The organism is Acinetobacter sp. 1000160, from assembly GCF_000588715.1.
GTDB lineage: Bacteria > Pseudomonadota > Gammaproteobacteria > Pseudomonadales > Moraxellaceae > Acinetobacter > Acinetobacter courvalinii.
In genome coordinates this window covers 230686-288356 of the sequence record NZ_JFWP02000004.1, presented here as the reverse complement: position 1 = coordinate 288356, position 57671 = coordinate 230686, and the positions used below count along the sequence as shown (strand labels likewise).

General features: G+C 45.0%; 51 protein-coding genes, 8 tRNA genes and 1 pseudogene (2 of these 60 only partly in view). 28 read left to right on the top strand and 32 right to left on the bottom strand.

Annotation, left to right across the window (positions count from 1 at the left end; all coding sequences use genetic code 11):
* Together rsmH and J699_RS08460 are read right to left on the bottom strand one after the other, a co-directional pair.
* Nucleotides 1-352 carry the beginning of a 16S rRNA (cytosine(1402)-N(4))-methyltransferase RsmH gene (rsmH, locus tag J699_RS08455; protein ID WP_005227683.1) on the bottom strand. 569 nt of this gene lie to the left of the window's left edge, so only the first 352 of its 921 coding nucleotides appear in the window; its start codon is at nt 350-352; its stop codon lies beyond the left edge, outside the window.
* Between the two features lie 197 nt (nt 353-549).
* Complete coding sequence (locus tag J699_RS08460; RefSeq protein ID WP_032868542.1) at nt 550-1545, bottom strand: sulfate ABC transporter substrate-binding protein; 996 nt, start codon at nt 1543-1545, stop codon at nt 550-552.
* A 404-nt stretch (nt 1546-1949) separates the two neighbouring features.
* On the opposite strand from J699_RS08460, the gene J699_RS08465 reads away from it, so the two are divergent.
* The 8 genes from J699_RS08465 to J699_RS08500 all read left to right on the top strand — a co-directional run bounded on the left by J699_RS08465 (nt 1950) and on the right by J699_RS08500 (nt 6291).
* A complete protein-coding gene (locus tag J699_RS08465; RefSeq protein ID WP_005227687.1) occupies nt 1950-2255 on the top strand; it encodes a hypothetical protein in 306 nt (101 codons plus the stop codon).
* 104 nt (nt 2256-2359) lie between these two features.
* Nucleotides 2360-3868 carry a glutamate--tRNA ligase gene (gene gltX, locus J699_RS08470; protein WP_005227688.1) on the top strand — a complete coding sequence of 503 codons (1509 nt, stop codon included), beginning with the start codon at nt 2360-2362 and terminating at the stop codon, nt 3866-3868.
* Between the two features lie 58 nt (nt 3869-3926).
* Nucleotides 3927-4002: transfer RNA gene (locus J699_RS08475), tRNA-Ala, on the top strand.
* A 62-nt stretch (nt 4003-4064) separates the two neighbouring features.
* Nucleotides 4065-4140, top strand: a tRNA-Glu gene (locus tag J699_RS08480).
* A gap of 111 nt (nt 4141-4251) precedes the next feature.
* Complete coding sequence (locus tag J699_RS08485) at nt 4252-5658, top strand: amino acid permease (RefSeq protein ID WP_005227689.1); 1407 nt, start codon at nt 4252-4254, stop codon at nt 5656-5658.
* 211 nt (nt 5659-5869) lie between these two features.
* Nucleotides 5870-5945, top strand: a tRNA-Glu gene (locus tag J699_RS08490).
* Nucleotides 5946-6042: 97 nt separating this feature from the next.
* Nucleotides 6043-6118 (top strand) — tRNA-Glu (locus tag J699_RS08495).
* Nucleotides 6119-6215: 97 nt separating this feature from the next.
* A tRNA-Glu gene (locus J699_RS08500) sits at nt 6216-6291 on the top strand.
* Nucleotides 6292-6329: 38 nt separating this feature from the next.
* Here the strand turns inward: J699_RS08500 and J699_RS08505 are convergent.
* Nucleotides 6330-7283: a hypothetical protein gene (locus tag J699_RS08505; protein ID WP_005282654.1), complete on the bottom strand. Its 954-nt coding sequence runs from the start codon at nt 7281-7283 to the stop codon at nt 6330-6332.
* A 172-nt stretch (nt 7284-7455) separates the two neighbouring features.
* Nucleotides 7456-9075 (bottom strand): hypothetical protein, encoded by a 1620-nt coding sequence (locus J699_RS08510; RefSeq protein ID WP_032882831.1) that lies wholly within the window; start codon nt 9073-9075, stop codon nt 7456-7458.
* Between the two features lie 230 nt (nt 9076-9305).
* Here J699_RS08510 and J699_RS08515 point away from each other — a divergent pair, with 230 nt between their 5' ends.
* Nucleotides 9306-9644 carry a hypothetical protein gene (locus tag J699_RS08515; RefSeq protein WP_005227693.1) on the top strand — a complete coding sequence of 113 codons (339 nt, stop codon included), beginning with the start codon at nt 9306-9308 and terminating at the stop codon, nt 9642-9644.
* A 30-nt stretch (nt 9645-9674) separates the two neighbouring features.
* On the opposite strand, the gene J699_RS08520 is transcribed toward J699_RS08515, so the two are convergent.
* The 7 genes from J699_RS08520 to J699_RS08550 all read right to left on the bottom strand — a co-directional run bounded on the left by J699_RS08520 (nt 9675) and on the right by J699_RS08550 (nt 18114).
* On the bottom strand, nt 9675-10619 hold the full coding sequence (locus J699_RS08520; protein WP_009506611.1) for a cation diffusion facilitator family transporter: 945 nt from the start codon (nt 10617-10619) through the stop codon (nt 9675-9677).
* A 265-nt stretch (nt 10620-10884) separates the two neighbouring features.
* Nucleotides 10885-14034: an efflux RND transporter permease subunit gene (locus J699_RS08525; RefSeq protein ID WP_032868539.1), complete on the bottom strand. Its 3150-nt coding sequence runs from the start codon at nt 14032-14034 to the stop codon at nt 10885-10887.
* Nucleotides 14024-15250, bottom strand: coding sequence for an efflux RND transporter periplasmic adaptor subunit (locus tag J699_RS08530; protein ID WP_032868538.1), 1227 nt, complete (start codon nt 15248-15250; stop codon nt 14024-14026). The genes J699_RS08525 and J699_RS08530 overlap by 11 nt, the downstream gene beginning before the upstream one ends.
* On the bottom strand, nt 15250-16671 hold the full coding sequence (locus J699_RS08535) for a TolC family protein (RefSeq protein ID WP_032868537.1): 1422 nt from the start codon (nt 16669-16671) through the stop codon (nt 15250-15252). Before J699_RS08535 ends, J699_RS08530 begins: the two co-directional genes overlap by 1 nt.
* A 53-nt stretch (nt 16672-16724) precedes the next feature.
* Nucleotides 16725-17123, bottom strand: coding sequence for a cation efflux protein, CzcI-like (locus J699_RS08540; RefSeq protein WP_212750250.1), 399 nt, complete (start codon nt 17121-17123; stop codon nt 16725-16727).
* 180 nt (nt 17124-17303) lie between these two features.
* Nucleotides 17304-17552 (bottom strand): hypothetical protein, encoded by a 249-nt coding sequence (locus J699_RS08545; RefSeq protein WP_131224142.1) that lies wholly within the window; start codon nt 17550-17552, stop codon nt 17304-17306.
* 163 nt (nt 17553-17715) lie between these two features.
* A complete protein-coding gene (locus J699_RS08550; RefSeq protein WP_212771457.1) occupies nt 17716-18114 on the bottom strand; it encodes a cation efflux protein, CzcI-like in 399 nt (132 codons plus the stop codon).
* Nucleotides 18115-18261: 147 nt separating this feature from the next.
* Here J699_RS08550 and J699_RS08555 point away from each other — a divergent pair, with 147 nt between their 5' ends.
* Entirely contained in the window at nt 18262-18954 is a 693-nt protein-coding gene (locus J699_RS08555) for a hypothetical protein (protein ID WP_005282638.1), read from the top strand.
* 100 nt (nt 18955-19054) lie between these two features.
* Here J699_RS08555 and ettA read toward each other — a convergent pair whose 3' ends face one another.
* Nucleotides 19055-20716, bottom strand: coding sequence for an energy-dependent translational throttle protein EttA (ettA, locus tag J699_RS08560; protein WP_004776096.1), 1662 nt, complete (start codon nt 20714-20716; stop codon nt 19055-19057).
* A 299-nt stretch (nt 20717-21015) separates the two neighbouring features.
* Here ettA and J699_RS08565 point away from each other — a divergent pair, with 299 nt between their 5' ends.
* Both J699_RS08565 and J699_RS08570 read left to right on the top strand, forming a co-directional pair.
* Nucleotides 21016-22293, top strand: coding sequence for an O-acetylhomoserine aminocarboxypropyltransferase/cysteine synthase family protein (locus J699_RS08565; RefSeq protein ID WP_009506728.1), 1278 nt, complete (start codon nt 21016-21018; stop codon nt 22291-22293).
* 255 nt (nt 22294-22548) lie between these two features.
* On the top strand, nt 22549-23436 hold the full coding sequence (locus J699_RS08570) for an SDR family NAD(P)-dependent oxidoreductase (RefSeq protein ID WP_005282632.1): 888 nt from the start codon (nt 22549-22551) through the stop codon (nt 23434-23436).
* Between the two features lie 71 nt (nt 23437-23507).
* Here J699_RS08570 and J699_RS08575 read toward each other — a convergent pair whose 3' ends face one another.
* Entirely contained in the window at nt 23508-24605 is a 1098-nt protein-coding gene (locus J699_RS08575) for an SDR family oxidoreductase (protein ID WP_032868534.1), read from the bottom strand.
* A gap of 106 nt (nt 24606-24711) precedes the next feature.
* Between J699_RS08575 and J699_RS08580 the strand changes: the two genes are divergently transcribed.
* Complete coding sequence (locus tag J699_RS08580; RefSeq protein ID WP_032868533.1) at nt 24712-25089, top strand: MerR family DNA-binding protein; 378 nt, start codon at nt 24712-24714, stop codon at nt 25087-25089.
* A gap of 3 nt (nt 25090-25092) precedes the next feature.
* Here J699_RS08580 and J699_RS08585 read toward each other — a convergent pair whose 3' ends face one another.
* Nucleotides 25093-25281, bottom strand: a complete 189-nt coding sequence (locus J699_RS08585; RefSeq protein ID WP_032868532.1) for a hypothetical protein — start codon at nt 25279-25281, stop codon at nt 25093-25095.
* 368 nt (nt 25282-25649) lie between these two features.
* On the opposite strand from J699_RS08585, the gene J699_RS08590 reads away from it, so the two are divergent.
* Nucleotides 25650-26942, top strand: a complete 1293-nt coding sequence (locus J699_RS08590) for an MFS transporter (RefSeq protein WP_032868530.1) — start codon at nt 25650-25652, stop codon at nt 26940-26942.
* Between the two features lie 64 nt (nt 26943-27006).
* Here the strand turns inward: J699_RS08590 and J699_RS0218710 are convergent.
* Nucleotides 27007-27772: pseudogene (locus tag J699_RS0218710) on the bottom strand (HD domain-containing protein).
* Between the two features lie 408 nt (nt 27773-28180).
* Here J699_RS0218710 and J699_RS08595 point away from each other — a divergent pair.
* Nucleotides 28181-29488: a CitMHS family transporter gene (locus tag J699_RS08595; RefSeq protein ID WP_032868529.1), complete on the top strand. Its 1308-nt coding sequence runs from the start codon at nt 28181-28183 to the stop codon at nt 29486-29488.
* Nucleotides 29489-29568: 80 nt separating this feature from the next.
* On the opposite strand, the gene J699_RS08600 is transcribed toward J699_RS08595, so the two are convergent.
* Nucleotides 29569-30453, bottom strand: coding sequence for a LysR family transcriptional regulator (locus J699_RS08600; protein WP_032868528.1), 885 nt, complete (start codon nt 30451-30453; stop codon nt 29569-29571).
* 104 nt (nt 30454-30557) lie between these two features.
* Between J699_RS08600 and J699_RS08605 the strand changes: the two genes are divergently transcribed.
* A complete protein-coding gene (locus J699_RS08605; protein WP_032868527.1) occupies nt 30558-31313 on the top strand; it encodes an SDR family oxidoreductase in 756 nt (251 codons plus the stop codon).
* A 46-nt stretch (nt 31314-31359) separates the two neighbouring features.
* On the opposite strand, the gene J699_RS08610 is transcribed toward J699_RS08605, so the two are convergent.
* From J699_RS08610 to J699_RS08630, 5 genes are all read right to left on the bottom strand, one after another.
* Entirely contained in the window at nt 31360-31677 is a 318-nt protein-coding gene (locus J699_RS08610) for an AzlD domain-containing protein (RefSeq protein ID WP_032868526.1), read from the bottom strand.
* Nucleotides 31674-32387, bottom strand: coding sequence for an AzlC family ABC transporter permease (locus J699_RS08615; protein ID WP_005227723.1), 714 nt, complete (start codon nt 32385-32387; stop codon nt 31674-31676). Before J699_RS08615 ends, J699_RS08610 begins: the two co-directional genes overlap by 4 nt.
* A 77-nt stretch (nt 32388-32464) precedes the next feature.
* Nucleotides 32465-33295, bottom strand: a complete 831-nt coding sequence (locus J699_RS08620; protein ID WP_005227724.1) for an AraC family transcriptional regulator — start codon at nt 33293-33295, stop codon at nt 32465-32467.
* Nucleotides 33296-33519: 224 nt separating this feature from the next.
* Nucleotides 33520-35709 (bottom strand): bifunctional SulP family inorganic anion transporter/carbonic anhydrase, encoded by a 2190-nt coding sequence (locus tag J699_RS08625; RefSeq protein ID WP_032868525.1) that lies wholly within the window; start codon nt 35707-35709, stop codon nt 33520-33522.
* Nucleotides 35710-35989: 280 nt separating this feature from the next.
* A complete protein-coding gene (locus J699_RS08630; protein WP_032868524.1) occupies nt 35990-38344 on the bottom strand; it encodes a Tex family protein in 2355 nt (784 codons plus the stop codon).
* Between the two features lie 417 nt (nt 38345-38761).
* On the opposite strand from J699_RS08630, the gene ompR reads away from it, so the two are divergent.
* The 3 genes from ompR to J699_RS08645 all read left to right on the top strand — a co-directional run bounded on the left by ompR (nt 38762) and on the right by J699_RS08645 (nt 42814).
* A complete protein-coding gene (gene ompR / locus J699_RS08635; protein WP_004657337.1) occupies nt 38762-39526 on the top strand; it encodes a two-component system response regulator OmpR in 765 nt (254 codons plus the stop codon).
* A 17-nt stretch (nt 39527-39543) separates the two neighbouring features.
* Nucleotides 39544-40998, top strand: coding sequence for an ATP-binding protein (locus J699_RS08640; protein WP_005282612.1), 1455 nt, complete (start codon nt 39544-39546; stop codon nt 40996-40998).
* Between the two features lie 301 nt (nt 40999-41299).
* Nucleotides 41300-42814, top strand: a complete 1515-nt coding sequence (locus tag J699_RS08645) for an acetyl-CoA hydrolase/transferase family protein (RefSeq protein WP_005227735.1) — start codon at nt 41300-41302, stop codon at nt 42812-42814.
* A 57-nt stretch (nt 42815-42871) separates the two neighbouring features.
* Here J699_RS08645 and J699_RS08650 read toward each other — a convergent pair whose 3' ends face one another.
* From J699_RS08650 to J699_RS08670, 5 genes are all read right to left on the bottom strand, one after another.
* Nucleotides 42872-43603, bottom strand: coding sequence for a class I SAM-dependent methyltransferase (locus J699_RS08650; RefSeq protein WP_032868523.1), 732 nt, complete (start codon nt 43601-43603; stop codon nt 42872-42874).
* 97 nt (nt 43604-43700) lie between these two features.
* Nucleotides 43701-43776: transfer RNA gene (locus J699_RS08655), tRNA-Phe, on the bottom strand.
* A 140-nt stretch (nt 43777-43916) separates the two neighbouring features.
* A tRNA-Phe gene (locus tag J699_RS08660) sits at nt 43917-43992 on the bottom strand.
* Between the two features lie 140 nt (nt 43993-44132).
* Nucleotides 44133-44208, bottom strand: a tRNA-Phe gene (locus J699_RS08665).
* A 107-nt stretch (nt 44209-44315) separates the two neighbouring features.
* Nucleotides 44316-44693, bottom strand: a complete 378-nt coding sequence (locus J699_RS08670; RefSeq protein ID WP_004776129.1) for a GNAT family N-acetyltransferase — start codon at nt 44691-44693, stop codon at nt 44316-44318.
* 104 nt (nt 44694-44797) lie between these two features.
* Here J699_RS08670 and hisB point away from each other — a divergent pair, with 104 nt between their 5' ends.
* From hisB to hisA, 6 genes are all read left to right on the top strand, one after another.
* A complete protein-coding gene (hisB, locus tag J699_RS08675; RefSeq protein WP_032868522.1) occupies nt 44798-45391 on the top strand; it encodes an imidazoleglycerol-phosphate dehydratase HisB in 594 nt (197 codons plus the stop codon).
* Nucleotides 45391-46008 carry an imidazole glycerol phosphate synthase subunit HisH gene (hisH, locus tag J699_RS08680; RefSeq protein ID WP_032868521.1) on the top strand — a complete coding sequence of 206 codons (618 nt, stop codon included), beginning with the start codon at nt 45391-45393 and terminating at the stop codon, nt 46006-46008. The genes hisB and hisH overlap by 1 nt, the downstream gene beginning before the upstream one ends.
* A gap of 77 nt (nt 46009-46085) precedes the next feature.
* Nucleotides 46086-46580, top strand: coding sequence for a DUF805 domain-containing protein (locus J699_RS08685; protein WP_050441682.1), 495 nt, complete (start codon nt 46086-46088; stop codon nt 46578-46580).
* A 138-nt stretch (nt 46581-46718) separates the two neighbouring features.
* Entirely contained in the window at nt 46719-47252 is a 534-nt protein-coding gene (locus J699_RS08690) for a DUF805 domain-containing protein (protein WP_032868520.1), read from the top strand.
* Between the two features lie 88 nt (nt 47253-47340).
* The gene (locus tag J699_RS08695; protein ID WP_032868519.1) at nt 47341-48012 is read left to right on the top strand and encodes a 3'-5' exonuclease; all 672 of its coding nucleotides are present in this window, start codon (nt 47341-47343) and stop codon (nt 48010-48012) included.
* A 150-nt stretch (nt 48013-48162) separates the two neighbouring features.
* A complete protein-coding gene (gene hisA / locus J699_RS08700; RefSeq protein ID WP_032868518.1) occupies nt 48163-48897 on the top strand; it encodes a 1-(5-phosphoribosyl)-5-[(5-phosphoribosylamino)methylideneamino]imidazole-4-carboxamide isomerase in 735 nt (244 codons plus the stop codon).
* A 45-nt stretch (nt 48898-48942) separates the two neighbouring features.
* On the opposite strand, the gene J699_RS08705 is transcribed toward hisA, so the two are convergent.
* Entirely contained in the window at nt 48943-49494 is a 552-nt protein-coding gene (locus J699_RS08705) for an XRE family transcriptional regulator (RefSeq protein ID WP_032882830.1), read from the bottom strand.
* Nucleotides 49495-49652: 158 nt separating this feature from the next.
* Between J699_RS08705 and J699_RS08710 the strand changes: the two genes are divergently transcribed.
* Nucleotides 49653-50495 carry a DMT family transporter gene (locus J699_RS08710; protein ID WP_376746146.1) on the top strand — a complete coding sequence of 281 codons (843 nt, stop codon included), beginning with the start codon at nt 49653-49655 and terminating at the stop codon, nt 50493-50495.
* Nucleotides 50496-50554: 59 nt separating this feature from the next.
* Here J699_RS08710 and J699_RS08715 read toward each other — a convergent pair whose 3' ends face one another.
* Together J699_RS08715 and J699_RS08720 are read right to left on the bottom strand one after the other, a co-directional pair.
* Nucleotides 50555-51814 (bottom strand): monooxygenase, encoded by a 1260-nt coding sequence (locus J699_RS08715; protein ID WP_032868514.1) that lies wholly within the window; start codon nt 51812-51814, stop codon nt 50555-50557.
* A gap of 12 nt (nt 51815-51826) precedes the next feature.
* The gene (locus J699_RS08720) at nt 51827-53077 is read right to left on the bottom strand and encodes an SfnB family sulfur acquisition oxidoreductase (protein WP_032868513.1); all 1251 of its coding nucleotides are present in this window, start codon (nt 53075-53077) and stop codon (nt 51827-51829) included.
* A gap of 354 nt (nt 53078-53431) precedes the next feature.
* Between J699_RS08720 and J699_RS08725 the strand changes: the two genes are divergently transcribed.
* Nucleotides 53432-54832 carry an LLM class flavin-dependent oxidoreductase gene (locus tag J699_RS08725; RefSeq protein ID WP_032868512.1) on the top strand — a complete coding sequence of 467 codons (1401 nt, stop codon included), beginning with the start codon at nt 53432-53434 and terminating at the stop codon, nt 54830-54832.
* Between the two features lie 32 nt (nt 54833-54864).
* Here the strand turns inward: J699_RS08725 and J699_RS08730 are convergent, their stop codons facing one another.
* Genes J699_RS08730 through J699_RS08740 form a run of 3 tightly spaced genes read right to left on the bottom strand, consistent with a single transcriptional unit; the run spans nt 54865 to nt 56873 of the window.
* On the bottom strand, nt 54865-55260 hold the full coding sequence (locus J699_RS08730) for a DUF4870 family protein (protein WP_005227764.1): 396 nt from the start codon (nt 55258-55260) through the stop codon (nt 54865-54867).
* A gap of 35 nt (nt 55261-55295) precedes the next feature.
* Complete coding sequence (locus J699_RS08735) at nt 55296-55913, bottom strand: DUF1294 domain-containing protein (RefSeq protein ID WP_005282578.1); 618 nt, start codon at nt 55911-55913, stop codon at nt 55296-55298.
* 9 nt (nt 55914-55922) lie between these two features.
* The gene (locus J699_RS08740; protein WP_032868511.1) at nt 55923-56873 is read right to left on the bottom strand and encodes a homoserine kinase; all 951 of its coding nucleotides are present in this window, start codon (nt 56871-56873) and stop codon (nt 55923-55925) included.
* A 101-nt stretch (nt 56874-56974) separates the two neighbouring features.
* Between J699_RS08740 and hisF the strand changes: the two genes are divergently transcribed.
* Nucleotides 56975-57671 carry the 5' portion of an imidazole glycerol phosphate synthase subunit HisF gene (hisF, locus tag J699_RS08745; RefSeq protein WP_004657307.1) on the top strand. The gene runs 62 nt beyond the window's last position, so only the first 697 of its 759 coding nucleotides appear in the window; the start codon lies at nt 56975-56977; its stop codon lies beyond the right edge, outside the window.

The following is a 57671-nucleotide window of genomic DNA, read 5'->3' as shown; positions in this document are numbered from 1 at the left end:
GCATAAAACTGAAACCACGTTCTGCCTGGTCGAGCTGCGGTGACGACACGCCCAAGTCAGCCATAATGCCGTCAACTTCGGTAATGCCAATCTTGGCAAGCTCAGCCTGCAGATCGGCAAAGCTGGCATGAATAATTTTAAAACGCGGATCTTCTTGTTCTAATTGTGCTGCAACTTCAAGCGCTTGAGGATCTTTATCAAAGGCATAGACGCGCGCATTCTGATCAAGTTTTGACAATAAAAGCTTGGTATGCCCCCCACGACCAAAGGTGGCATCGACAAAAATACCAGTATCGCGACCTGCCAATACGCCATCAACGGTTTCATGAAGTAAGACAGAAATATGCGACATAAGAATTGAATCAACAGCTGAAAATGTAACTGCACATTATCACCTTGTTTTACGCCAGCACCAAACGACTTTTTGTAGAGAATTCTTAACTTTTCATAGATAAAACCGTTTTCTTGTCATTTTTCATGCAATAAAAAAGCAAACACCTTCGGTATTTGCTTTTCAATCTTTTGTGTTGATCTGAATGAAGACCAAATTTATGGTTTTTCCGCATAAATCTGGTCAAAAACCGCACCATTTACAAAATGGGTTTTTTGCGCTTTTGCCCAGCCGCCAAACACGTCATTTATATTGAATAATTTGATCTTGGGAAATTGTTTGGCATATTTGGCTGCCACCTGAGGATTGCGTGGACGGAAATAATGTTTTGCTGCCAGTTCCTGACCGAGCGGCGAATAAAGAAAGTTCAAATAGCCACGTGCCAATTGACGGTTACCATTCTTATCTACCGTTTTATCCACGATTGCCACTGAAGGCTCCGCCAGAATTGAAATTGAAGGATAGACGATGTCAAATTTATCTTTACCTAAACCCTGCGTTGCCAATAAGGCTTCGTTCTCCCAGGACAGCAATACATCACCAATGCCACGCTCAGCAAAGGTGGTCAGGGAACCGCGTGCACCAGAGTCTAGGACTTTGACATTCTGATAAAGCTTTTTCACCAGCTCACGGGCTTTGGCATCATTTCCACCCGGCTGTTTCAAGGCATAGCCCCAAGCCGACAAGTAGATCCAGCGCGGTGCCCCACCGGTTTTTGGATTTGGCGTAATGATCTCCACCCCGTCTTTGGTCAAATCATTCCAGTCGCGAATATTTTTAGGATTACCTTTACGCACCAGAAAAACCACGGTCGACGTATAGGGTGCAGAATTATCCTTAAACTGTTTTTGCCAGTCTTTGCGGATTAAACCAGCATTGGCAATTTCATCAATGTCATTTGCCAGCGCTAAAGTCACCACATCGGCTTGCAAGCCATCAATTACAGAACGTGCCTGTTTACCCGAGCCGCCATGAGACTGTTTAAAATCAACCTCCTGACCGGTTCGTTGTTTCCAGTATTGACCAAAGGCCAGATTATATTCCTGATAAAATTCCCGAGTCGGGTCATAAGACACGTTTAAAAATGTCGTCGCGGCTTGCGCCACCCCATTTAAGCCCAGCGCCAATAATGCTGCTGCAATCACTGTTTTCATTGTTTATTGATCCAGTCCACCCCATTTGTAATCACTATATTTATTTAAAAATAATTTACAATCATGCAGTTATATCAATAAATTTATTGCTTTTCAGTTTTTAAGCTAAGGTAGCAATGGATAAGCTGGATAAAAATCCGCCAAAACAACATCTGGAAGCAAAAATGAGAAAAATTATCATTCTCCACTTTTTCTACACATTTGCTTGCTAAATTGCGCGTGTATACAAAGTAGCCAGAATGCTATAATTCTAGAGAAGGATGTGTTTAATTTTAAGATTTTTGTAAAAAGTGTGACTTAGTTCTACTTTTTTATTAAGATTTATGTTTAAATCGTATTATTAAAGCAATAGTATAGTAGTTTGGTAGTCTTATAGACTCAAATTCAAGAGGGGAATGTTAGCGATGCCAACATTAAAATTGAAGAAAACAGTATATATAAGTTTATTTTTGCTATGTTCTGTTCAAGCTGGACATGCAGCTGCAATTAAAGAAAGCAATAACATAAAAACGCTTGATAAATCTTCTTCAAGCTTGATCGTCAAAGCATTGGATCAGCAAAAACGCAATACCAGCATGCTACCGTCAACAGATGACGAGCTAAAAATGTTAAATACCATTCGTACCACACCAACCCAGACTTTTTTTGCCAGTCAACATGAGCGTTTTTCACGTTTCGTTCAAACCATATTCCAGCCGCATAGCTCATAATTTTTAAATATGTGCCCCTCACATGTTTAAATGAAGCCTAGTCCTGTTGTGACTAGGCTTTTTCGTTATAATAGTTTCAATTTTAATTTAACCTCCGATTATTTATGAAAGTCCGTACCCGTATTGCTCCATCTCCGACAGGATTTCCGCATGTAGGCACCGCCTATATCGCGTTGTTTAATTTGTGTTTTGCCAAGCAACATGGCGGTGAATTCATTTTACGTATTGAAGATACCGATCAGCTTCGCTCTACACCAGAATCTGAAAAAATGATTCTGGATTCTTTGCGCTGGCTGGGTCTGAACTGGTCTGAAGGTCCGGATGTGGGGGGCCCACATGCGCCTTACCGCCAGTCAGAACGGATGGGTATTTATAAGCAATATGCGCTTGAGCTGGTTGAAAAAGGCCATGCATTTTATTGTTTCGCAACAGCAGAAGAATTAGATCAAATGCGTGCAGAACAACAGGCACGTGGCGAAACACCAAAATATGACGGTCGCGGTTTAAAATTATCTCAAGAAGAAGTACAACGTCGTCTTGCAGCAGGCGAACCTCATGTTATCCGTATGAAAGTACCGGAAGAAGGCATTTGTAAAATCAATGACCTACTCCGCGGTGAAGTCGAGATTCCATGGGCACAAGTGGATATGCAAGTCCTGCTAAAAACCGATGGTTTGCCAACCTATCACCTTGCGAACGTGGTAGATGACCATTTAATGGAAATCACCCATGTATTACGTGGTGAAGAATGGTTGCCTTCTGCACCCAAACACCAGCTGCTTTATCAATATTTCGGTTGGGACATGCCAACACTGTGCCATATGCCGTTATTGCGCAATCCGGACAAATCCAAACTGTCTAAACGTAAAAACCCAACCTCAATCAACTACTATCGTGACATCGGCGTCTTGCCAGAAGCCCTGTTGAACTATTTAGGTCGCATGGGCTGGTCAATGCCGGATGAACGTGAAATCTTTACCTTAAAAGACATGATTGAGAATTTTGACGTGCAACGTGTTTCTCTGGGTGGTCCGATCTTTGATGTTGAGAAACTCAACTGGCTCAACGGTCAGTGGATTAAAGGCCTAACACCGGGACAACTGCTAGACCGTTTACTGGCATGGAAGAGCGACCGTCAAACCCTTGAAGATATTGCAGCTGCGATTCAACCGCGTATCAACCTGCTCTCTGAAGCAGTGAACTGGGCCGGTTTCTACTTCAACCATATGCCACAAATCAGCAAAGAACAGTTCGAAAGCAAGAAACTGAGCGAAGAACAGGTTCGTCAAAGTTTACAGTTTGCCATCTGGCGTTTAGAAAGCCAGTTCACATGGAATAATGACACCGTCAGTCAGACCCTGATGGATCTGGCCAACCAGATGGAAGTCAAACTGCGTGACTTCATGCCGGCCTTCTTTATTGCCATTGCCGGATCAACCAGTTCAACCCCAGTGATGCAGGCCATGGTTACCCTTGGACCTGATTTGACCTTTGCCCGCTTACGTCATGCCCTGGAAATTGTGGGTGCGCCGAGCAAGAAAGAACTGAAAGTCTGGGAAAAATTGAATGAATCCCTAAAATTGCCGAAAAATGATGCAAATAGTGAGACTTAATTCAGTTTAATGATTGACGTGTGAGCGCATTCCCCCTAATATTGCGCTCACACATTCTGGGGTCATAGCTCAGTTGGTAGAGCGCTACAATGGCATTGTAGAGGTCAGCAGTTCGATCCTGCTTGGCTCCACCACCGTTTCCGAATAGGAAGCGTGAAGCACAGCTATGCTCAAATCTTTGTGTATTGCCTCATCTGTCCCTATCGTCTAGAGGCCTAGGACATCGCCCTTTCACGGCGGTAACCGGGGTTCGAATCCCCGTAGGGACGCCATATTCTGTCTGATAATAATTATATTTTTCTTACAATCTTGCCTCAAGCAGATTGCACATTTTCGAATTTTCCATAAAATAGCCGCTTCTCTATGCTTGGACAAATTGTCGTATGCAATCTTCCAACTCAAATGCGAATACAGAACCCAAAACGCTAAAGCGTGCCATGAGCACCCGCCATTTAGTCATGCTTTCTTTAGGCGGCGCAATTGGTACCGGCCTGTTTTTAGGTTCTGGTGAAGTTATCGCGCAAACCGGACCGATTGGTGCAATTATTGCCTATATTCTCGGCGGTCTGATTGCCTATATGGTCATGCTCTGTCTAGGTGAACTTGCAGTACATATGCCTGTTGCTGGATCTTTTGGTGCATACGCTCGAAAATATATTGGTCCAGGCACAGGTTACATGATTTCTTGGGTGTACTGGCTCACCTGGACTGCGACCTTAGGAACCGAATTCACCGCTGCTGCCCTGCTGATGCAGGAATGGTTTCCCCATATTTCCATGTGGATCTGGACCATTATCTTTGCCGTTACCATTCTGGGTCTGAATTTAACCTCAACCCGTATGTTTGCCGAATCTGAATTCTGGCTAGCGCTGGTCAAAGTGGTGACCGTGATTGCCTTTATTATTTTAGGCTTGATGGCTATTTTTGGTCTGATCCCGTTCCATGGTTATGAATCAGCACCGCTATTTCACAACCTGACCGCCCATGGCTGGTTCCCGCAAGGCTTAATTCCTATCTTCACCACCATGCTGATCGTGAACTTTGCTTTCTCGGGCACCGAGTTAATCGGTGTTGCCGCAGGTGAAACCAAGGACCCTGCTGAAAATGTACCCAAAGCCATCAATGCCGCAATCTGGCGTTTATTGATTTTCTTTGTCGGTACCATCATCGTGATTAGTGCACTGCTTCCTTTCCAGGTGGCAGGTTTAGGCGGTGAAGGCGTGAGTAGCAGTCCGTTCGTGACCGTGTTTAATTACATCGGTATTCCTTATGCCGACGATATTATCCGCTTCGTGATTATCACCGCACTGCTTTCAGCGGCCAACTCAGGCCTGTATGCGGCATCACGTATGATGTGGTCTTTGTCCGATCAGCGTCAGCTACCCAGCGTTTTCTCTCGCTTGTCAAAGAGTGGTACGCCTATCATTGCACTGGTCGTCACCATGTTTGGTGCAATTCCAGGGTTGTTATCAGAACACTTTGCACCTGAGACTATTTTCAAGAATTTACTTGGGGTGGCTGCATTCACCATGGTGATCGTGTGGATGAGTATCTGCTGGAGTCAATTTAACTTCAGACGTCAATGGTACAAGGCCGGACATACTGCAAAAGATTTAAAATTTGCTGCGCCGCTTTACCCGATCGTCCCAATCTTGGGTTTTATCTTCTGTTTGATTACAGGGCTGAGTATGGCAGCCGATCCGGAAATGCAAGCAGGTTTTATTGGTTGCTTGCTGTTTATTGCCGCATGTTATGTGAGCCATTACATTTTCTATCGTCATCGCCAATAATTCGTTCCTATAAAAAATGCAGCTTAAGCTGCATTTTTTATATCTGGAGTAAAGCCCTTTTTTTCATATTTTGAGCTTAACTGCTTATTTTTGATTATTTATTCCTCGATATGTTTTATTTTTAAACACTTGTTTGGTTTTTTTAATTTTTCTTGAGAAAAGTGTTTGACACCCCACCCGATTCACCCTAATATACGCCCACCTCTGAAACGTCCCTATCGTCTAGAGGCCTAGGACATCGCCCTTTCACGGCGGTAACCGGGGTTCGAATCCCCGTAGGGACGCCACTAAATTCGAGGAAAGGCAAAGATGAATCATCCTTGCTGAGAATTTAGGCTTACACGCGATATGTTTCATATTCTGTAAGTAAATCTCCTCCGATAAGTCCCTATCGTCTAGAGGCCTAGGACATCGCCCTTTCACGGCGGTAACCGGGGTTCGAATCCCCGTAGGGACGCCACTAAATTCGAGGAAAGGCAAAGATGAATCATCCTTGCTGAGAATTTAGGCTTACACGCGATATGTTTCATATTCTGTAAGTAAATCTCCTCCGATAAGTCCCTATCGTCTAGAGGCCTAGGACATCGCCCTTTCACGGCGGTAACCGGGGTTCGAATCCCCGTAGGGACGCCAAATTCTAAAAAGCCACTGCATTGACAGTGGCTTTTTTCTTATCTGCTTTTATTTTCGTAATCCGTGCCAATCCCGACCTGCACTTCCAGACGGCCCGATTGCACGCGTAAACCACGAATCTCAAACTGATCCACCAGTTGCTGTACCAGTTCACGACTTTCCTGCAAGATATTCAAACCCGGCAAAATACTAAAATCAGTCAGGCTTAACAGTTTATCGACCATCCATGAGCGGTTATTGATGAAGTCGATAAAACCCGCTTCTTCCAGATCGATATACCATAAGCGATGCCCTTCTTTCTGGATGCCCGGCACATCACGAATCAGGTGATTAATCAGAAAAGGAATTGGTAAGGAATTGATCAGTTCAAAACTGGCATTGCCCACACGACGCGCTGCCCAGTTGGTCAGGGTTCCACCATGACGAATCTGTAAATCCAGATGTTCATCGACCTGACGTAAGCGTAAATATTTTTCCTGACCGATCCGACATTCCAACACATTAAATTCCAGTGAAAGCCGGTATAAAAAGCGACGGTAATGCCCATCCAGTTCAATATGAAAACGGTCATTGCCGCATTCAATTTTAATATCATCAATTTCAGAGCGATCCATGCGCTTGCGTATCTGGTTATTCAGCAGCATTTCCGGCAAATACAGGGTCAGACTACTTTTGCCCAAAGAAGCCCTTGCCATCGCCAACGCCACCTGACGTGCCGCTTCACTGGTTTCCGAGACCATGTCCCGAACCGTATTGCGCATGCCTTCCACACCACGCTTGGTATGATGCGTTACCTGATCCAGTGCATCCAGCGCCGCATCCGCCACACCGGCAATATTGCGTGAGGTATCACTGGCAAATTCCACTGCATCTTGTGCATGTTGCAAGGTCTTATTAATGAGCCGACGTGATAATGATGGTTTCACAGCAGAGAATTCTGTATCTGCCGGCATAATATCGAACATCGCCTTTTTATCATCTTGTCGATTCAAGATGCTCTCCCTCTTCCCTTTGCTACTGGCTCACTTCTTATGAGCAACGATCTGCGTGCTGAACTTATTCGCCGTTTTTCTGTAGATTATCACGCTCTACCAGACAATTTGCGTATTTTTGTTGCACAGTTTTAATTTATTTCTGCCCCCACTTTAGCGCTTGTCCCATGAATTAATCAGGGTCTTTGCGAGCAGGTACGACCGCGTCGACAGGTGGTAAGTGTTGTATCTGGCTAAAACGGATACGTTTATACTGTTCCAATGCCAGCTCAATCTGCTGTACTTTCTCTTGAGCCAATGGCTGCTCAAAATTCGGTAATTCTCGCAAGGCCACCCACGCCACCTGCATCAGTTCAAAAGTGTTGCCTTTTTCCAGTTTGGGCCGCATCCAGCTTGCAAGATCCTGTACCCGCTGTTGCATTTCAAACTGTAATGCAAACAGTCCGCTACTTAATGCAGTTTCTTTCAATGGCAAACATAAATCATGGACCTGTTGAAACAACTGAATCTGTTGCTCAAGATCAGGCAACAACATGTCGGCATAGAACCATCTGGCAAAAGCAGTCATCTCAGTAACCACCTGATTACGCTGGGTATATAAGGCATCTCGCTGTGGATGCTGTTTATCCAACTGTAGCTCTCCCAAATAAGCCATCAAGCCCTGTTGCAGAATGAGCTGAATATTTTCAGAACGTGTTGCATCTTTGCGCTGTGATGTGCGCTGCTGAAGCCTCTCCATCAATTGATCATATTGAGCGGGCTGCACCAATAATTCCAGAATTGCTGGATCGTGTTGCATCACTTGCCATAAGGATTGAAGTAAAGATGGATAATCGCTCAATACACCCGCATGCTGTGTTGCAAGACAGCGCTGTAAAGCATGTTGCATTGCTTCGGACTGCGCCAGACTTTCCAATGCACTTTGCTCGGTCAAAAGCTGTGGTGCACTGGCGATCACCTCCTGACTAAAAGGCAGATGATGCTCCCGACCACCCCATAAGCTATTCAGTGTTTTACCCAAAGCATTTAAGCTGCGTCCGGCATCAGCCATTACACTGGTTGCTGTCGCACGCGTATCTAGAATGGATTCTGGCAACAGCAAGCTCACCGCTTGCCGCAAGATAATGCGATAGGCTTTTTGATCAATCGGTTTCTGATAGCGTATGAGTAAATCAAGCGCATATTCGATATCACTGACCTGAGGTTGATATTCGGGCTGATGGCGCTTGAGTAAACATTGAATATAGGCATAAAAAGCCACTTCATTAAATTGAGATGATTGTGCTGCGGCCCATTCAAAATACTCAATCGCCTGGGTATATTGGCCGGCACCGGCATATGCTTTGGCCAGCGCATTGGCATGCAGTGCGCACGGATAATGCTGCTGAAAATAATGAAGTAGCTCAATTTTCGGCGGCTGATCCAGACATTGCTCCAGCTGACGTAAATAGCTATTGATTTGCTGTTGGGTCGGTTGCGGAACGATAAAGTTAAGCTGATCCCTCAGGCATTGCTCATCCCAGCCATATTTGCGTGCATGCGTGCTATAGGCAGCAATAAATTCATCTTCAATCAGCTGAATCAATTGGGTGGCATAGAAAATATCTTCATCATTCTCGTGATGAAATTGCCATTGCTTGGGCAAAGTTAATTTAAAAAGCCGCAATAAAAAATTGGCACTTAGGTCAGGGTTTTCCGAAGTTACCAGCATCAATTGATCTTGTGTGGACAGATGCTGTTTTCCCTTCTGGATTCGGGATAAACGTAACTTTAAAATTTTGGTGGGTAACATGCGTATCCTTTCGCATTATTCAGCCAACTCATCCAGCAAATTAACATGACTGTCGAAGCTTTTGCGAATAGCTTTAGACGAGCTGTAGCCTCACATTTTCAAAGCTCATCACTGCGGCTAGCGCAGAGCTATAAACTCATAAATAAGTAAAGTTATGTATTTGAAACGCTCAGCATTTTTGCTTTTGCATAATTTTCGCTAAAATAGCCAAAACACTATAGGAAATCCTTATGCAATACCGCTGCCCTAAATGTCAAAGCGTGAAAATTATGCCTGTCAGCCAGGGTACCAACAGCCCTCGCCCTAACGTGCCAAAAAGTCTGGTGCTTTTAGTGCCTGCAATTTTTATTTTATTGTTTTTGGTGCTGATCAGCATTGGCATGTGGATTTTCGGTAATGGTGCAGGACAAAGCCTGCAAATCGCGACGGTTGTGGTTTTTGCAGTCTGTGTGATTGCAGGAGTTTTATTCTGGCGTGATCTACCCGATTTCAAAATTTCAATGCAGGCGTTTATGCAAGCGCAAAAACATTGGAAATGCCGTGACTGCAATCATGAATGGCAGAATTAATCCGGTAACAGCAGTAAGATTCACATCAGCTTAATGCTGATGTGAATGGTCATGTGCTTCATGGTCAGCATGTTGATGCGTATGCTGGCAGTTCATCTCTGCATCATCTTCAATTTGCAAGGTCACTTCGGCAATACCATGTTCATGTGACAGCATTTCTGTGGCAGTCCGATGTAACTGATTACGATCCGCCTTGGGTGCAAACAGATGCACCGTCAGATGAATATTCTTGGAGGTAATCGCCCAGACTTTCAACTGGTGAATGCTTTCCACACCATCGAGTGCCAGCAAGTCATTGCGTAGTTTCTCGACATCAACCTCTTCAGGCACACCTTCCAACAGGATATTGATACTCTGTTTGAGTAAAATCCACGTTCTTGGCAAGACCCAGAAACCGATTGCAACCGCAATAATGGTATCAACCCAATACCAGTTGGTGAAATAAATAATCACCGCACCAATAATCACGCCGACCGAACCCAAGGCATCGCTCAATACTTCTAAATATGCGCCTTTCATATTCAGGCTTTCAGCAGCACTCGACATTAAAATCTTCATCGAGATCAGGTTAATCACCAGACCGATTGAAGCCACGATCAACATACCCAAACTCTGGATTTCAGGCGGCTGTGTAAAGCGTTGATAAGCTTCGTAAAGAATATACATCGCCACAAAAAACAGCATGGAGGCATTAAACAATGCCGCCAGAATTTCAAAGCGTTGATAACCAAAGGTTCGCTTATTGTCTGCTGGACGTTTGGCAATCTGGATCGCAACCAATGCAATCGCCAGTGCGGCGGCGTCGGTAAACATATGCGCTGCATCAGACAATAAGGCCAGACTTTGGGTAATTAAACCGGCAACAAATTCAACAATCAGAAATGTTGTGGTCAATACCAACGCAATCGTAAGTTTTTTGGCATTGCCTTCGGTAACGACTGCATGACTATGATCATGCCCTTGATGTCCACTCATGTTGGACTCCTTATAATTTTAAAATTCAACTTTCTTTCTACACTATCTCAAATCATCGATGAATATGATGAGTGAAGTGCAACGAATTGTCCTAAAATCTTTCGCTATCTGATCCCTAACCTATATTTACGATCGTGGCGGCGGCATGGATGCCGCCTGTTGGTCTGCGGCATCATGGAAGTGCCGTCAGACCAACAAAGGATTTTTGTTACTTTTGAATCTTCAAAAGTAAGTAAATCCAATCCCCTCACTGGTAAATGCCTGATTATTGTTCAGAGGACTTTTCATTCATCCAGCGATAAACCACCGGCAAAATCAGCAAGGTCAGCAAGGTCGAAGAAATAATCCCGCCAATTACCACCGTCGCCAGTGGACGCTGGACTTCCGCGCCTGTACCTGTGGCAATGGCCATGGGGATAAAGCCCAGCGATGCGACACAGGCCGTCATCAGTACAGGACGCAAGCGCAATACCGCACCATGCCAAGTGGCATAATGAATATCAAATTGTTCTCTCAACTCTTTGATAAAGCTCAGCATCACCAGACCATTCAACACCGCAACACCCGACAGGGCAATAAAGCCCACACCTGCCGACATGGACAAGGGAATATCGCGTAACCACAGCGCGACCAAACCACCCGACAGGGCAAATGGCACACCACTAAACACCAGCAAGCTCTCTTTAAAGTTATTGAACACTGCCATCAGCAAAATAAAGATCATCAGCAATGCCAGTGGCACCACAATCTGCATTCTGGCTTTTGCCGATGCCAGATTTTCAAATTGCCCGCCATAACCAAGCCAATAACCGCTTGGTAATTTTTGCTGGACCAGTTTCTGCTGCATCTCAGCCACGAATGAGCCCAGATCACGTTCACGTACGTTAGTGGTGACCACCACACGGCGCTTGCCATTTTCACGGCTGACCTGTGCCAGACCTAAGATATTCTCTACTTTTGCCACATCTTGCAGCTTGATCAGACCACCATTCGGCAATTGAATCGGCAGCATGGCCAATTGCTGTGGCGTACGCATGACATCGTCCAAACGCACCACAAAATCAAATCGACGGTCACCCTGTAAAATCTGTCCAACACTTTGACCACCAATACTGGCAGCCACCAGATCCTGAATGGATTTGACCGATAAGCCATATTGCGCAGCCAGTGCATGATCAATATCGACATTGAGTAACGGTAAACCATCGGTCTGTTCGACTTTGACTTCGCTGGCCCCCGGAATGGTTCTCAGGGTTTGAGCAACTTTCTCAGCCTCCTGGTTCAGCACCTGCATATCATCACCAAAGATCTTGACCCCAATATCACTCCGTACGCCTGAAATTAACTCATTGAAACGGAGTTCAATCGGCTGCGAAAACTCACTGTTATTCCCTGGGATCTTTTCAACGTAGGCCAACATTTTAGTTCGAAGCTCGTCAATAGTTTCCGATTGATCCGGCCATTGATCACGAGGCTTTAACAGCACCACTGCATCAGAAATATTCGGTGGCATGACATCGGTTGCCACTTCAGCAGTCCCGGTACGGGCAAAGATCGCCTTGATTTCAGGAAATTCTGCCATAAGCTGTTTTTCAACACTTTCCTGAATCTTGAGTGATTCCTCAATCCCCGTACTTGGCGCACGCATCAACTGTAACGCAAAATCGCCTTCACTGAGCTGAGGTGCAAATTCACTCCCTACTCGTGTACCAATCGCAGCCGTTAATATTAAAATCGTCACAGCACCTGCCAGTACGACATATCGGAAGGCATACGCTCGATCAAGGATTGCCTCATAATTGCGCTTCAGCGCCGCCATCCAGCGACTTTCCTTCTCCTTCACCTCACCTGTGACAAATAATGCCACCGCCGCCGGAACAAAAGTCACCGATAAAATGATGGCTCCAATCAATGCAAGCACCACGGTCATTGCCATAGGATGGAACATTTTCGCTTCCACGCCCGCCAGTGCAAAGATCGGCAAGTACACCACCATGATGATGATTTGCCCAAAGATCAGCGGACGTCTCGCCTGTTTTGCTGCCAGGAATACTTCGGTGAAGCGTTCAGAACGGGTCAGCAATCGGCCTTTATGGTGTTGAGCCTCTGCCAGCCGTCGGATACAGTTCTCCACAATCACCACTGCACCATCCACGATAATCCCGAAATCCAGTGCGCCCAGACTCATCAGGTTGGCACTGATTTTCTGCTCTGCCATCCCTGTCAGGGTAAACAGCATCGACAACGGAATAATACAGGCAGTGATCAATGCAGCTCGGAAATTGCCGAGGAACACAAACAGGATCACGATCACCAGAATTGCGCCTTCAATCAGGTTTTTGGCCACCGTCTTAATGGCTTTATCCACCAGATCACTCCGGTTATAAACCGTTTCAACCACCACGCCTTCTGGCAATGAGCGCTTGATTTCCTGCATCTTGCTATCTAAGGCCTGAGCGATAGATTTACTGTTCTCGCCCATCATCATCATGGCAATCCCCAGTACCGTTTCTTCACCGTTATAGGTTGCACCACCGGTTCTGAGATCATGGCCAATCGACACTGTTGCCACATCGGCCACACGGATCGGTAAACCGTTTTTGGTACTGACCGTAATATTTTCGATATCCTGTACGGTCTTGAGCATCCCCGGGATACGAACCGTCAGTTGCTGCCCATTTTCTTCAATAAAACCTGCACCACGGTTTTCATTGTTTTCAGACAATACCGTTTGCAAGTCAGTTAACGGAATTTGCAGTTGTTGCAAACGTTTCAGATCCGGAGCAACCACATAGGTCTTGTTATACCCTCCAATACTGTTGATTTCGGCGACACCGGGCACACGTTGCAATTGAGGACGAACAATCCAGTCCTGAATTTCACGCAGGTCCATGGCTTGATACGGCGTGCCATCTGCCTTTTTAGCATTCGGTTCCGCCTTGATCACCCATTGATAGATCTCACCCAGACCTGTGGAGATCGGTGACATTTGCGGATCAATATCATCAGGCAAAGCACTCTTGGCTTCCTGTAAACGCTGGTTGATCAGCTGACGCGCCCAATAGATATCGGTGCCATCTTTAAAAATCACCGTAACCTGTGACAGGCCATAACGGGAAATTGAGCGGGTTTGCTCCAGATTTGGAATACCCGACATCGCATTTTCAATTGGATAGGTAATCCGTTGCTCAACTTCAGGGGCCGTGAATCCGCCTGCCTGACTGTTAATTTGCACCTGAACATTGGTAATGTCGGGGACGGCATCAATCGAAAGCTTCTGATAGCTATAAATCCCGACCCCAATCCAGGCCACCACAAATAGCATCACCCAAATCGCATTGCGTATGGAAAATTGAATAATACGGTCAAACAGGCCTTCCGCAGGGGGAAGCCCTACATTCTCCTTAGTGTCCATGCTCAGCCTCTCCCTTCTCCATCTCCGATTTCAGAAGGAAACTGCCCTGACTGACATACTGCTGTTTTTCAGTCAGACCAGACCGGATTTCTACCCACTGTCCATCACTGGAGTAATTGCCCAGCTGGACTGGTGTAGGGGTAAAATGCAGCTGATCTTTTTCTTGCTTGGCTACAAAAACCGTGGCTTTGCCTTCAATCTGCTGAATCGCCGCTTTGGCAACGCGTAGCACAGGTTTCTTGTCTGTGCCTTCTAACAGCACATTGACCATCAAGTTAGGTCGTAGTTCTTTAGCCGGTGTCAGGACTTTGGCACGTACTTGCAAACGACCGGTTTGAGTATCGGCCGCTGTGGTTAAGGTCTGAATTTGCGCCTTAAAGGTATTGCTGGTTTGCAGCGACTTAAACTCGATCTGCTGATCCGGCTGGACATTGATGTTATTGACACTTGGTAAGATAAATTCAATCCAGAGCTGATCCAGCTGATCAATCACGAACAATTGTTTATCCGGGGTAATCTGCTCGCCCACCACGATATCTTTCAGACTCACGATTCCGCTTAACGGTGCGGTCAGCACATAGCGCCCCTGACTCCCTGTAGATGCACCTAAAGCAGATAAACGGCTGCGTGCGGCTTGCACCTGAATCTGGGCCTGACGATACGCATTATAAGCCCGCTGATAATCCTGACGTGCAGACACGCCCTGTTCCCAGAGTTGCTTTTCACGCTGATAATCTTGCTGCGCCAGGGTCAAGGCTTCCTGTGCAATACTTAAATTGGCTTGTTGATCGACCAGATCCGGAATAAACAGGGTAGCAAGTACCTGCCCCTTCTTCACCTGCTCGCCCAGTGCTGCATTGACACTTTCCACCCGTCCGGCAAAAGTTGCAGATACATGCGCTTGTTGATCGGTATTCGGTACCAGCTTGGCAGGATAGGCATATTGCTGCGATACTTCTCCGACACCTACCTGAGCCAGTTTCACGCCGTATTCCGCCATCTGTTTTGGCGTCAGGTTTAAACTGCCTTCCTCAGTTTCACTGTCATGACCAGCTTCATCTTCAGCATGTCCTTCTTCACCATGGCTATCAACCGTAGCAGTATCACGACTGGTTTTGTTTTTCCCTGTAAAAAAGAGCAATGCACTCAATATCAGACCAGCCACCACAACAAGGATGACCCAAAACCACTGTTTCTTAGATTGATTCGTCGACATTATTCTGCTCCTACAACAGTGGGAAGGTTATTGGTCTCTTTCCACAGGGTCTGATTGATCTGGTTTAAGGCATCACTTGAACTCACCATACTCGGTTCAATTCCGAGTGCTAAACTCTCTGCCTCAATCTGTTTCCGCCATGCACTTTTAAGTAACTGGACTTTATTTAAGCGTTGCTCTTGCAATTGCATGGTGGCTTGCTGCACATCGGTAATGGCATATTTACCGACCTTAAAACCGAGCAGCATTTTCTCTTGTACGGTTTCAGATAATGGAATTTGTCGTTGATTGACTAAATCGAACTGTTGTTTCAATCCTGCCAACTCTGCAGTTAAGGTCTGGATCACATTCAAGTTTTGTTGCTTATAGAACTGTTGCTGCTTAACCAGCAAATCTTGTTTGGCATTGGCAATGCGTAATGAATATTGCTGACGATTAAAAATATTTAACGGAATCTCGATACCTACCCGTAACTTGTTGTCAGTCGAGTTGGTGTCTGCTGTTTTACTTTGCACCATGCCTAAATTAACGGTCGGATTCGGGCGATTCGACACCTTTAAATAGTCAATATTGGCCTTTTGCCGTGCGATATCGAGCTGGATCGCGCGCTCGAATAAATTATTCTGCATATAGCTTTGCAAATCCTGTTGCTGCGGCCAGACATTGCTTGCCTGCGCAGAGAAGCGGTTGTCCGTACTGCCCCATAAATTGGCCAGTTGGCGTTTTGCTGTCGCCAGCGCCAATTCGGTTTGCTGGAATAAACGCTGATTTTCAATATGTGCCATTAGGGTACGGTCTAGATCGACCTGCGCAATACTGCCTGCCTTGAGTCGTAAGCGTGTTGCGTCCAGGGTCGCCTGACTGGTTTTTAATTGTGCCTGAACCACATCGTGCTCTAGCTCAAGAACCACCACTTGCGACCACAGATATTTCACCGCGAGTTCAAGTTGGGCATCGTATAAAGCTTGATTAAGACCGACCTGAGTCGCTTGTACATCAGCGAGTTTCACTGCCGCACGGCGTTCACCAAACACATCGAGTTTTTGTGAAAGACCAAATTCCAGTTCTTTATCTTTACCTGAGCGGAACTCGGTTTGCTGAATCGAAACACTTGGATTTGTCCATAAACCGGCCTGTTTTACATTGGCCTCGGCAATGCTTTGCTGGGTTTGCCAGACACCGATACCGGCCTGATGCTGTTTCACATCTTGCAGGATTTGTTCAAAATTTAGCTGCCGTTGCAGCGCTTGGGTCGAAGCATGATTTGCATCTAGCAAGGACTCTGCTGCTACAGCTTGACTAAAAAGCACAGCCGTTAGCGCAATTGCCAAGGCCGACCATTTCAATGACGATGGATGCGCATGAGAATTTGATGCATTGTTCTGAAATGCATGGATACGCTGATTTAAATTTAAAGACATATAAAGCCCCGCAAATAATAAGGTTGCGGTGGGCTATTTTTCGGCTACCCCACCTATAGCGGGGTCAATACAGGGGGCGGATTTAATCCAGAGAGATGGGGGGACTGATAGGAGTTGGACCAGTAATATTTTTGTTCTGCCTGATGCATCCCTAAAACCGGTTGATCCAGTTGTTGCTGGGCTTCGGTCACCACCACATGAAAGCAGGAAGGCAAGTGATCATGATGATCTTGCAAACTTAAGGGCATGGGTAAATCAGAAGCGTCCTGATCAACCGCAATGGTAGGCTGGGCAGAAACTTGGGACTTTTCCGGAACATGATGTCCAAAATGATTGAGTGAACTATACTCGCCTGACTTTTCATGCGCACAAAAAGCGGCCGCCACATTCCAGAAACCCTGAAACATGAACAAACTCAGCAAGACGGTGATGAAAATCGCGGAACGATGCAAAGTTTACTCTTTAGACAAAAATTGCTCGGATGAACTATAGCAAGTAAAGCAGATGTAATAAAATTACATGTCTGGATTTCGCTACAAAATCCCAGCTTAAGATCAAAGCAGACTACGATAAAGGTTTAAAATAGGAAACGGCCCTGCTCATTCAGCCGTTTCCCTCCAGTTTAAACTAAATTATTTACACTTTTGATGATGCTTGTGCTCAAGCGTCTGTTCAAGCTTGGCCTTGGCCTGTTGCTGAGAGTTAAGATTCTTTTCCAGAAAAATCAAACCACCATCGGCATTGGCCCAGCTTGCTGAAACGAATAAAACCAAAAAACATAGCACTGTATTTAATTTAAAAGACATAACATTCACCTGATTTAAATCTGTTGATTCATGTTCCATTTCCAGCATTAAGAAATGGAATGTGGGTGAATTCATCTTCAATAAACACCTGATTCCAAACCGCTATTCTAAAAATTCTGAAGAACTCAAGAAGCTACGATTTATCGAGACAAGTTCAAATTTGCCAAGCGTTTGATTAAGGACAAATAACCCATTGAAATAGATGTATTTCCAGTGAGTTATTTTTAGGCTACCTCACTTATAGCGAGGTCAATATCGGAGGCGGGTTTAATCCGGATAAATGCGGGGAATGGGAAGCGTTAGACCAGTGATAGTTGTGCTCGATTTCATGGATCCGTACAACAGGGGCATGCCACTGCTGCTGTGTTTGCATCACCATCACGTAGGAACAGGACGGTAAATGATCATGATGATCTTGCAAGTTTAAAGAGGCGGCGACATCCTTATCCGCTTCAATAGCAGAAGCTGAATGCGTTGCGGAAACATGACGCTTTTCAGGGGCATGATGCCCAAAATGCTTGAGCTCACTGTACTGGCCCGACTTTTCATGCGCGCAGAAAGCCGCTGCCACATTCCAGAAACCTTGGAACATGAACAAGCTTAACAGCAGGGTCATAAAAATCAGCGGACGTTGCAACAGCACACCCTTACAGTAAATTGCATAAAGCCACTATAGCAAGCGATGCCGATGTAATAAAATTACAAAACAATTTTTGGTCAATTTATGACTGATTTAAAAAAGTTTTTTCTTTAGAAAAATGAATTTCAGATTTGAGTTCCTGCCATGCATAAACTATGTTCCGCCCTCATCGCAATCGCCTGTCTAAATTTGAGTGGCTGTGCCACGACATTGCTGTCACAGGCACTTCCGAACGAAACCACAAGAACCGAAACAGTGACTTTAGCAAAAGATCAAATCATTGCCATAGGGCAAGCTGTTCAGAACCAGCAGGCACAAGGTATTGTATTTGTAGGTAAGGATTTCAGTTATCTAATGACCGACGGGAGCGCCGAGCTATCCAAACTGCTACATGCAATTCCAGCAGATCAACGCAGTCTGACCAGCCCTTCCCCATTGGTACTGACCATGGATGATCCAAGTCATTTTCAGGGTGTGTTACAGATTCGCTATAACACGCGAATGGTCGATTTGAATGACACACAAAAGGACCTGTTAAAATCCCTGGGCTTTAGACAGAATTTCAATACCATTTATAACCAGCAAACCGCGCCTTATCCGTATATCAATATTTTCTTTAAAGGCCAGCTCTATCAAGCACCGGAAGCGCGCAAGATCCAGAAAACCTTAGCACAGCCTTATCCAATTATCCTGCAACAGGAAAATAAAATTACCAAAAAGCATCCTGTTAAAAAAGCCACCCGCATGGTGCTGTATCCATTTGCCATGACTTTCGATGTGATTACTGTGGTTCCATCATTGATGTGGGCCGATTTACGGGGTGAGTTTAATAATTAAACGTCGAGCATTGGCTTTTTTTATATACCCTGCTGATCCACTCAACTTTTAATGAACATAAAAAACCAGCCCGGAGGCTGGTTTTTTGCTTTACCCGAAATTAACCGGTAATTTTTTTGTATTTGGTGCGTTTTTGAGATGCATCATCACCTAAACGTGACTGACGGTAAGCTTCGTATTCTGCATAGTTACCTGTGTAGAATTCTGGCTGTTCGTTCTCAAATGACAAGATGTGCGTTGCAATACGATCAAGGAACCAACGGTCATGCGATACCACCATGACGGTACCCGGGAATACCAGAATGGCATCCTCAAGTGCACGTAAGGTTTCGATATCCAAGTCGTTCGATGGCTCATCCAGCAAGATCACGTTTGCGCCCATCTGCAAGATCTTGGCAAGTTGTAAGCGGTTACGCTCACCACCCGACAATTCACCTACACGTTTTTGCTGATCTTGGCCTTTAAAGTTAAAGCGACCGATATAAGCACGTGATGCAATTTCGTAATCACCGATTTTCAGGATATCTAAACCGCCAGAAACTTCTTCCCAAACGGTTTTGTTGTTATCCAAGGTGTCACGAATCTGACCCACGTAAGCCACTTTAACTGACTCACCTAAAGTCACAGTACCGGTATCCGGTTGCTGTTCGCCCGTCATCATACGGAATAAAGTCGTTTTACCCGCACCGTTTGGACCAACAATACCCACGATCGCTGTAGGCGGTACAGTGAACGTCAGGTTTTCATAGAGTAAGCGACCATCGAATGATTTACTGATCCCTTCCACTTCCACAACCTTGTTACCCAGACGTGGGCCAGGTGGAATGTAGATTTCAGAGGTTTCATTACGTTGCTGGAATTCTTTAGAGTTAAGCTCTTCAAAACGTTCCATACGCGCTTTGTTTTTCTTTTGCTGGCCTTTGGCATTTGAACGAACCCATTCAAGTTCTTTTTTCAATGCTTTAGCAAAAGATTCTTCTTGTTTCTGTTCCTGCTCTAGACGGGCATTCTTTTGTTCCAACCAAGAAGAATAGTTACCTTGGTAAGGAATACCATGTCCACGGTCAAGTTCAAGAATCCACTCAGCCACGTTATCCAAGAAATAACGGTCATGCGTAATCGCAACGATGGTGCCAGGGAAATCTTTCAAGAAACGTTCTAACCAAGATACTGATTCAGCATCCAAATGGTTGGTCGGTTCGTCGAGAAGCAACATGTCTGGCTTGGAAAGCAATAAACGGCACAATGCAACACGACGACGCTCACCACCTGAAAGCAAGGATACATCAGCATCCCATGCTGGAAGGTTCAATGCATCCGCAGCAATTTCAAGCTGGTTATTGAGGTTATGTGCATCCCATGCATGGATGATGGATTCCAATTTTTCTTGCTCTTTCGCAAGTGCATCAAAATCCGCATCCGGTTCAGCATATTCAGCAAAAACCTGGTCAAGACGTTCTAAAGCGTCAAGTGCTTCACGTACACCATCTTCAACGTTACCACGAACGTCTTTGGTCGGATCAAGTGGTGGCTCTTGTTCTAAGTAACCGATTTTGATTCCTGGTTGTGCACGAGCTTCACCTGAGAAATCTTTATCTACCCCAGCCATAATACGGAGAAGGGTTGACTTACCTGCACCGTTCAAACCAAGCACACCAATCTTTGCGCCTGGGAAAAATGATAAAGAGATGTCTTTTAAGATTTCGCGCTTCGGCGGAACCATTTTAGACACTCGGTTCATCGTATAAATATATTGGGCCACGCAGGACTCCTCAATTGAAAAACCAGTACATCGCAAATAAGCGAAAAAATATCTGGCATATTATACGCTGAAACCCCCTTGACTTGAAGTTAAGTTGACATTTGTTTGGCTTCAACAAAGGATTTTCTTTTTCAAGACATTACAGGCTTGAATGATTTACAGCAGATAAAAAATTGATCTGCTTCGGATTAAACCTGCTATATCACTAAAAACGCTATACAGCGCAAAATTTATGCACCCTTCTGGATAAAATATCGGCTAGACTCGATGATTATTTAACTCACGTAGATGAAGTCATCATGACCTATAAAGATGAAACTTTAGCCATTCATGCGGGATATTCACCAGAGGCTACCACCAAGGCTGTGGCCGTGCCGATCTATCAAACCACCTCTTATGCCTTTGATAATACACAGCATGGGGCCGACCTATTTGATTTAAAAGTTCAGGGTAATATCTATACCCGGATTATGAACCCGACCACTGCCGTGCTTGAACAACGTATTGCAGCACTGGAAGGTGGGATTGGGGCGTTGGCACTGGCCTCCGGCATGGCTGCGATTACCTACGCAATTCAGACCATTGCCGAAGCAGGCGACAATATCGCCTCGGTCTCCACCTTATATGGCGGAACTTATAATTTATTTGCCCACACCTTGCCGAAGCAAGGCATTGAAGTCCGTTTCTTTGACTATCAGAATCCGGAAGCGCTGCGTCAAATTATTGATGACAAAACCAAACTGGTGTTTGTGGAATCGATCGGTAATCCGCTCGGCAATATCATCGACCTTGAAGCCATTGCCAAGATTGCGCATGAGTATGGTGTGCCTGTGATTGTCGATAATACGGTAGCAACACCTGCACTGCTTAAACCTTTTGAATTTGGTGCAGATATTGTGATTCATTCCCTGACCAAATATATCGGCGGTCACGGTAATAGCATCGGTGGTGTGATTGTCGATAGCGGTAAATTTCCTTGGGGCAAATATCCTGAACGCTTCAAAGCATTAAACACGCCAGACCCAAGCTATCATGGTGTCAATTATGTCGAAGTATTGGGAGAAGCAGCTTATATTGCCCGTGCGCGGGTGGTACCGTTACGCAATACCGGCGCAGCCATTAGTCCGCTCAGCGTATTCCTGATCCTGCAAGGACTGGAAACTTTAAACCTGAGAATGGAACGTCACACAGAAAATGCCATCAAGATTGCTGAATATTTAAAACAGCATCCCAAAGTAAAATGGGTCAATTATGCGGGTCTGAAAGATCATCCACAGCATCATTTGGCGCAAAAGTATGTGAAAGGTAAACCTTCTGCCATCCTGTCCTTTGGTGTGCAAGATGGCTTAAAAGGCGGTACTCGCTTTATTGATGCCTTGCAACTGTTTACCCGTCTGGTCAACATTGGCGACGCCAAAAGTCTGGCCTGCCATCCGGCGACCACAACTCACCGCCAACTCAATGCAGAAGAGCTAAAATCAGCAGGTGTCAGTGAAGATTTAGTGCGTTTGTCGATTGGTATCGAACATGTGGATGACCTGATTGCCGATCTCGAACAAGCCCTCGCCCAAGTTTAATTTTAATGAAATCAACGAGCCCCGGAAATGGGGCTTATTTTTTGTGCAAAACCAAAAAAATATGCTCGATTTTTCAACTAATACAACACCTTTTTTTAGAGCTTTTACTCTAAAAAAGATATTATTTTTCAAACATTTACACTAGACAAACAAAAAAGATCGGTTAATATTAGACCAAAATAAATTGCAGTGTTAAGCGGTATAGGACAGCATTGCACACAACAGCATGATTCGTGATGAATGTAGGATACTTACATGAATGCAAAACTCAAAAAACTTTTTCAGCAAAAAGTCGACGGTAAAACAATCATTGTCACTGGTGCATCAAGTGGTATTGGTTTAACGGTTTCAAAATACCTTGCGCAAGCTGGGGCCCATGTCTTATTGCTCGCTCGCACCAAGGAGAAGTTAGATGAGGTCAAAGCAGAGATCGAGGCTGAAGGTGGAAAGGCGTCTGTGTTTCCATGTGATCTCAACGAAATGGAATCCATTGATGCGGTTTCAAAAGAAATTCTGGCTGCAGTGGATCACATCGACATTCTTGTAAATAATGCCGGTCGTTCAATTCGCCGAGCGGTACATGAATCGGTTGACCGTTTTCATGACTTCGAGCGCACCATGCAGCTCAACTATTTCGGTGCAGTACGTCTGGTTCTGAATATCCTGCCGCACATGATGCAGCGCAAAGATGGCCAGATCATCAATATCAGCTCAATCGGGGTACTTGCCAATGCAACCCGCTTCTCAGCTTATGTTGCATCAAAAGCGGCTTTGGATGCATTCAGCCGCTGCTTATCCGCAGAAGTACATGCACATAAAATTGCGATTACCTCTATTTATATGCCTTTGGTCCGTACACCAATGATTGCACCAACCAAAATCTATAAATATGTCCCAACGCTTTCACCAGAAGAAGCTGCCGATCTGATTGCTTATGCCATCGTGAAACGTCCAAAGAAAATCGCCACCAATCTTGGTCGTCTGGCTTCGATTACCTATGCAATCGCACCAGACATCAACAATATCCTGATGTCGATTGGCTATAACCTGTTCCCAAGCTCTACCGCATCTGTGGGCAAACAGGAAAAACTCAATCTGGTGCAACGTGCTTATGCCCGCCTGTTCCCAGGTGAACACTGGTAAGCCTCTAGCTGGTTCATTAAGAAAACAGCCCGTCCTTTGACGGGCTGTTTTTATTTTGAATAAAACTCGCTTTAACGGGCCTGACTGACCCAGTCCGTGGTTTTACGAATTGCCTCTTCCAGATCACCCGTTGCAATCTGCCAGCGCTGTTTGAACTGCTGTAACACTACTTGTTCTAAAGGTTCGGTTCTAAGGAAATCTAACATTTCCCGAGACATTTCCAGCTTCTTCGCCAGCCATTGCCACTTTAAAATCATTTTCAACAATCCGATCGGAACATGCCGTGTAGGTGCCTTGACCTGCAACTGCGCTGCAATCATGCCCGTCAATTGCGGTAGGGCCAGATCATGCTCGCTGACTACCAGCATCGACTGATTTGTTAACGCCTGATCCATCGAAGCCTTGACCATGATCTGACATAAATCATCGACCCGGATCAAAGGCAGATAATGTTGTGCAGTTGCCGGCAGTGCACTCATTTTCTTGCGTTTTAGCAGATCAATCATTTGCGCAATCGGCTGGTTCAACGGAATCTCACCAGAGACATCATCACCCAACACCGTTGCTGGATGGATAATGGTCCACTCCACCGACAAGCGTTGTGCGGCGCGGATCCAGGCAAAATGGGCCTCTATCTTTGAGGCCTCATAGGCACCTAAGCGCTGATATACCACGAGCCAGTCAGTCTGGTCGGGCTGTTCAAGACAGACGCCTGCCTGGCGTAAGTGATCAAGCAGAGTCAGCATATATCCTGACATATGCACAGCACGTTTTAAGTCACAATGCTGATGTACACAGGCCAGTAAATTCAGTGCACCATCAACATTGACTGCCCGTGCCTGCTGCATCTCCAGATTCCAGGCAAACAAGGCACTACTATTATATAAAGTATTGATGGACTTTAATTTCTCCCAGTCTTGTGGCTGAATACCAAGATTTACCTGAGTCACATCCCCTTGAATAAAAGTCAGTTGCTGCAAAGAAACATTTTTTTGTTGCAGCCATTGAATCAGGGCCTGTTGTTGCTCCAGCGGATTACGGATCAGGGCGAAAACTGAATGTCCCTGTTGCAAAAGTTGCAGAATCAGATAGCGGCCAATAAAACCTGTCGCGCCAGCAACCAGTGCAACTTGACAATATTGTTGATTTTTTAAGTGATTATGGTCCATTTTTTATGCCTATTTGATTGACTGTAGGCACAGGTTAAAGGATGGAGTACACTCAATGGTCAAGGGGTTAATACCGCTTTTTTTATAACAATAAAGGATACGCAAGATGTTGATTGGACAGTTGGCAAAACAGGCAAACCTAAGCCGGGACACCATTCGCTTTTATGAAAAGATGCAGCTGATCCAGTCCATGACCTGTAATAATGGCTATAAAGATTATCCGGAACAGACGCTGCAACAGCTACAACTGATTCGTTCTGCCAAAAATCTGGGCTACACCCTGAATGAAATCAAGCAAATTTTAAATATGACGGCGCAAGAGGAAATTCCTGCGGCACAGGTCCAGACCCTGCTTCAAGAAAAGCTCAATCTGATTGATGAAAAAATTGCCCAGCTTTATCAGATCAGAAGCATGCTAACTCAATTTACGCAGGGAGAGCCCTGCCCATTCAGAGCAGACTGCGTTATTCCAGTGCTGGACTAATTGTTATTCCGAAATAGCTTGCTGCTCTAGCACGGTATAAGCCAAAAGCAAAAAATCAGGACGGATGAAAATACGATCAAAAACAACACGGATTGGCTGTGTGTATAAACTGAAACTTATCCACAGCTTTGCTGCTTTAATCACCAGTTCTAAAGATTCGGCCTGTTTATAGCTTAATGAATGGATATTCATGTCTTAATGCATCGATCAAGTTTTAATCTCCACGCAGCCATGCAATCATCTAAAAGAAAGGTTCAAGATAGATTGCACCAAAATGGCTCTATTACAGACCATTTACATAAACTGAATCAGGCGGATGCAAATATTGTCTCTTATAAATACTTAATTCTCTGCTTTTAAAAAGATTAAAATCTATACATTGACCATTCTGACAATGTATATCTGTCAATGAGTTAGCTCAGAAACATACTGATTCTCTCTAGATAAAAATATATTCATAAAAAACATACAAAATAGTGTCATTTTCATGCTTCTTTAGCGGTATATAACATTCTGTAAAGATTCAGTTACAGAATCTTGCTTGGTGAAAAGGAACGTATATGAGTCAGGTATATAGCAAGGAAGAAAGAAGAAGTCGTATCAAAGGTATCGTCGGTGCGGCATCAGGGAACTTGGTTGAATGGTTTGATTTCTATATCTATGCCGTCTTTGCTGCTTATTTTACGCATGCATTAACTGCACCGGATATGGATCCAACCACTAAAGCGATTTATGTATGGGGTGTATTTGCTGCCAGCTTCTTTATGCGACCAATCGGCAGCTGGTTATTCGGACGGATCGCTGATCGTCACGGTCGCAAACAGTCCATGGTGATTTCAATTTGTCTGATGGCACTGAGTTCATTCCTGTTTGCAGCCTTACCGACCTATGATCAAGTCGGTATGTGGGCCCCTTTCCTGCTACTGATGGTTCGTTTATTACAAGGCCTTTCGGTCGGTGGTGAATATGGTGCTGTCGCCACCTATATGAGTGAGCTGGGCTTAAAAGGACAACGCGGTTTCTTTGCTTCGTTTCAATATGTCACCTTATCCGGTGGTCAGCTACTCGCCAGCTTACTCGGGGTCATCCTGCTTGGCTTTATGACTGAACAGCAATTGAATGATGGCGGCTGGCGTATTCCATTCGTGATTGGGGGGATTGCTGCAATCTTGTCTTTACTGGCACGAAGCCGTTTAGAAGAAACCTTATCGCATGAAGATGCGGAACGTGAGGAATCCGGTAGTCTGGTTGCCTTACTGAAACAGCACTGGAAAACCTTCTTGCTGGTAGTCGGCTATACCTCTGCAGGTTCACTGACTTTCTATGTGATTACAGTCTATTCTAAAACCTATCTCACCAACATCGGGATGGATGGCAAAACTGTCGGTTTCATTATGACCACAGCCTTGTTTGTGTTTATGTTGGCGCAACCGTTGTTTGGGATGCTTTCAGACCGTATTGGCCGTCGTGCATCCATGCTGGCTTTCAGTTTACTTAGCGCGATCTTTATCTATCCAGTGATGGTCACCGGTATGCGCAGCTTTGCTGACTCGCCTGTTATTATCACCTTATTACTGATTTTCCTGATGATGCTGCTGAGCTTCTACACCTCAATCAGTGGTTTGGTCAAAGCAGAAATGTTCCCTCCACATGTGCGTGCCTTAGGTGTCGGTTTCTCTTATGCCGTCGGTAATGCCTTGTTTGGTGGTTCAGCACCATCGGTGGCGTTGCTATTTAAAGATGCAGGTATTGAAAACATCTTCTTTATTTATGTGATTATCATGCTGATGATCTGTTTCTTCTGTAGCTGGGCCTTACCGAAAAAGCCTGAATATCTGGAACATGACCACTAACTACATTCAAACTTAACAAGCAAAACCACTTTTGTTCAGGCAAAAGTGGTTTTTTATTTTGGACTTATTTTAAATAAGGATTTGCATTCACCAACTGCTTAAATCCACTCTGGACCAGCATGGCGGTGCGGGAACGGGGACGCTGTTCAGCTTCCCGCTGGGTAAATTCAATCATGATCCGGTTAAAATCGAGGCGCGGATAGTGTTGCTGTAATTGCTGTCTAAACTGTTTGGAAAATTCAAAACCACGGCTACCAATGACGTCACAACTGGCAGCCTGTTGTAATAGATGAGCCTCAATCCCCTGCTCAAGGGTGACATGGGGATTCATGTGCAGACTGATTACATCAAACAGCTGATCAGCGCGCCCGATTGACCAGCCTTGTTGAATTGACCAGTCTTTCGCCGCATAGGCTCCTTGCCCGGCAAAGCAACGGCAATGTGCATGATGCTGATAATGCTGTGTTGTCATCCCCCAAATCGTGTAACAGGCATGAAACGGCTAATAGCTCAGCATCACATTGCAGTGGTTGCATTTTGGCAAAGGCAATGGCGTAACACCATGTACGCAGACAGTGATTCTGTAAGGCCTCAGCACTACAAGACTGCATCTGGGCCAAGGCCTGTTGTACATCTGAGCTATCAGGCAATACCAGATCTTCGATACTCAGTTGCTGCATTCTGTTGCGCTGCTTATGGTGGGCTAGAGCATAGCTTTTAATGGTTTGCTGAATGACTGGCAGTAAACTGTGACTCAGCAAGGTTATGCGATCTTTTAATCCTAAATCACCAGAAGTCCGGTTCATCCAGTGCTGTCGACCAATCTGCATCGTATTTTCCAAAATTAGAGTAATTACTCTAATTTTTAAAGCAACGCATTGCATCTGTCAAAGTCTTTTCCTTTCTCGACCTGAGCTGGTTTAAACAAGACGGCCATGAAGCCTGGATCAACTTTGGCTTTTTCTCCCCCCTCTTCCGATATTTTTCGCTGCTGAACAAGCGCAAAAAATGATAAAAACTCCACTACTTTTCAGCCAGTTTTTCAATTTCCTTTACAACCATTTTTAGCGAAAATTAAATAATTTGCTCACTTATCCAGCATTTCGTTTAGTTTTTCTGCTGAAGTTTAAGCGTAATTTAAGTTTTTATGCATAATGGACGGCGCTTTGTTTTTTATTTTTTGGTGTACTTTTAACACTTTTTTTATGGCAAGAGGTTACGACTTAAGGGAGTAAATAATGCTTACGCTGATAGGTATTCTAATTATTGTAACGATTGTCGCGTTACTCATGTCGGGTAAAACCAGTCCAATTGTTGCAATGTCGATTGTTCCGCTTATTGGGGCGCTCATTGCTGGCTTTTCGATTAGCGAGATTTCCGGCTTCTTTGAAGCAGGTTTATTAAAAGTCAGCAAAGTGGCCACCATGTTTTTATTTGCCATTTTGTTTTTCAGTATTTTAAAAGAGTTACATGTTTTTGACCCCATGATCCGCAACATGGTGCGTCTGACCCGCGGTAATGTGGTGATTGTTGCGGTGATGACCACCTTGATTGCTGCTATCGTACATCTGGACGGTTCCGGGGCGGCCACTTTTCTAATTATTATTCCTGCCTTACTGCCGCTCTATCGCAAACTGGGGATGAGTCCTTATCTGATGCTGTTACTCATGGCCGGCAGTATGGGTATTATGAATATGGTGCCGTGGGGTGGCCCTTTAGGTCGTGCATCTGCCGTGACCGGCATTGAAGCCGCCGCACTCTGGCAGAGCCTGATCCCGGTACAGGTGATTGGTATTCTGGGCATGATGGGCTTTGCCGTATTGATGGGCTTACGTGAAAAGAAACGTATTCTGGCAGCACAAGCCTTGGGTACCACACCTTTTGAACAGGACTGCATGGCAGCCGATATGGCGGAAGATGTACAAGAACACATCAAACCTAAAAAGTTCTGGTTTAACATCGGTCTGGTTGTTCTTGCGGTTATCTGTCTGGCGTTTGGTCTATTCTCTGCACCTTACGTCTTTATGATTGCCTTATCACTCGTATTATTGGTGAACTTCCCTAAACCAAGAGAACAAATGGCGGTGATCAGCCGACATGCACCTCAAGCCTTAAGCATGGTGGCCATTATTTTTGCTGCTGGCGCCTTTTTGGGAATTCTCTCCGAATCAGGCATGTTGAAGTCAATCGCACTGGATCTGATTCATATTTTACCAACGACTTGGGTCGGTAGCCTGCATATTCTGGTCGGTATCCTAGGTGTTCCAATGGATCTGTTTACCAGTACCGATGCTTACTATTTTGCCCTCTTGCCGATTGTTCAGGAAGTGACTGCAACTGCTGGTGTAACTGCTGATTCGGTGGTGTATGCCATGGCGATTGGCAATAACGCCGGTACCTTCGTTAGCCCATTCTCACCAGCAACATGGCTGGCCATGGGGCTTGCAGGTACAGACATGGGACGTCATTTACGTTACTCGTTTGGCTGGATCTGGCTATTTAGTTTCTTCACCTTAGGTGTTGGTTTCTTGCTCGGTCTCTATTAATCTTTGCCAACATAAAAAGAGCATACTCAGGTATGCTTTTTTTTATGGCTTATAAATTTTTATCGTGAGCAGATCAATGCCTAGAGCTGCTGCTTTAATAATTCCTCTAACCAATCAATAAAATCCTGAAAATATTGAGGACGATACTGGCGATCCGTCAATAAAATATTGACCGGTAATTGCAAGTCCGGAACCTCTACAAATAAACGCTGTAACACACCTTGCCGTACATAGGGTGCAGCATCAAATTCAGGAATCTGGATAATACCAATGCCAGCCAAACCGGCCTGAATATAGGCTTCGGTATTTTCAATCAGTAAACGGTACGGCATTCTCAGACGCTGATCCCGAAATACCAATTCACTCCATTCCCGATAATGTTTCGCCACATGGTAGTCCACGGCATAATGCTGCTGCAGCTCCTCAAAGCTTTTGGGTTCACCAAATTCAGCTAGATAAGCAGGTGCTGCCAGTGTCCAGATATGGGTTTGTGTGATGGGTCTGATCAGCAGATATTGGTCCTGTACCTGTCCCACCCGCACCACACAATCCAGTTGCTGTTCAATCAGATTGGAAAAGTCATCACAACCATTCACCAGCACCTTGACCTTGGGATAGCGCTGATAAAAACAACCTAAATGCGGAATCAACAGCTGAGTGGCCAAGCGTTTTGGCATGCCAATGCTAATCTTGCCTTCCGTACTCCGCACATGCGTCTTAAAGCGATTCAGCTCTTTTAATTGCGTCACCAGACGCATGGCTTCCTGATAAAACAGACTCCCCTCATGGGTTAAAGCAACTTTACGAGTGGTGCGATAGAACAGCAGTACTTCATATTCTTTTTCAAGCGCCTGTATGGCATAGGTCACGTTGGAGCGGGGCAATCCCAGTTGCAGTGCAGCTTGTGCAAAAGATTGCTTCTCTGCCACTAAACAAAAGATTTTTAAGCGCTCAATCTTATCCATTTTATTATTCAACTTTTCTGCACAATCAGTTCAATACTAACAACTATTTCAAACAAATAAATTGCATTAGCATGATTTTCATACACAACAATCAGGAGAGAGAGATGTCACAACATACGCTAGCAGGAAAAACCGTCTTGATTACGGGCGGCGCTAAAAACCTGGGAGGCTTGATTTCACGCAAGTTTGCAGAACAAGGAGCAAACTTGCTCATTCATTATAATAGTGCAGCAACACAGGCAGATGCAGAAGAAACCTTAAAAGCCGTACAGGCATTCGGGGCAAAAGCGGTTTTGGTGCAAGCAGATTTATCCGATATCCAGAATATTGAAGCACTCTTTGTCCAAGCCAAAGCAGAATTTGGTGGCGTTGATATTGCCATCAATACCGTCGGTCGCGTGCTCAAGAAACCATATCTGGAGACGACTGAACAGGAATTTGACGGGATGAATGAGATCAATAACAAGATTGCCTATTTCTTCATTCAGTCTGCAGGCCGTCATCTCAATCCACACGGAAAAATCTGTAGTATTGTGACCAGCTTACTGGCTGCCTATACCGGTCTCTATTCCACCTATGAAGGTCTGAAAGCACCGGTGGAACATTACACCCGTGCCGCATCCAAAGAGTTTGGTGAACGTGGCATTTCGGTGACTGCGGTTGCGCCGGGTCCGATGGATACGCCATTTTTCTATGGTCAGGAAGCACCTGAAGCCGTGGCCTATCATCAATCTGCTTCCGCTTTAGGTGGACTGACCCAAATTGAAGATATTGAACCGCTGGTTCGTTTTCTGGTCACAGAGGGCTGGTGGATTACAGGCCAAACCATTTTCGCCAATGGCGGTTATACCACCCGTTAACTCCCAAAATGAAACGCTTGGGCACTTTATTTAACAGCCCAAGCGTTTAATGCAACCAAAATACCAACCCGTAAAAACAGGCCAGACTCAGGATAATGGTCAACAAGGTATGCTTGACCTTGTAGGCAATTACAATGGTAAGCAGCGTCGCCAGAAAATAGGGGTTGAGTAAAGTACTACGGAAAGCTCCCTGCTCATCCATAAATACAATCGGCGTGGCAATTGCGGTCAATAAACACGGTGCAGAATACTGCAAGGATTGCTGGAACCATTTCGGTAAGCGTAATGGAATATTCGGCTCCAGCAGAATATAGCGATTCATGAAGACCACAATGGCCAGAATAATCAGCAGAAACCAACTCATGCCGCACGCTCCCGCAGATTCTGCAAACAGGTCGCAGTTAACATACCAATCACCCCCGCCAAGATGGCTGCACTTTTAATGCCCAGACTCAAGAAAACAACCGTCAGCATAACCGAGACCAGTACACCGACCAGCGTATTCAGGTTTTTAATAAATGGAATTACGATGGCGATAAAGGTCGCAACAATGGAAAAATCGAGATGATATTGATCCAGATTGGGCACCGAAGCTGCCAGCAATACGCCACACAGGCTGAACAACACCCAGCATAGATAGAAGCAACTGCCTGCACCCAGCAAATAATAAATATAATGCTGCTGTTTCTTAATACTGACCGCAAACAGTTCATCTGTCAGTAGAAATCCCAACATTAAGCGATGTTTCAATGGCTGTCTGGAAATATCGTCACGTAGATAGAGCGCATACAGATAATGCTGGGTGGTGATTAAAAACACGGAGATAATAATGGTTAAAGCAGGTGTTCCTGCCATGACCAGCCCCAAAGTCATTAACTGTGCTGCACCCGCAAAAACCAGCGCAGACATGCCCACCGCCTGTAAGGTGGTCAGCCCAGCCTGAATTGCCATAGAGCCCGCGAGTAAGCCCCACGGTAACACCGCAAAACACAGCGGTAGTATTTTGACGACACCATTAAAAAATGCCCGCGTTACGGTCATGGGGGTATCATCAGTTACGCTGTCACTTAACATCAAAATCACAAGGGTTAATAAAAGACCGTATGACTATGCCAAAATTTGCATCAGGAGAATTGCATAAAATTGCTGTTTTATTTGAGATAGGCAATATAACCGCCGGGCGTAATACCAAAGGTCTGACGGAAATGCCGGCTAAAATGGCTCTGATCCGAGAAACCACATTGTTGTGAGACTTCGGATAAATTCAGCCCCTGTCTTAACAATCTTTGCGATTTCTGCAACCGTGCCTGTACCAGCCATGCATGCGGTGACAACCCGACATGTTTTTTAAATTGTCTCAAGAAATGCCACTGACTCAGATTGGCCATTTCTGCCAGCTCAGCCAAGGAAAATTCTTGCTCAGGCATCGTTGCCATCAGTTCTTTTATATTAAGGATTCGCTGTTTGGCATTGCTCAAATCGGTCACATGCGGCTTGACCTGACTGTATTTGGACACCAGCCATGCAATCGTCGACAAGAATAAGGTCTGTTTTAACAAGCTATTGTTCGGTTGTTCCAGTAAATCAAACAATAAACGGAATTGCTGGGCCAAGCCTTCATCATGCAATACCGCTTCTCTAAACCAAGGTGCAGTACCGTGTACCGTCGTCAGATCGCGGGTGAGTTCATTAAATACTTCAGGTGTTGGATAGATTGCGCGATAACGCCAGCCAGTGTCTACCGCCGAAGATCCGGTATGCACTTCATCGGCATTGACCAGAATAATATCGCCCTGTGGCGCCACATGATTGCCACCGGTTCGATAAAAGCGCTGTGCGCCCTCTTCGATCACGCCAATACAAAATCCTTCATGAACATGTCGTGAAAACTCCTGCTGATAGTAACTTGCTTTCAGCATTTCCAGACCACCCAGTTCTTCCAGATGGAGGTAATCAACTTGTTCACGAGGTCTACGCGACATCACGACCTCCTTTGAATTTTTTGCATCATGTCAGGTTAGCGCGATTGCATGAAATTTATAGAATAAAATTGCTGTTTATAGCGGCTATTCTACGCCCATGACAGCAGTAGGTCAGGGTTTATTCTGCTTTTCAACAAATAAACGTCTTATCCAGTATATGCAATCGATTGATCATGGCATCAATAAAAAAGCGCCTGAGAACAGGCGCTTTTTTAGATGAAGCATCAACGATCTAGAAACTCGACCTGTCCGGTCTTCACATCATAAATTGCACCGACTATTGCAATTTCGCCTCGATCCAGCAGGTCTTTCAATACCGGACTATGCGCCGTAATGTATTGAATATTGTAATGCACATTCATTGCCGTGACCTGATTGATAAAAGCCCGACTTAAATCGCGCGGTTGCATAATGTCATAGACACTATCAACTGAATGCATCAACGGCCCCAGTACATACTGGATATGAGGCATCTCTTGCACATCAGAAACCCGTTTCTGCTGTAAACGTAACTGGCAGGCACTGGTAACAGCACCACAATCGGTATGACCCAAAACCAGAATCACCTTGGAGCCTTTGGCCTGACAGGCAAACTCAAGCGAACCCAGTACTTTTTGTCCCGCAATATTTCCTGCAATCCTTAAACTGAATAAATCGCCAATCCCGACATCAAAGATCATCTCAGTTGGTGCACGCGAATCCATACAGCCCAGTACCGCTGCAATCGGGTGCTGTCCTTCATCCGCAGTGACCCGGATCTGGCGATAAACATCCCGTTGCAGGCGTTCATTTTTGACAAAACGCTCATTACCCTCTTTGAGTAAGGTGATGACCTGTTGCGGGCTTAATTTACGTTGCAGTTCCCGGGTACTGATATAAATATCCAGCGCTGCCTCATCGACATCCTGATAATGTTGCTTAAATCCGATCAGCTTTAGGTCGATCTGACGCTTACTGGCAGTTTCATTCTGATAGTCCTGAATCACTTGATAAATATCGGGATCAATCGAATCACACTGGGTTGCATCAATAATCAGCTGCTGGTATTTATGTACATGCTCCAAGGCTGAAATCAATGCAGAACGGTTCAGAAAGGTCACTTGTGAAGGCAGTTCAATCCGGGTCACAATGCCATGCAAATGCTTCTCTTTATAGACCCGTACCCCTTTATTAAAATTACCATACAGAATGAAGCCGCTACTGGTCAGCAAACCGATCACGATGCCCGTCAACAAATCTGTCAGTAAAATTGCAACCAGCGTAATAATAAACGGTAAGAACTGCTTCCAGCCTTTTTGATATAACTGTTTGAATAATTTGGGATGCGTGAGTTTAAAACCCGTTACAATCAAAATAGCAGCCAGCGCAGACAATGGAATCATGTTCATCAATGGCACGAAGAACAAAATTGCCAGCAACAGAAGTATCCCATGAAAAATAGTGGAACATTTGCTACGTGCACCTGTATTGGCATTGACTGAACTACGCACAATCACCGATGTCACGGGCATACCACCAATTAAACCCGATACGATATTGCCTGCTCCTTGTGCCCATAGTTCACGATTGGGTGGAGACGATCTTTTTTGTGAATCCAGTTTATCGGCAGCTTCCAGATTGAGTAAGGTTTCCAGGGAGGCTACGATGGCCAAAGTGACTGCTCCAGTGTAGATCAACGGCTCCGCCAGATATGCAAAGTCAGGAAAAACCAGCACCTCCTGAGGCGCCTCCAAGATATTGGGTAACTGAATCAGGTTATCGCTTTGTACTGCCCACGGCGAACCGATACTGATTAAAATAAAATTGAGTCCCGCAGCCAGTACAACTGCGATCAGGGCCGAGGGTAAGGCCAACTTTTTAAGCGGACTGCTATCCCAGGCCAGAATCAGAAACAAACTGAGCAGGCCAATTAAGGCCGCACCCAGATCAAAATGCTGAACCAAGGCACTCGGTGTACTGGTCCACAACATGTCCCAAGAGAAGCTGGATAAACCGAATAAGTAAGGTAATTGGGTTACGATCAAAATTGCGCCAATAGCCGCCAGTAATCCCAGAATCACATTATTGGGAATAAAATTCGCAAAGAAGCCCAATTTAAACAGCCCAAATAAAATCTGTAAAATCCCGGCAAAAACAATACACAATAAAAAAGCGGCATAATTGCCGCCTAATTGATCCAGTTGCACAAGAATGACTGCAGTCAGTCCTGCCGCCGGACCCGAAACGCTAATGTGAGAGCCACTCAGCAGCCCGACAATAATACCGCCAACAATTCCGGCAATAATGCCTGAAATAATCGGTGCTCCGGAGGCTAACGCAATCCCTAAACACAAGGGTAAGGCCACGAGAAAAACAACAACTCCGGAGAGGAGGTCATTTAAATGGAATCTATTTTTCAGTGCTAAACTTGTCATGAAGTAACCATTTATAATAAAAAAATAATTAATTTTTACTGCCTGAAAGCGTTTTCCCTACTTCGAGGCTTGAATGATATTGTCCGACAAAGTGCAAGGTTTAAAGTTTGGTTACGTTATAACGTTGTATATTTATTTATCGATTTCAGCCTATTTTTGTTGATCTTAAGATTCGCCTCATCTTGTATGTCCGCAGAGGTCAGATCTGCCATAATTCGGCTCACAAATAAATAACAGCAATAAAAAACCTCCCGAAGGAGGTTTTTTAGGAATTATCAATTTATTTAGAACCTTTAATCCCGGCTTGTAATAACAAGGCACCTAAACCACCAATTTTTTGCTCTTGTGGTTTTTCAGTTTTTGGCTTGTTCTGTTGCGGACGCTTAAAGTCACCTTCTTTACGTGGAGGACGTTGGCCTTGTGGTTTACGCTCTGCACGTTCGGTACGGTCTTGTGCTGCACGTTGTGGACGTGAAGCCTTCGCTGGCGCAGAACCTTCTGCACGCATACTCAAGTTGACACGATTACGTTCCACATCAACCTGCATGACACGGACCTGTACGATTTGGCCCGGTTTCACCACTTTATGCGGATCAGAGACAAATTCATTCGCCAACTCAGAAATGTGTACTAAACCATCCTGGTGTACACCCACATCGACAAAGGCACCAAAGTTGGTCACATTGGTCACCACACCTTCAAGCTGCATGCCTTCGGTCAGTTGCGCAACTTCAGTAATGTCTTCACGGAACTTGGCTGTACGGAACTCTGGACGTGGATCACGGCCCGGTTTTTCCAATTCAGCTAAAACGTCCTGAATAGTCGGTAAACCAAATTTGTCATCAACAAACTCATCTGCCTTCACTTGGCGAATGATTTCAGTGTTGCCAATAATGTCTTTCACCGTCGTTGCTTTTGCTGCAACAATCTTTTCTACCAAGCCATAACTTTCCGGGTGAACCGCAGAAGCATCCAATGGCTCTGAACCGTTTTGAACACGTAAGAAACCTGCTGACTGTTCAAAGGTACGCTCGCCTAAACGTGGTACTTTTTTCAAGGCCTGACGGTTATCAAAGCGACCATTTTCTTTACGGTATTCCACGATTTGCTGTGCAATCGACTTATTCAAACCTGCGATATAAGCCAGAATTGCAGGAGAAGCCGTATTCACATCTACACCAACGGCATTCACACAGTCTTCAACCACAGCATCCAGTGTTTTTGCCAAACCGGTCTGGTTCACGTCATGCTGATATTGTCCCACACCAATTGATTTCGGATCAATTTTAACCAGTTCAGCCAATGGATCTTGTAGGCGGCGTGCAATTGACACGGCGCCACGAATCGACACATCAAGCTCAGGAAGTTCTTGTGACGCCAATTCACTTGCAGAATAAACCGATGCGCCTGCTTCACTCACGGTGATACGTGTCAATTTCAAATCTGCATTGGCTGCCATCATTTCGGCAACCAGAGCTTCAGTTTCACGGCTTGCCGTACCGTTACCAATCGCAATAAGTTCCACGTGGAACTCTCGGCATAAACGTGCAAGCTCTGCCAGCGAACCTTCTTTATCTTCTTTTGGTGCAAATGGGTAAATGGTGCTATGCGCCAGTACATCCCCTGCATCACTCACGACAGCAAGTTTCACGCCCGTACGGATACCAGGATCTACACCTAACGTGGTACGGCTACCTGCAGGTGCCGAAAGCAATAAATGACGCAAGTTTTCAGCAAACACATCCATCGCTTCAGCTTCAGCAGCTAAACGCTTATCTGTTAATAATGAATGTTCGATTTGCGGACGAACTTTACCCAGCCAGAATAATTTAGCAGTTTGCTTTAAATAGTCCTGACGGCTTTGTGGCTGAAGTTGCTCAAGATTATATTCTGTCTCGATACGTGCCAATGGAGCATCGTCTTCGCCATCTACTTTTAGACCCAGTACATTTTCCTGACGGCCACGTAACATTGCCAATAAACGGTGTGAAGGGACTTTATTGAGATTTTCCGAAAAGTCAAAATAATCACGGAATTTCTTGCCCACTTCTTTTTTCTCATCAGAAGCGACTGCACTTTTCAACACTGCAGTTTTAGCAAAAGTTTGTTTTAATTCAGTGGTTAAGGCGATATTTTGTGCCCAGTCATCAATCAGGATGTGCTGGATCGCATCGAGCTGGCTTTCAACATCAGGATAGTCTTCATGACTAAAACCAGCCAGTGCTTCTGCAGGATCAATTTGATCTGCAATAATTTTTTCAGCAATCGGACCTAAACCAGCTTCTTTGGCTTTAAATGATTTGCTGGTGCGTTTTGGACGATAAGGTGCATAAATTTCTTCTAATGCATTTTTCGTTTCAGCCGCATTGACGCGTGCCAATAAATCATCGCTTAATTTATCTTGTTCTTGTAAAGATTGAATCACCTTCTCACGACGCTCGTATAAATCACGTAAATAGGTTAAACGTGTATCGAGTTGACGTAATTGCGTATCGTCTAAGCCTTGCGTGACTTCTTTACGGTAACGTGCAATAAAAGGAACGCTAGCACCTTCATCAATTAAACGAATAGCAGCTTCTACTTGGTTTGGACGTACGGCAAGTTCATTTGCCAACTGCTGAACTAAGTCAGTCATCGTGATTGATTCCACAAGGGTTAATTCTAAAAGCACTGATTATAAAGTTCATGGCTATAAAATCCACCATTGTTTTTTTGAATATTGTGTTTTATTCCTGTATAAATTTTATTCACAGGCGATTAATTGCAGTATTGGCCCGCCCTTCGAGAACAATCTCTGGACTCAATCTTTTATGCAAATCGCCGCATATTTCTCAAATCAGCTGTTTTTTCTGCCTAAATATTGAAAAAATAGGTTGTTTGTCATAATTCTGCCTGTATATATTTGGTATCTATCTCTTGATTTTATTGGCAATATTTGTTGCTTTATAACATAGCCAAAACTGTGCAATGAATCGTATACTCAAAGGTCTATTGATATTTCACATTCGCATTGCATAAAGACGATGACAATAAACGATAAAGGAGCACAATCATGAGTTTAGTTGTACCTGCTGAATCGACGGAAACCGTACACCATGAGACAGACCGGGTCGAACGCATTTTAGTGGTCGATGACGATGTGCGCTTGCGTACGCTTTTACAACGCTTCCTCGAAGATAAGGGTTTCGTGGTAAAAACTGCTCATGATGCGACACAAATGGATCGTTTACTGCAACGTGAACTGTTCTCTTTAATCGTGCTCGACTTTATGCTCCCTGTCGAAGATGGTTTAAGTATTTGTCGTCGCCTACGCCAATCCAATATCGACACTCCGATTATCATGCTCACTGCACGCGGTAGCGATTCTGACCGTATTGCCGGTCTGGAAGCAGGCGCTGACGATTATCTGCCAAAACCGTTCAATCCAAATGAATTACTGGCCCGTATCCGTGCCGTGTTACGTCGCCAAGTGCGTGAAGTCCCAGGCGCCCCAAGCCAGCAAGTGGAAGTGGTCAGCTTTGGCCCATGGTCACTCGACCTTTCGACACGTACCTTGACCCGTGAAGGCCAAGTCGTGACCTTAACGACAGGCGAATTTGCGGTATTGAAAGCACTGGTCCAGCATCCTCGTGAGCCCTTAACCCGCGATAAATTGATGAATCTGGCGCGTGGCCGTGAATGGGGTGCAATGGAGCGCTCAATTGATGTGCAAGTTTCTCGCTTACGCCGTTTAATTGAAGACAACCCTGCCCGCGCACGTTACATCCAGACCGTCTGGGGTGTGGGCTATGTATTTGTTCCAGATGGTGCAGAGTAAGTTCGGGAAATTAAACTTTGAAACTTGAACCCATTGATCCACAAGAGTTTACCGAGTTCGCGGCTTATTCCGAAAGGCCCCGAACCAAATGGGAACGTTTTTTAGATAAAATCAAACCACGTTCCGCTGCCATGCGCACTACCATTCTGGTCTTGTTCATGGTTTTTTTCAGCTTGTTTATGTCCTTATGGTTCTTTTGGCGAACCCTTTATCTTCCCGAATTACAGCAACATGCCCGCTATCTCGCGATTGAACTGGAACTGGTCAACAATCCGGATATCCGGATTTTGCATCGTGATAGCGAAGTCGATGTCGATACCTGGTTGAAAAACCGGATCGGGATTGAATACGTCACCGATCCAAAAGAGTTTCCGCGGGTTGAAGATAAATTCCTGGCTGAACTCTTTACCAACCAGATTGAAGAGAAGCTGGCCAAAGAGCTCGGTGTTAAAGACGTCACGGTTTATTTTAAATTCAAGCCGATTCCGCGTATCTGGATTCAAACGCCTGAAATGAATGGCAACTGGGTCAGAGAACCACTCAAAACCTATACCAACTATAGTGTTGAGCTGATTGCTGGCTGGCTGTTTGGTGTTCCGATTGTATCGTCCATTATTATTTTAATTCTGGTGCGACAAATGAACCGGCCTTTGCGTCGGCTGCAAAATACTGCGAATAATTACAGTAAAACCGGTAAAGCCCCTTATCTCGACACCAATCACGGGCCACTGGAAATCCGTCAGGTCAATCAGGCCTTTAACCATATGGTGTATACGCTGGAACAGACCGAGCGTGATCGTCAGATCATGCTGGCAGGTATTTCCCATGATCTACGTACACCGCTGACCCGTATTCGCCTGACCGCGGAAATGCTGCCAGACGAGTTCTTCCGTGAAGGCCTGATTTACGACGTGGATGATATGGACGCGATTCTGAATCAGTTCATTTCCTATATGCGTGACGGTTCTGACGAAGAGCTCACAGAGACCAATCTGAATAGCCTGCTGCAAGAACTGGTGGTGCAGTTCAAGCCACTGGATATTCGTTTTGAAGCACAGGAACTTCCGATTATTGCTGCACGCAGCTTGTCGCTGAAACGTCTGATTGCCAATCTGATCAATAATGCCAAACGTTATGGTGCAGAACCGATTGAATTGTCCGCCAGCCATGTTGATGATCATATCCTGATTACCGTGGCAGATCATGGTGAAGGGATTCCGCCGGATCAGGTCGAAGAACTGATGCAACCGTTTGTCCGCGGTAATTCTGCCCGTACCATCCAAGGGAGCGGCCTTGGACTGGCCATTGTGAAACGTATTGTCGATATTCATCAGGGCCAGATCAGTATTCGCAATCGTGAACAGGGTGGACTGGAAGTGGTGATTTCCTTACCCATTCCAACAGTGGAAGCTAGCGAACCGGCCAACAATGCGATTGATAAAATCAAACAGACCCTGACAGGCCATTTCTAAAGCAAAATTCCTGAATCAATCGCCTGTCACCGGTTGATTTAGACTAAAGTCGCCTATTTAATCACCACACAATCGGCGACTTTCTACCCATTCAGTCACACTGATACATCCTGTTTTACTTCAGATATATTTATTTTTTTCTTCATAAATTCAAACAGCTAGATTACAGCTTTAAAATAGGCTGAAATACAAGTGAATAAAGCGTATGCAGCTGTATTAGACCTTAGCCTTATTTCAATCCACTTTTCATGTTTTAGCGCTAAAATCCATACCCAATGAAAAGCAAAATTGAGAATGGATGATGTCTTTAAGTCGTATTCGCCTTGCAGCTCTACACGACAAAGTGATGAGTGCAGAACAGGCTGCCAGCTTTATTAAAAATGATATGACGGTCGGAATGAGCGGTTTTACCCGTGCAGGTGAGGCAAAAGCTGTTCCTCAGGCACTGGTTGAACAAGCCAAGAAAAATCCGTTAAAAATCACGTTAATTACTGGTGCCAGCCTTGGCAATGACTTAGACAAGCAATTGACAGAAGCCGGTGTACTGGCTCGTCGTATGCCCTTCCAGGTTGACAATACCTTGCGCCGCGCGATTAACAACGGCGAAGTAATGTTTATTGACCAGCATTTGTCTGAAACCGTTGAACAGATGCGTAACCAGCAATTGAAACGTCCTGATGTTGCGGTGATTGAAGCGGTTGCGATTACCGAAGATGGTCATATCGTTCCAACCACTTCGGTCGGGAACTCGGCGAGCTTTGCCATTTTTGCAGAAAAAGTGATTGTTGAAATCAACACCTCACTCAGTGAAAACTTTGAAGGTCTGCACGATATTTATATCCCAACTTATCGCCCAACCCGTACCCCATTGCCATTAACAAAAGTGGATGACCGCATTGGTTCAACCGCGATTCCAATCGATCCAGCGAAAATCGTGGGGATCGTGTTCAATGACACCGCAGATTCACCATCAACCGTAACAGCACCAGATGCAGAAACCCAAGGCATTGCCAACCACCTGATCAAATTCTTTGAACAGGAAGTGGCTGCAGGTCGTTTAGCCAAGAACTTAGGTCCATTACAGGCAGGGATTGGTTCAATTGCTAATGCCGTTTTAACGGGTCTTAAAGATTCAAACTTTGAAGATCTGGTGATGTATTCAGAAGTACTGCAAGACTGTACCTTTGAATTGATTGATGCCGGCAAGATGAAATTCGCTTCAGGCAGTTCCATTACCTTGTCAGCGCAATGTGGCGAACGTGTTTTTGGCAATCTTGAGAAATACAAAGACAAGCTGGTGTTACGTCCACAGGAAATTTCCAACCATCCTGAAATCGTACGTCGCTTAGGCATTATCGGGATTAACACGGCGCTTGAGTTCGATATTTACGGCAACGTAAACTCAACCCACGTTTGCGGTACCAAGATGATGAACGGTATCGGCGGTTCAGGCGACTTTGCCCGTAATGCGCATCTTGCCATCTTCGTAACCAAATCCATTGCCAAAGGCGGTGATATTTCGTCGATCGTACCGATGGTCAGCCATGTCGATCACAACGAACACGATGTTGATATTCTGGTGACTGAAGTGGGTCTTGCTGATTTACGCGGCTTGGCACCACGTGAACGTGCCCGTGTCATTATCGACAACTGTGTACACCCGCTTTACCAAGGCGCGTTAAACGATTACTTTGACCGTGCTTGCGAACGTGGTGGTCACACCCCACATATTCTGCGTGAAGCATTGTCTTGGCATGCCAACTTTGAAGAAACAGGTCATATGTTAGCGCCTGTAGAGATTGCTAAATCTGCTTAAACTGCGCATTTGTTTCTAAAAAGCATGCTTCGGCATGCTTTTTTATTTTTCGGGCTTTTAAACGATTTGCCGCCCTACTCTCAGCAAGACTGGAAAGGTCACCCGCATCGGCTGCCGGATCAGCAGGATATCCTGTAAATCGGATAAAGCACTGATCTGCATTTGAACTTGATAATGTTGGACTGCAGACCAAGTATTGAGATAATCCCACAACTGCTGTCCTGTCCAGCATAATTCAATCTGAAACTGCGGCATCGGAATGTCTTGAAAAGGAAATGGGATCGTTTGATAAAGCTCATCAATATAGCGCCGCTCTGCATCCCAGAAGCCGTTTAAGGTCTGGTGGTAGAGCTGTTGCAGCCGGTCATTTAACAACGCATCCTCAAGCGTTAACAGGCCATAACCAATCACTGCAATCACGCCTTCTGGTTTGAGGGTTCGTTTCACTTGTGCGTAGAATTTTTCAAAGTCAAACCAGTGAATCGCCTGCGCAACGGTAATCAGGTCAAAATACTGATCGGGGAAACTGCATTGTTCCGCGGCTTGCTGTAAATAGCTGACATTACGCAAGGCTGGCGCCTGATCAAGCTGGTTCTGACTCAGGTCAGTTGCGATCACCTGTTGAAAATACGGCGCAATCAGGCGGGTTAATTGCCCTGAACCTGCGCCACAGTCCCATGCACGGTCGAAACCCTTGAGCTGCTGAATTAAGCTGTCTATAAGCGATTGTGGATAAGTCGGTCGTGCCTGTTGATAAAGTTCACTTTGCGCCGAAAACAGATCTTTCATGCAATGTTATTCTTCAATTCTTCTACTTGGTTTCAATATAACAAACTATTGGTGCAATAAAAAAAGCCCCAAACTTTCGTTTGAGGCTTTTTGAATATGGTGGCGAGACCCAGGATCGAACTGGGGACACACGGATTTTCAATCCGTTGCTCTACCTACTGAGCTATCACGCCAATGGGGTGTATTAAGCCGTATCTCGGCGCAATAGTCAATAATTATCATGAGCTTTTGATTTGATTGCCCATTTTTCACGCAATCAATTTTAAGGCAAAAAAAATCCCTGATGGGATCAGGGATTGAAAATACAAATTTATGGTGGCGAGACCCAGGATCGAACTGGGGACACACGGATTTTCAATCCGTTGCTCTACCTACTGAGCTATCACGCCAATGGGGTGTATTAAGCCGTATCTCGGCGCAATAGTCAATAATTATCATGAGCTTTTGATTTGATTGCCCATTTTTCACGCAATCAATTTTAAGGCAAAAAAAATCCCTGATGGGATCAGGGATTGAAAATACAAATTTATGGTGGCGAGACCCAGGATCGAACTGGGGACACACGGATTTTCAATCCGTTGCTCTACCTACTGAGCTATCACGCCAAAGTGGGCGTATTAAACAATGTTTGTCTAAGCCCGTCAAGCAAATTTGTGGATTTTTCGTTTAAGCGCTTAATTTTGCTGCAAAGTATGGTTTTAAGACCAGCTGTTTAGATTTTACCGAGATGCGACAGGCAACGATGGATCGCCCCGCAACCCGGTTCAAACTGTTGTACGCCCTGCGCTTCTTCCATGCGGCAGACCTCTTCAACCAGACGTTCTGCCACACCGCGGCCACGATTGGCGGGATGCACCACAATATATTCCAGAACACGGCTTTCACCTTGTCCTGTCGCCCAAATTGCACCTATAATTTTGGTGTTAAATTCAGCAGTGTAAACTGTGGTATATTGCTGTAGATTTTGTTCAAGTTGTTCCATTGCATCTTGCCCGTCGCCAAACTCTGGGCTGGTATCGTAAAGTCGCTCGAGCTGAGTACGAATTCCTGAATCTTCCAGAGAACTGTAAGCATGTACGGTAATAGGCATTGATTAACCCTCCTGAGCAAACTATGATGCTGTCACTTTTTCGTCACAGCGAAACTATTGGTTTTTAATTCAATCATTTTTGACGTTTTTTGAGGAACGTGTCCATGACGCAACGTATCAGTGAAGTGGTAAGAAATACCAACGAAACAAAAATTCGAGTTCGTCTCAATCTCGATGGTACTGGTCAAGGCACACTCAACACTGGAGTTCCATTTTTAGACCATATGATTGATCAAATCAAGCGTCATGGTCTATTTGATATCGATATTCATTGCGATGGCGATCTGGAAATCGATGACCATCATACCGTCGAAGACTGCGGCATCACATTAGGACAGGCCTTTGCGCAAGCCTTAGGTGATAAGAAAGGCTTACGTCGTTATGGTCATTTTTATTCACCTTTAGACGAAGCATTGTCTCGTGTAGTAGTAGATTTGTCTGGTCGGCCGGGTTTATTTATGGATATTCCATTTACCCGTGCCCGTATCGGAAGCTTTGATGTCGATTTATTCTCGGAATTTTTCCAGGGCTTTGTCAATCATGCACTGATGACGCTGCATATTGATAACCTGAAAGGCAAAAATAGCCACCATCAGATTGAAAGTGTATTTAAAGCGTTGGCACGTGCCTTACGTATGGCCTGTGAAGTTGATCCACGTGCTGAAAATACCATTGCGTCAACCAAAGGTAGCCTGTAATGACCCGTATTGCGTTACTTGATTATGGCATGGGCAACCTGCACTCTGCGGCAAAAGCATTAGAACATGTCGGTGCAACCGTGGATGTAACCAATGATCCGAAACTGATTGCCAAAGCAGACAAGATTGTGTTCCCCGGTGTGGGTGCCATGCGTGACTGCATGCAAGGCATGCGTGAAGCAGGGATTGATGAAGTGGTGCGTCAGGCGGTCTTTAACAAACCAGTTCTGGCAATTTGTGTGGGGATGCAAGCCCTGTTACAAAGCTCGGAAGAAAATGGTGGCGTCGAAGCACTGGGTATTTTTGAAGGCGCGGGAAAACACTTTCCGGCAATCCCGAATCTCAAAGTGCCACATATGGGCTGGAATCAGGTACATCAGCTTGATCCAGAGCATCCAATGTGGAATAACATTGAACAAGATGCCCGCTTCTACTTCGTACATAGCTATTATGTCGAGCCAAGCGATTCGGCAATTATTGCCGCGACCTGTGATTATGGCGTGAACTTCTGTACAGCCATTCATAAAGACAATTTGTTCGCAACACAGTTCCACCCAGAGAAAAGTCATACTGCCGGTTTACAGTTGCTGAAAAACTTTGTGGAATGGAAAATTTAACTGATCGGACATTAAAAAAATCGCCATATCATGTGGCGATTTTTATTGCCCATAAAAAATAATTCAAACGACGAATAATGATGTTACAGCCTGTTTCTAACAATTTATCAAATCCGCTTAATCCGCAGGGCCGTTTTAGCCGCTTATCTTATCTGGCCTGGCAAACTGTCATTTTCCTGTTGGCGATTCCGCTCAACATTTACCTTAGCTATGAAATGTTTCAGATCGGCCTAGATGAAGCCTATAGACGCACAGACTTTCTGGCTTTATTTTTATTTGTGACTCTGGCGCTGTTTGTAGTCTATAGCAGTATCATATTTGCCATACGGCGTCTGCACGACTGTAACCGTTCAGGTTGGTGGGCGCTGCTGCTGACCTTACCTTATCTGAATATATTGACGCTGTTGTATCTGCTGCTGGCCCGTGGGCAGCAGCAGCCCAATCGTTATGGGCCTCCGCATCCGACTGCCACTTGGGAGAAAATCATGGCCTATATCGGCTTAAGTTTAATGCTGATCTTCTCGGTGCTGATATTTCTGGTGATCAGCAAAAGCCCTGTACTGTTCCACTAATCGGGTTTCATGGTTTGCTTTCTCTCTTGACCGTCTAAAACCAGATCAAAATTTCTGCTATTTTTAGATTTCTTGCTTATAATCGGATGCGATACAAAAATTTAATAACTGCTAAAAACTATTATTTTTGAGGGCTTCATGAATACATCACTACAAACAAATGATTCAAGTTTAAGTGCAAATGGACGTTTTGGACGTTTATCCTATTTAGGCTGGAATATGCTGATTGGAATTGCTTTCTTCTTTATTGGCGTTGTCAGTGCTTTCTTAATACCGACCATGACCGATACATCTACAGGTTTTCTGACCTATATTTTAGTTGGGCTATTTATCATTATTTATATTGTAGCCTTATATGTAAGTTTTATTTTTACCATCCGTCGTTTACATGACAGGAACCAGACTGGCTGGTTATCACTGCTAATGCTTATCCCATTGGTAAACTTTTTATTCTTTATTTATTTAAGCTGTGCAAAAGGCGATGTGGGTATTAATAATTATGGCTCACCACGAATGACCCGAGGTTGGGAAAAAGTATTGGCATGGATCTATATTATTTTTATCCCGATCATTATATTGGCTTTGGCTGCGACCGCTATCCCAGCCTATAAAGAATATGTGCAAAGAAGCCAGCAAGCTCAGATTGAGCAACAGATAAATCAAGCTAAATAAATACGTCATGTTTGCTAAGCCAAGTTTCGACTTGGCTTTTTTATTTCATTAAAACCCTTTAAGCTCAGATAAATGACTTGAGTTTTGAATGCAGATGGACACACCTCAACACGCAGTAGCGCCTTTAAGCAAAGAACAAATACGTGCCTTAGCTGCCTTTGAAAACCTTGTTTCAGAAAAGATCATGGTCATTCAAACGCTTGAACAATGCTTAGCCCTGCAAGATCAACTCAGCTCCATCCAAGTCTTCGGTTTTGACAGTGAATCGAAACCGACCTTTAAAGTCGGGGAAAAGTCGACCGGACCGCATGTTATCCAGCTTGCAACTCATGATACCGCCTATGTTTTTCAGGTCAGTGCTGAAATTCTGGATTTTTTAAGACCGATTTTAGAAAATGAACAGCAACTGAAAGTCGGCTTTGGTCTCAAGAATGATGCACATATTTTCCGTAGCCGAGGTATCCAGCCTGCGTCACTGATTGAACTATCCAAAAGCTTTGGCAGTTTTGGCTATCGCAGCCAGGTCGGAGTACAAACCGCGATTGCCCTGCTTTTCCAGCGTTATCTGGCCAAGAGTAAAAAGATCAGTACCTCAAATTGGGCGGTTAAACATCTTAGTCCGCAACAGGTCAGTTATGCCGCAGCGGATGCTTATGCAGCATTGCTGGTATTTGAGCAGCTTTACCAGCAACACCGATTCACACCACAATTACAACAACAAATCATGAAAATACTTGAAGGATCAACAGACAAGGCTTAGAGATTGATCAATACTTTGCTAATATAGGGCACGCTGAACATTCAGAAATGCATTGCGTTATAGGCTAAATCGCCTGTTCTGTCGCAATCATAGAGGGACGTTCAACAAGCCCTAATAATTTAAACTCTATGATGACGCAAGGAGCGGTGTATGCTAATCATCCCAGCAATTGACCTGAAAGATGGTAAATGTGTCCGTTTAAAACAAGGACGTATGGAAGACGATACTGTTTTCTCTGATGACCCTGTGGCGACTGCACAACATTGGGTGGATGAAGGCGCACGTCGTTTACATTTAGTCGATTTAAATGGTGCTTTTGCCGGCACGCCGATTCATAAGCCTGTGGTCGAAGCGATTGTACGGGCTCAGCCAGAACTGCCTATCCAGATCGGTGGGGGTATCCGTTCACTTGAAACCATCGAGCATTATTTAGATGCAGGTGTGTCTTTTGTCATTATCGGGACCAAAGCCGTGAAAGAACCTGAGTTTGTAGAAGAAGCCTGTAAGCGCTTTGCAGGCCGTATTATTGTCGGTATCGATGCCATGAATGGCATGGTGGCAACCGATGGCTGGGCCAATATTACTGAAGTCAAGGCGACTGATCTGGCCAAACGTTTTGCAGATGCAGGCGTATCCAGCATTGTGTATACCGACATTGCCCGTGATGGCATGATGCAAGGTGTCAACGTTGAGCAGACTGTTAATCTGGCAGATTATTCAGGCTTACCGGTAATCGCATCTGGCGGTGTGACCAATCTGGATGATGTCCGTAACTTAAAAGGCCAGAAAGGTATTTTAGGTGCGATCACAGGCCGCGCCATTTACGAAGGCACCTTAAACCTGCGTGAAGCACAATTATTGCTGGATGAAGACAACCGTCTTTAATCTTGCATAAAAAAGAAGTTATCTGTCCAGATAACTTCTTTTGATTTAATACAGCACATGACGCATGAATTTTAATGGCTGTGTCCCTCGATTGGCATAACCATAACGAACCGAACTTTCAAATAGAATAGAATCCCCAGCCTGCACAACGCGTGTTTCCTGTTCCAATTCCAGACTTAACTCGCCTTCGAGTACATAAATCAATTCCTGCCAGCCTTGTTGATCTGCTTCGGCATGATAGACCTCTCCGACAGCCAGGGACCAGCTCCATAATTCAACCTGAGTCGAGACGGGAACCGAAGCTAACAGTGTCGCTTGACTGGCGGGCTGATGGCCTTGCCAGGCCAAGGTATTCACAATTGCGGATTCACCCAGTTCAGGTGGGCTAACAATACGTTTGAAGTCAATCCCCAGTACCGCTGCTATCGCATCCAGTTTTGCCAGACTAATATTGACCTGACCCGTTTCTAAAGCGGCAATGGTACGGCGACTGACCCCTGCCCGGTCTGCCAGTTGTTGCTGGCTTAAATGACTCAGATCCCGAAAATGACGGATATTTTTTCCTACATGGCTCAGGACAGCATCGGATTGGCGCATGGGCAACAACATTTAAAACTAAATCTTGCGCAATATATTGCACAATGTTCTCAAGCAATGCAATATGTGCAGTATATTGCACGTTGCATAGGATTGTTGTTTTGGCCACCTTATCCCAGTCTCCTAAAGCCGCCCAGTTTGCCCTGATTTTTATTACCATGATCTGGGGCGGTACTTTTTTAGCCGTGCAATATGCGCTGAATTTTAGTACCCCGATGTTTTTTGTCGGCTGCCGCTTTGCAGTTGCGGCTTTGGTCATCTTTTTGATCTCGATTAAATCCATGCGCGGCTTAACCTTAAAAGAGAGCTTGGCGGGCACCGCCATCGGCATTGTGATTGCGGTTGGTTATGGCACACAGACCATCGGCCTACAAACCATTTTAAGCAGTGAATCCGCCTTTCTCACTGCACTGTATGTGCCCTTGGTCCCGATTTTAATGTGGCTGATCTTCCAAAAAAAACCTTCTGTAATGACGTGGGTCGGTACGGCACTGGCCTTTACCGGCTTGGTGTTGTTAACCGGGAATGGCTTTTCCAGCATTAATTTCAGTTATGGACAAACGCTTACCCTGATCTGTGCCTTTGTGATCGCGCTTGAAATTATCCTGATTGGTTATTTTGCCGGGAAAGTTAATCTAAGACGGGTCACGGTGATTCAACTGGCAGTTGCTTCATTATTATCATTCGCCAGTATGCCCTTGGTCGGTGAACACAGTATTCCAGCGTTTTCCTGGGGATTGCTGATTATTGCCGTGGCGCTCGGCTTAGCCAGTGCGTTGATTCAATTTGTGATGAACTGGGCACAACGTATGGTCGATCCAACGCGTGCTGCGATTATTTATGCGGGTGAACCGGTTTGGGCCGGTGTCATCGGACGTATTGCCGGAGAGCGTTTACCGTTACTGGCATTGTTTGGAGGACTACTGGTGGTGCTTGGGGTTTTAGTCAGCGAATTAAAATTTAAATTCTTTGCGAAGAAACCACTGCCAGAGAATAAATAGAGAGAGCAAAGTGCACAACAGTTTTGGTTGAATACAATCTATTGTGCACCTTTCAACAATTAGGCTGGAATTTCCTGCTGATTCCTGACTAAGGGACTATTGCCAATCTGCCACACATACGGCAATGGTGCTTGATTAACTTCCCAATCCCCAATTACCTTCTGCTTATACACTAGTGGATTATGTGATGCGACCACACGGGCATTGCGCCAAAAACGGTCCAGCTGCTTGTCGGTGGAACTGGCCGATGCACCCAAGGCATTAAACAGCTCGCTACTCAAATTCAGTACCAGCTCGGCAATCACCACCTGCCCCTGCGCCGATACTAATTCAGCACGCTGATTGGCATCCAGCTCAGCCTGTTCATCATTTTGAAAATGCTGTAAATAAGCTGCATCTAGCGCTTCAGCAGTACTCAGTGCAATACTTTGAGCAGCATAAGCCTGTGCAGACGCTTTGCCAATTATTTGCAAAATTTGTGCATCTTCACGTACCAGACTGGCATTACCATGACTATAAATCCGCGTCCGCTGACGCACTTCCTGCTTAAAGGTCTGCACTGCACTTTGTGCAATACCTGCCAAAGTCGCCAGATGCACCACTTGATAAAATGCGGTTTGATATTTAAAGCGGTTTTCAAACACCAGAATATGATCTCGTTCAATCTCCACATTGTTTAAGGTCAAGGTCCCGCTGCCCGTGGTTTTTTGCCCAAAGCCATCCCAGTCATCCACAATATCAATGCCTTGTGCCTGCGTGGACACCGCAGCAATCACATGCTGATCGGTGGTTTCATCCAAAGCGAACAGGTCAATCCAGTCTGCGAAAATCGTGCCTGTAGAATAATACTTCTGACCATTGATACGAAGTTTTCCGTCCTGCGCTGCCGTAACACGAGTTGCGACATCGCCAATTTCAACTTGACCAATTTCGGTCCATGCATTTCCCACAATCTCACCACGGACAAAGCGCTCAAACCAGAGGGTCTGTGCTGCGGTTTTTTGTGCGTTTAAACGGTCTTCCACAAAGGCAAAATGCCCGCGTAAGGCCTGAACCACATTGGAGTCGGCCTGAGCCAGTTCAATCAACAGCTGAAATAACTGCTTTTGCGAAACGCCATCTCCACCAAAAGCCACACGCACCCGTACTGCACCAAAGCCCGCCTGTTTCAGCCATTGAATCGGTTCATAGGGCAAGGTTCGGTCTTTTTCCCGTGCTAAAGCCCCTTCCGCAATGCGCTTGAAGATCGGGCGGAACTTGCCCGCGACCTGCTCGTAATGTGCACCCAAGGAGAGATTTTGATTACTTTGACTGGTCATAATACTACCCTCTTAGCTCCATGCATGACGTGGCAGTGCCACACCATTCAAATAGTAATTACCCACCAGATTGTATTTCCAGCGTACCGGATCATGCAGGGTATGCGTGCGGGCATTGCGCCAGTGCCGATCCAGATTCAGCTCGGATAAGGTGGAACGGGTACCCGACAACTCAAATAATTTATTGGCTGCCAAGAGTGCGATTTCAGTGGTTAGTACTTTCGATTCAGCCGTGAGTAAGGTTGCTTCTGTTACGCTGTCTTCGGTTGGATTGGCCAAAGCACGGTCAATCGCCTCACCGGCCAAGGCTAAAACCGCCTCTGCGGCACGCAATTTAATTTTTAGCTCACCGATATTGCTAATGGTATAAGGATCTTCACTGGCATGTTCCACACCTGAATCAATCCAAGGACGGGCATGCTCACGCACATAGCGAATGGTTTCCTCAATCGCCCCACGCGCAATTCCCGCATCGACAGCGGACTGAATAATTTGTGAAATTGCACCTGCTGCTGTTGGACGTTCAAAAGCCTGATGGATCGGCACCACATATTTTAAATCGACTCGCACATGATCGAGCTGCACGCTACCACTGGCCGTAGTGCGCTGACCAAAACTGCTCCAGTCATTCACAATGGTCAAACCAGGAGTATGTTGTGGTACCAGTGCTGCAAATACTTTGCCCTCGTCACTCACAGCAACCACAGGAATCCAGTGTGCCAATAAAGCGCCTGTGGCAAAGAATTTCTGACCACTAATCAACGCATAATCCTCTTTAAATTCAATTTTAGTGGTCAAATCCGCGACAGTTTTCGAGTTTTTTTCCGAGAATGCATTGCCTAAACGCTTGCCTTGCAGCACTTGTTCGAAGAAGAACTGCTGCTGCTCCAATGACGCATCCAAACGGATATGCTCTAAAAAGGCCCAATGATTTTGTGCAATCTGCCCTAAAGATGAATCTGCACTGGAAATAATGGTCACCACTTCAGCCAAAGTTTTATAACTCACCCCTGCACCACCGAACTGTTTTGGAATATTGATCCCCCACAGGCCCGAGGCGGAGTATTGCTGGATTTCCTGCAGTGGCAGCTTGCGTTCATGGTCACGCTTTGCCGCCTCTTTGGCAAAAGTAGCCGCTACGCGATGGGCCACAGCAAGGGCTTCCTGATCTGAAGCAATCACATGTGCTGGCGTATTATTCAAGTAAAAATCTTGCGGAATACTCTGTGCATCTTCCAGTTTTATTTCTATTTTTGAGGTCATTATAAATACTCATTTTCCAGTTATAAAAATAAACTAGCACTATTTTTATTGCATATTTATAAGTTAAATATAGAAACTAATCTTTTTATTTAAAATAAACTCAAACCATCACTTATTGATTTAAAAAACAACTAAAAATCAAAAACAAACATCTCAACAAGACCGAATATCACATTAGCACCCTTTAACCAAGAAAAAATAAAATAACGTTTTGAATTTAATAAAAATAATCGGAAAAAATACAGTGCAAAACCCTGTTAAATCTATTCATGATAAAGTTTTATTTTTTTATGATTAATCAATTCAATATTTTTTAATTAATATCAATAAAAATCTTTAATTTCGTAAAGACCAATGACTAAGCAAATTAGATTTAATGCCTTTGAAATGAACTGTATTGCGCATCAATCGCCTGGATTGTGGCGCCACCCTCAGGATCGCTCGACCGAATATAAAGACCTCGACTACTGGACCGATTTGGCCAAGATTTTGGAACGCGGCAAGTTTGATGGTGTTTTTATTGCCGATGTTTTAGGTATTTATGATGTTTATCATCAATCGGCAGAACATGCACTCACAGGTGCCGTACAGGTTCCGGTAAATGATCCTTTGCAAATCGTGCCTGCGATGGCGGCTGTCACCAAACACTTGGGCTTTGGCCTAACCACTTCGATTTCTTTTGAACATCCCTATCCTTTTGCACGGCGTATGAGTACCTTGGATCACCTGACCAAAGGGCGTATTGGCTGGAATATTGTGACATCCTATCTGGAAAGTGGTTCCAAGAACTTAGGCCTTAAAACCCAGGTCAGCCATGATCAACGCTATGATATTGCTGACGAATATTTAGAGGTTCTCTACAAGCTCTGGGAAGGTTCATGGGAACAGGATGCGGTGTTACGTGACAAGGAACGGGGGATTTTTGCCGATCATCGCAAAGTCCACCCCATCAATCATCAAGGCCAATATTTTAACGTTCCCGGCATTCATATTTGCGAACCTTCCCCACAACGCACCCCTGTACTGTATCAGGCAGGCGCATCCAGTCGTGGACAATTATTTGCCAGCCAAAATGCTGAATGTGTGTTTATTTCTGCACCAACTAAAGCAGCCGTAAAAAAATTGGTGCAAGGCATTCGTTCCAACCTGATTGAACAAGGCAAAGATCCTCATTCGATTTTGATCTACACCATGCTGTCCATCGTGGTGGATGAAACCGATGCAAAAGCCCAAGCAAAATTCCAAGACTGTCAAAGCTATGCCAGTTATCATGGGGGCTTAACTTTGGCATCCGGCTGGTCAGGTGTCGACTTCTCGCAATTCCATGCAGAAGACAAAGTTGAATATATTCATACCGATGCGATTCAGTCGATGCTGGATTCTTATGTAAAAGCCGATCCAAATCGTGTCTGGACCATTGAAGAGATTGCCAAATTTATCAGTATCGGTGGTAATGGCCCAGTTCTGGTGGGCTCAGCGGCCACTGTTGCAGATCAACTTCAGGCATGGATGGAAGAAACCGATATTGATGGCTTTAACCTGGCCTATATTCTGGCGCATCAAACTTTTGAGGATGTGGTGGAGTATCTGGTACCTGAGCTTCAGCAACGCGGAGTTTATCCAACTGAATATCCCGAAGGAACTTTACGCGAAAAGCTGTTTGGTCAAGGCCCACTGCTGCCTGAGCAGCATCGCGGCGCAAGCTATCGCTATCATTGCACAGCGAAGACCAACAACACGATAGAACTCGCTTAGTCGTTGCACTCAACCAAACGAGTTCTGATCGATTAGCCTTGGTACATCGGCTTGTTGTCATTCAAGGCAATCAAACCACGGATAGCACGATAGACGATCCAGATCCATGCACCGAAAATCACGGCAAAGGCAAAGGTGGTTGCAGAAATAGCCACCCCTGCAAAGGCAGTGCCATTATCGCCTGTCAGGAACAGGAACGAGAACGGGATAAAGGCAATAATATTCCAGGCCAGATACCACCAGAAGGTGCGGATTTGCCAGGTAAAGTGACTTTCAAAAATCGAGCCTTGGACATCACTACGTTTAACATAGTTGATGATCAAGGCCACAATGGCCAATAAACCTACCGTAAAAATTGCAAGGATATAAAGGATGTACAGGACCAGAGTCAAAGTACGATTCGGATCTTGATCAACGGAATAATTCATTTCTATTTATCTCCAGTGTCAGACTCCGCTTAATATCAATAAAACACATTAAGTGGAGAAATTAACCAACATATCAATAATATATTAAAGACTATGGTACAGAAATAAATCTTCCGAAACGGTTGCTTTTGTGTTTTATGTCTCAGTTTTTGCTGAGCAAGCCAACCGGCGCACCATCCTCCCAAAGCATCCACAATATGCAGGGTCTGCTCGGGAATACGGCGATTCCCGAGTTGTGCCGCCTCTTTGTCCTGCGCATACAGCCAATAACTCACCACATTCATCAAACTGACAAATAACAGGGTATACGGCGGCAATAATTTGCTAAAGCTGGCGACCAGCATAAAGACAATATAAATCACAATGGCAATCTGCATGGCCGACCACGGTTTAGTAGCGGTTGGCTTTTCGGCTTTGGCTTTATGCTCAAATACTTGCGAGGCTTTTAAATACACGGCTTGCTGAGCGCGATAACGACCGCGCTCATCCAGAATCACCACATACTCCAGCGCACAACCGATAATCGGCCTTGGCCCTGTGCGAGCAAAGTCTTTAATATGAATAAAAACACGTTGTTTTTGCGGGTCATTGGGTTGGATAAAGCCATAGCCTTTATCATCAAACCACTCCACTAACCGACCTTGATCGCGCATGATATTTTCCTAGGCTGTGATTCGTTGTAAACGGTCTTGCATCATCATGCGCATTTGTAGCGGATCTTTTTGCAAAATATCGTCGCCGGTACGCCCATGCTCGGCATTTTTTTGTGCCACCTGCAAACGCATGCTCCAGAAGCGACAAGCCGCCATCGCCAGAAAGATATTTAAACAGGCCAATTCATCCTCAGTCAGCGTGCGAATGCCTTGATAGGCGGCAAGGAAGGCATCAGCCTTGGCTTGATCCAAATGTGCTTGTGGATAGGCAGTACAGAAATCATTGATACTAATCGCAATATCAAACAACCATTCATCCTGATTCAATTCATAAAAATCAAGGATGCCTTGTAACTGATCGCCTTCAAACAAGGTGTTATCTCTAAACAAATCTGAATGAATAAAACCGGTAGGACGATCTGGATGTTGCAGGGTAATCTGTGCAAACTGCTGAAAAACTTGTGCCAATAAAGCCTGATCGTCCGCATTCATTTGCGGCTTAAGCTGTGCGGCCACATCTGACCAGTATTGATGATTACGGTTAAAATCACGCTCCAGCGGAAAGTCTCGCAAGGCCAAATGCAATTTTGCCTGCGCCTGTGCAATCGCCTGTATTTGCGCAATGCTGGCATCTTCAGGGTGCTCGCCCATCAAGCGCGGTGCAATTTGTGCCGGCTTATCGGCAATGCTATGAATCGCCTGTCCACTGTGCTTTAACGGTACCGCCACAGGCACACCGGCCTGACCCAAACAATCCAGTACAGGCACCAGTTCACCGGCCCCTTCAGCATCTAACTCTTCAAACACCGTTAAAACATATTGTTTCTTTGATTGATCCACCAAAAAATAATTGGTGTTTTGAATACCGCCTTGGATTGGAATCAGGTCAATCACTGCTAAACCATAGGGTTCGGCAAAGGCTTGAACTTCTTCTAAACTCAACGGGGTATAAACCGACATGGAAAACCTGCAAAAAATAGCTGTGAAGTTTGATAGAATACCTGTTCCCTCCATGAAGGTGTAGCACCCCTTTCTTTATTGGCGATTTTTTGGAAAATTTTATGCTCGCAAAACGTATTATCCCTTGCTTAGATGTTGATAATGGTCGAGTCGTCAAAGGCGTTCAATTCCTTGATATTCGTGACGCAGGTGACCCTGTCGAAGTGGCGCGTCGTTATAACGAACAAGGCGCCGATGAAATCACCTTTTTAGATATTACTGCTACCCATCATGGACGCGACACCACCTACCGTACCGTAGAACGCATGGCAGAAAGCGTGTTTGTACCGTTAACTGTCGGTGGTGGTGTCCGTAAAGTTGAAGATATCCGTTTATTGCTGAATGCCGGTGCCGATAAAGTCAGTATCAACTCGGCAGCGGTATTTACCCCTGAATTTGTACAGGAAGCCTCGCAACGCTTTGGTGCTCAATGTATCGTGGTCGCGATTGACGCAAAAAAAACCGGCGAGAACAAGTGGGAAATTTTCACCCACGGTGGTCGTAAACCGACTGGCATCGATGCGATTGAATGGGCGGTAAAAATGGCCGACTTCGGTGCAGGCGAACTACTGATTACCAGTATGGATGCCGATGGTACCAAAGCAGGCTATGACATTGCCTTGATGCGCCAGATTAATGACCGTGTCAATATTCCCACCATTGCTTCAGGCGGTGTAGGCAATTTACAGCATTTGGCTGACGGTATTTTAAAAGGTGGTGCAGATGCAGTGCTTGCGGCTTCTATTTTCCACTTTGGTC

Coding starts and splice junctions, on each gene's coding strand:
- J699_RS08460 (WP_032868542.1), bottom strand. CDS start 1,545: ATGAAAACAGTGATTGCAGCAGCATTATTGGCGCTGGGCTTAAATGGG.
- J699_RS08465 (WP_005227687.1), top strand. CDS start 1,950: ATGCCAACATTAAAATTGAAGAAAACAGTATATATAAGTTTATTTTTG.
- gltX (WP_005227688.1), top strand. CDS start 2,360: ATGAAAGTCCGTACCCGTATTGCTCCATCTCCGACAGGATTTCCGCAT.
- J699_RS08485 (WP_005227689.1), top strand. CDS start 4,252: ATGCAATCTTCCAACTCAAATGCGAATACAGAACCCAAAACGCTAAAG.
- J699_RS08510 (WP_032882831.1), bottom strand. CDS start 9,075: ATGTTACCCACCAAAATTTTAAAGTTACGTTTATCCCGAATCCAGAAG.
- J699_RS08515 (WP_005227693.1), top strand. CDS start 9,306: ATGCAATACCGCTGCCCTAAATGTCAAAGCGTGAAAATTATGCCTGTC.
- J699_RS08520 (WP_009506611.1), bottom strand. CDS start 10,619: ATGAGTGGACATCAAGGGCATGATCATAGTCATGCAGTCGTTACCGAA.
- J699_RS08525 (WP_032868539.1), bottom strand. CDS start 14,034: ATGGACACTAAGGAGAATGTAGGGCTTCCCCCTGCGGAAGGCCTGTTT.
- J699_RS08530 (WP_032868538.1), bottom strand. CDS start 15,250: ATGTCGACGAATCAATCTAAGAAACAGTGGTTTTGGGTCATCCTTGTT.
- J699_RS08535 (WP_032868537.1), bottom strand. CDS start 16,671: ATGTCTTTAAATTTAAATCAGCGTATCCATGCATTTCAGAACAATGCA.
- J699_RS08545 (WP_131224142.1), bottom strand. CDS start 17,552: ATGAATTCACCCACATTCCATTTCTTAATGCTGGAAATGGAACATGAA.
- J699_RS08555 (WP_005282638.1), top strand. CDS start 18,262: ATGCATAAACTATGTTCCGCCCTCATCGCAATCGCCTGTCTAAATTTG.
- J699_RS08565 (WP_009506728.1), top strand. CDS start 21,016: ATGACCTATAAAGATGAAACTTTAGCCATTCATGCGGGATATTCACCA.
- J699_RS08570 (WP_005282632.1), top strand. CDS start 22,549: ATGAATGCAAAACTCAAAAAACTTTTTCAGCAAAAAGTCGACGGTAAA.
- J699_RS08575 (WP_032868534.1), bottom strand. CDS start 24,605: ATGGACCATAATCACTTAAAAAATCAACAATATTGTCAAGTTGCACTG.
- J699_RS08580 (WP_032868533.1), top strand. CDS start 24,712: ATGTTGATTGGACAGTTGGCAAAACAGGCAAACCTAAGCCGGGACACC.
- J699_RS08585 (WP_032868532.1), bottom strand. CDS start 25,281: ATGAATATCCATTCATTAAGCTATAAACAGGCCGAATCTTTAGAACTG.
- J699_RS08590 (WP_032868530.1), top strand. CDS start 25,650: ATGAGTCAGGTATATAGCAAGGAAGAAAGAAGAAGTCGTATCAAAGGT.
- J699_RS08595 (WP_032868529.1), top strand. CDS start 28,181: ATGCTTACGCTGATAGGTATTCTAATTATTGTAACGATTGTCGCGTTA.
- J699_RS08600 (WP_032868528.1), bottom strand. CDS start 30,453: ATGGATAAGATTGAGCGCTTAAAAATCTTTTGTTTAGTGGCAGAGAAG.
- J699_RS08605 (WP_032868527.1), top strand. CDS start 30,558: ATGTCACAACATACGCTAGCAGGAAAAACCGTCTTGATTACGGGCGGC.
- J699_RS08610 (WP_032868526.1), bottom strand. CDS start 31,677: ATGAGTTGGTTTCTGCTGATTATTCTGGCCATTGTGGTCTTCATGAAT.
- J699_RS08615 (WP_005227723.1), bottom strand. CDS start 32,387: ATGTTAAGTGACAGCGTAACTGATGATACCCCCATGACCGTAACGCGG.
- J699_RS08620 (WP_005227724.1), bottom strand. CDS start 33,295: ATGTCGCGTAGACCTCGTGAACAAGTTGATTACCTCCATCTGGAAGAA.
- J699_RS08625 (WP_032868525.1), bottom strand. CDS start 35,709: ATGACAAGTTTAGCACTGAAAAATAGATTCCATTTAAATGACCTCCTC.
- J699_RS08630 (WP_032868524.1), bottom strand. CDS start 38,344: ATGACTGACTTAGTTCAGCAGTTGGCAAATGAACTTGCCGTACGTCCA.
- ompR (WP_004657337.1), top strand. CDS start 38,762: ATGAGTTTAGTTGTACCTGCTGAATCGACGGAAACCGTACACCATGAG.
- J699_RS08645 (WP_005227735.1), top strand. CDS start 41,300: ATGTCTTTAAGTCGTATTCGCCTTGCAGCTCTACACGACAAAGTGATG.
- J699_RS08650 (WP_032868523.1), bottom strand. CDS start 43,603: ATGAAAGATCTGTTTTCGGCGCAAAGTGAACTTTATCAACAGGCACGA.
- J699_RS08670 (WP_004776129.1), bottom strand. CDS start 44,693: ATGCCTATTACCGTACATGCTTACAGTTCTCTGGAAGATTCAGGAATT.
- hisB (WP_032868522.1), top strand. CDS start 44,798: ATGACGCAACGTATCAGTGAAGTGGTAAGAAATACCAACGAAACAAAA.
- hisH (WP_032868521.1), top strand. CDS start 45,391: ATGACCCGTATTGCGTTACTTGATTATGGCATGGGCAACCTGCACTCT.
- J699_RS08685 (WP_050441682.1), top strand. CDS start 46,086: ATGATGTTACAGCCTGTTTCTAACAATTTATCAAATCCGCTTAATCCG.
- J699_RS08690 (WP_032868520.1), top strand. CDS start 46,719: ATGAATACATCACTACAAACAAATGATTCAAGTTTAAGTGCAAATGGA.
- J699_RS08695 (WP_032868519.1), top strand. CDS start 47,341: ATGCAGATGGACACACCTCAACACGCAGTAGCGCCTTTAAGCAAAGAA.
- hisA (WP_032868518.1), top strand. CDS start 48,163: ATGCTAATCATCCCAGCAATTGACCTGAAAGATGGTAAATGTGTCCGT.
- J699_RS08705 (WP_032882830.1), bottom strand. CDS start 49,494: ATGCGCCAATCCGATGCTGTCCTGAGCCATGTAGGAAAAAATATCCGT.
- J699_RS08710 (WP_376746146.1), top strand. CDS start 49,653: ATGATCTGGGGCGGTACTTTTTTAGCCGTGCAATATGCGCTGAATTTT.
- J699_RS08715 (WP_032868514.1), bottom strand. CDS start 51,814: ATGACCAGTCAAAGTAATCAAAATCTCTCCTTGGGTGCACATTACGAG.
- J699_RS08720 (WP_032868513.1), bottom strand. CDS start 53,077: ATGACCTCAAAAATAGAAATAAAACTGGAAGATGCACAGAGTATTCCG.
- J699_RS08725 (WP_032868512.1), top strand. CDS start 53,432: ATGACTAAGCAAATTAGATTTAATGCCTTTGAAATGAACTGTATTGCG.
- J699_RS08730 (WP_005227764.1), bottom strand. CDS start 55,260: ATGAATTATTCCGTTGATCAAGATCCGAATCGTACTTTGACTCTGGTC.
- J699_RS08735 (WP_005282578.1), bottom strand. CDS start 55,913: ATGCGCGATCAAGGTCGGTTAGTGGAGTGGTTTGATGATAAAGGCTAT.
- J699_RS08740 (WP_032868511.1), bottom strand. CDS start 56,873: ATGTCGGTTTATACCCCGTTGAGTTTAGAAGAAGTTCAAGCCTTTGCC.